This window comes from Deltaproteobacteria bacterium (genome assembly GCA_009929795.1).
GTDB lineage: Bacteria > Desulfobacterota > Desulfovibrionia > Desulfovibrionales > Desulfomicrobiaceae > RZZR01.
In genome coordinates, this window is the sequence record RZZR01000002.1 from 1 (window position 1) to 57,671 (window position 57,671).

47 protein-coding genes (1 of these 47 running past the window's edge) are annotated in these 57,671 nt (G+C 59.9%); 15 read left to right on the forward strand and 32 right to left on the reverse strand.

The window, feature by feature from the left end; genetic code table 11:
- The first annotated feature begins 70 nt into the window (after positions 1-70).
- Both EOM25_00370 and EOM25_00375 read left to right on the forward strand, forming a co-directional pair.
- Complete coding sequence (locus tag EOM25_00370) at positions 71-3,817, forward strand: PAS domain S-box protein (protein ID NCC23640.1); 3,747 nt, start codon at positions 71-73, stop codon at positions 3,815-3,817.
- The gene (locus tag EOM25_00375; GenBank protein NCC23641.1) at positions 3,807-5,465 is read left to right on the forward strand and encodes a PAS domain S-box protein; all 1,659 of its coding nucleotides are present in this window, start codon (positions 3,807-3,809) and stop codon (positions 5,463-5,465) included. The genes EOM25_00370 and EOM25_00375 overlap by 11 nt, the downstream gene beginning before the upstream one ends.
- 62 nt (positions 5,466-5,527) lie before the next feature.
- On the opposite strand, the gene EOM25_00380 is transcribed toward EOM25_00375, so the two are convergent.
- Genes EOM25_00380 through EOM25_00415 form a run of 8 tightly spaced genes read right to left on the reverse strand, consistent with a single transcriptional unit; the run spans position 5,528 to position 12,834 of the window.
- Positions 5,528-5,953 (reverse strand): amphi-Trp domain-containing protein, encoded by a 426-nt coding sequence (locus EOM25_00380; protein NCC23642.1) that lies wholly within the window; start codon positions 5,951-5,953, stop codon positions 5,528-5,530.
- Between the two features lie 26 nt (positions 5,954-5,979).
- Positions 5,980-7,164 (reverse strand): GAK system CofD-like protein, encoded by a 1,185-nt coding sequence (locus EOM25_00385; protein NCC23643.1) that lies wholly within the window; start codon positions 7,162-7,164, stop codon positions 5,980-5,982.
- Complete coding sequence (locus EOM25_00390; protein NCC23644.1) at positions 7,161-8,255, reverse strand: HprK-related kinase B; 1,095 nt, start codon at positions 8,253-8,255, stop codon at positions 7,161-7,163. Before EOM25_00390 ends, EOM25_00385 begins: the two co-directional genes overlap by 4 nt.
- On the reverse strand, positions 8,252-9,142 hold the full coding sequence (locus EOM25_00395; GenBank protein NCC23645.1) for a GAK system ATP-grasp enzyme: 891 nt from the start codon (positions 9,140-9,142) through the stop codon (positions 8,252-8,254). Before EOM25_00395 ends, EOM25_00390 begins: the two co-directional genes overlap by 4 nt.
- A gap of 39 nt (positions 9,143-9,181) precedes the next feature.
- Positions 9,182-10,837, reverse strand: coding sequence for a PhoU family transcriptional regulator (locus tag EOM25_00400; GenBank protein ID NCC23646.1), 1,656 nt, complete (start codon positions 10,835-10,837; stop codon positions 9,182-9,184).
- A gap of 31 nt (positions 10,838-10,868) precedes the next feature.
- Positions 10,869-11,141, reverse strand: a complete 273-nt coding sequence (locus tag EOM25_00405) for an amphi-Trp domain-containing protein (protein NCC23647.1) — start codon at positions 11,139-11,141, stop codon at positions 10,869-10,871.
- A gap of 18 nt (positions 11,142-11,159) precedes the next feature.
- On the reverse strand, positions 11,160-12,278 hold the full coding sequence (locus tag EOM25_00410; GenBank protein NCC23648.1) for a hypothetical protein: 1,119 nt from the start codon (positions 12,276-12,278) through the stop codon (positions 11,160-11,162).
- A gap of 49 nt (positions 12,279-12,327) precedes the next feature.
- Positions 12,328-12,834 (reverse strand): GAK system XXXCH domain-containing protein, encoded by a 507-nt coding sequence (locus tag EOM25_00415; GenBank protein NCC23649.1) that lies wholly within the window; start codon positions 12,832-12,834, stop codon positions 12,328-12,330.
- Between the two features lie 410 nt (positions 12,835-13,244).
- On the opposite strand from EOM25_00415, the gene EOM25_00420 reads away from it, so the two are divergent.
- A complete protein-coding gene (locus EOM25_00420; protein NCC23650.1) occupies positions 13,245-15,143 on the forward strand; it encodes a cell envelope biogenesis protein OmpA in 1,899 nt (632 codons plus the stop codon).
- Positions 15,144-15,264: 121 nt separating this feature from the next.
- Here the strand turns inward: EOM25_00420 and EOM25_00425 are convergent, their stop codons facing one another.
- The 6 genes from EOM25_00425 to EOM25_00450 all read right to left on the reverse strand — a co-directional run bounded on the left by EOM25_00425 (position 15,265) and on the right by EOM25_00450 (position 22,876).
- Entirely contained in the window at positions 15,265-16,119 is an 855-nt protein-coding gene (locus EOM25_00425; GenBank protein NCC23651.1) for a glycine betaine ABC transporter substrate-binding protein, read from the reverse strand.
- 22 nt (positions 16,120-16,141) lie between these two features.
- The gene (locus EOM25_00430) at positions 16,142-16,993 is read right to left on the reverse strand and encodes a proline/glycine betaine ABC transporter permease (protein ID NCC23652.1); all 852 of its coding nucleotides are present in this window, start codon (positions 16,991-16,993) and stop codon (positions 16,142-16,144) included.
- On the reverse strand, positions 16,990-18,183 hold the full coding sequence (locus tag EOM25_00435) for a glycine betaine/L-proline ABC transporter ATP-binding protein (protein ID NCC23653.1): 1,194 nt from the start codon (positions 18,181-18,183) through the stop codon (positions 16,990-16,992). The genes EOM25_00430 and EOM25_00435 overlap by 4 nt, the downstream gene beginning before the upstream one ends.
- Positions 18,184-18,330: 147 nt before the next feature.
- Positions 18,331-19,386 (reverse strand): PAS and helix-turn-helix domain-containing protein, encoded by a 1,056-nt coding sequence (locus tag EOM25_00440; protein ID NCC23654.1) that lies wholly within the window; start codon positions 19,384-19,386, stop codon positions 18,331-18,333.
- A gap of 162 nt (positions 19,387-19,548) precedes the next feature.
- Entirely contained in the window at positions 19,549-21,723 is a 2,175-nt protein-coding gene (locus EOM25_00445) for a PAS domain-containing sensor histidine kinase (GenBank protein NCC23655.1), read from the reverse strand.
- The gene (locus EOM25_00450) at positions 21,716-22,876 is read right to left on the reverse strand and encodes a hypothetical protein (protein ID NCC23656.1); all 1,161 of its coding nucleotides are present in this window, start codon (positions 22,874-22,876) and stop codon (positions 21,716-21,718) included. Before EOM25_00450 ends, EOM25_00445 begins: the two co-directional genes overlap by 8 nt.
- Before the next feature lie 217 nt (positions 22,877-23,093).
- Between EOM25_00450 and EOM25_00455 the strand changes: the two genes are divergently transcribed.
- Positions 23,094-25,052 carry an aldehyde ferredoxin oxidoreductase gene (locus EOM25_00455; GenBank protein NCC23657.1) on the forward strand — a complete coding sequence of 653 codons (1,959 nt, stop codon included), beginning with the start codon at positions 23,094-23,096 and terminating at the stop codon, positions 25,050-25,052.
- Between the two features lie 282 nt (positions 25,053-25,334).
- Positions 25,335-25,988, forward strand: a complete 654-nt coding sequence (locus tag EOM25_00460) for a hemolysin III family protein (GenBank protein ID NCC23658.1) — start codon at positions 25,335-25,337, stop codon at positions 25,986-25,988.
- A gap of 96 nt (positions 25,989-26,084) precedes the next feature.
- Here EOM25_00460 and larC read toward each other — a convergent pair whose 3' ends face one another.
- The 3 genes from larC to EOM25_00475 are packed head-to-tail and all read right to left on the reverse strand — an operon-like array spanning position 26,085 to position 28,806.
- Positions 26,085-27,290 (reverse strand): nickel pincer cofactor biosynthesis protein LarC, encoded by a 1,206-nt coding sequence (larC, locus tag EOM25_00465; protein ID NCC23659.1) that lies wholly within the window; start codon positions 27,288-27,290, stop codon positions 26,085-26,087.
- Positions 27,287-28,021, reverse strand: coding sequence for a nickel pincer cofactor biosynthesis protein LarB (gene larB, locus EOM25_00470; protein ID NCC23660.1), 735 nt, complete (start codon positions 28,019-28,021; stop codon positions 27,287-27,289). Before larB ends, larC begins: the two co-directional genes overlap by 4 nt.
- On the reverse strand, positions 28,006-28,806 hold the full coding sequence (locus tag EOM25_00475) for a TIGR00268 family protein (GenBank protein NCC23661.1): 801 nt from the start codon (positions 28,804-28,806) through the stop codon (positions 28,006-28,008). Before EOM25_00475 ends, larB begins: the two co-directional genes overlap by 16 nt.
- Positions 28,807-28,960: 154 nt before the next feature.
- On the opposite strand from EOM25_00475, the gene EOM25_00480 reads away from it, so the two are divergent.
- Genes EOM25_00480 through EOM25_00495 form a run of 4 tightly spaced genes read left to right on the forward strand, consistent with a single transcriptional unit; the run spans position 28,961 to position 34,382 of the window.
- Positions 28,961-29,410, forward strand: a complete 450-nt coding sequence (locus EOM25_00480; GenBank protein ID NCC23662.1) for a DedA family protein — start codon at positions 28,961-28,963, stop codon at positions 29,408-29,410.
- Positions 29,411-29,458: 48 nt separating this feature from the next.
- Positions 29,459-29,887, forward strand: coding sequence for a PaaI family thioesterase (locus EOM25_00485; GenBank protein NCC23663.1), 429 nt, complete (start codon positions 29,459-29,461; stop codon positions 29,885-29,887).
- Between the two features lie 27 nt (positions 29,888-29,914).
- Complete coding sequence (locus EOM25_00490; GenBank protein NCC23664.1) at positions 29,915-30,343, forward strand: hypothetical protein; 429 nt, start codon at positions 29,915-29,917, stop codon at positions 30,341-30,343.
- A gap of 13 nt (positions 30,344-30,356) precedes the next feature.
- Positions 30,357-34,382 (forward strand): DUF748 domain-containing protein, encoded by a 4,026-nt coding sequence (locus EOM25_00495; protein ID NCC23665.1) that lies wholly within the window; start codon positions 30,357-30,359, stop codon positions 34,380-34,382.
- Between the two features lie 15 nt (positions 34,383-34,397).
- Here the strand turns inward: EOM25_00495 and thiD are convergent, their stop codons facing one another.
- From thiD to EOM25_00520, 5 genes are all read right to left on the reverse strand, one after another.
- Complete coding sequence (gene thiD, locus EOM25_00500) at positions 34,398-35,201, reverse strand: bifunctional hydroxymethylpyrimidine kinase/phosphomethylpyrimidine kinase (protein ID NCC23666.1); 804 nt, start codon at positions 35,199-35,201, stop codon at positions 34,398-34,400.
- Between the two features lie 8 nt (positions 35,202-35,209).
- On the reverse strand, positions 35,210-36,091 hold the full coding sequence (gene argB, locus EOM25_00505; GenBank protein ID NCC23667.1) for an acetylglutamate kinase: 882 nt from the start codon (positions 36,089-36,091) through the stop codon (positions 35,210-35,212).
- Between the two features lie 64 nt (positions 36,092-36,155).
- A complete protein-coding gene (hslU, locus tag EOM25_00510; GenBank protein ID NCC23668.1) occupies positions 36,156-37,505 on the reverse strand; it encodes an ATP-dependent protease ATPase subunit HslU in 1,350 nt (449 codons plus the stop codon).
- Complete coding sequence (hslV, locus tag EOM25_00515; protein NCC23669.1) at positions 37,502-38,068, reverse strand: ATP-dependent protease subunit HslV; 567 nt, start codon at positions 38,066-38,068, stop codon at positions 37,502-37,504. Before hslV ends, hslU begins: the two co-directional genes overlap by 4 nt.
- A 38-nt stretch (positions 38,069-38,106) precedes the next feature.
- Entirely contained in the window at positions 38,107-39,603 is a 1,497-nt protein-coding gene (locus EOM25_00520) for a hypothetical protein (protein ID NCC23670.1), read from the reverse strand.
- A gap of 275 nt (positions 39,604-39,878) precedes the next feature.
- Here EOM25_00520 and EOM25_00525 point away from each other — a divergent pair, with 275 nt between their 5' ends.
- The 4 genes from EOM25_00525 (at position 39,879) to EOM25_00540 (ending at position 43,839) form a co-directional block, all read left to right on the forward strand.
- Positions 39,879-41,186: a phenylacetate--CoA ligase gene (locus EOM25_00525; protein NCC23671.1), complete on the forward strand. Its 1,308-nt coding sequence runs from the start codon at positions 39,879-39,881 to the stop codon at positions 41,184-41,186.
- Positions 41,187-41,266: 80 nt separating this feature from the next.
- The gene (locus tag EOM25_00530) at positions 41,267-41,698 is read left to right on the forward strand and encodes an ACT domain-containing protein (GenBank protein ID NCC23672.1); all 432 of its coding nucleotides are present in this window, start codon (positions 41,267-41,269) and stop codon (positions 41,696-41,698) included.
- A gap of 35 nt (positions 41,699-41,733) precedes the next feature.
- Positions 41,734-42,921 (forward strand): ABC transporter substrate-binding protein, encoded by a 1,188-nt coding sequence (locus tag EOM25_00535; GenBank protein ID NCC23673.1) that lies wholly within the window; start codon positions 41,734-41,736, stop codon positions 42,919-42,921.
- Between the two features lie 51 nt (positions 42,922-42,972).
- Positions 42,973-43,839 carry a branched-chain amino acid ABC transporter permease gene (locus EOM25_00540; protein ID NCC23674.1) on the forward strand — a complete coding sequence of 289 codons (867 nt, stop codon included), beginning with the start codon at positions 42,973-42,975 and terminating at the stop codon, positions 43,837-43,839.
- Between the two features lie 129 nt (positions 43,840-43,968).
- Here EOM25_00540 and phoU read toward each other — a convergent pair whose 3' ends face one another.
- The 10 genes from phoU to EOM25_00590 all read right to left on the reverse strand — a co-directional run bounded on the left by phoU (position 43,969) and on the right by EOM25_00590 (position 55,507).
- Complete coding sequence (gene phoU, locus EOM25_00545; GenBank protein ID NCC23675.1) at positions 43,969-44,643, reverse strand: phosphate signaling complex protein PhoU; 675 nt, start codon at positions 44,641-44,643, stop codon at positions 43,969-43,971.
- A gap of 76 nt (positions 44,644-44,719) precedes the next feature.
- Positions 44,720-45,484 (reverse strand): phosphate ABC transporter ATP-binding protein, encoded by a 765-nt coding sequence (locus tag EOM25_00550; protein NCC23676.1) that lies wholly within the window; start codon positions 45,482-45,484, stop codon positions 44,720-44,722.
- Positions 45,484-47,307, reverse strand: coding sequence for a HAMP domain-containing histidine kinase (locus EOM25_00555; GenBank protein NCC23677.1), 1,824 nt, complete (start codon positions 47,305-47,307; stop codon positions 45,484-45,486). Before EOM25_00555 ends, EOM25_00550 begins: the two co-directional genes overlap by 1 nt.
- 56 nt (positions 47,308-47,363) lie before the next feature.
- Positions 47,364-48,044, reverse strand: coding sequence for a response regulator (locus EOM25_00560; GenBank protein ID NCC23678.1), 681 nt, complete (start codon positions 48,042-48,044; stop codon positions 47,364-47,366).
- 33 nt (positions 48,045-48,077) lie between these two features.
- On the reverse strand, positions 48,078-48,944 hold the full coding sequence (gene pstA / locus EOM25_00565) for a phosphate ABC transporter permease PstA (protein NCC23679.1): 867 nt from the start codon (positions 48,942-48,944) through the stop codon (positions 48,078-48,080).
- A gap of 6 nt (positions 48,945-48,950) precedes the next feature.
- On the reverse strand, positions 48,951-49,844 hold the full coding sequence (pstC, locus tag EOM25_00570) for a phosphate ABC transporter permease subunit PstC (GenBank protein ID NCC23680.1): 894 nt from the start codon (positions 49,842-49,844) through the stop codon (positions 48,951-48,953).
- An 84-nt stretch (positions 49,845-49,928) separates the two neighbouring features.
- Positions 49,929-50,741: a phosphate ABC transporter substrate-binding protein gene (locus EOM25_00575; GenBank protein NCC23681.1), complete on the reverse strand. Its 813-nt coding sequence runs from the start codon at positions 50,739-50,741 to the stop codon at positions 49,929-49,931.
- A 144-nt stretch (positions 50,742-50,885) separates the two neighbouring features.
- Positions 50,886-53,099, reverse strand: coding sequence for a hypothetical protein (locus EOM25_00580; protein ID NCC23682.1), 2,214 nt, complete (start codon positions 53,097-53,099; stop codon positions 50,886-50,888).
- A gap of 58 nt (positions 53,100-53,157) precedes the next feature.
- On the reverse strand, positions 53,158-54,345 hold the full coding sequence (locus EOM25_00585) for a hypothetical protein (GenBank protein NCC23683.1): 1,188 nt from the start codon (positions 54,343-54,345) through the stop codon (positions 53,158-53,160).
- Positions 54,346-54,385: 40 nt separating this feature from the next.
- Positions 54,386-55,507 (reverse strand): SPFH domain-containing protein, encoded by a 1,122-nt coding sequence (locus EOM25_00590; GenBank protein NCC23684.1) that lies wholly within the window; start codon positions 55,505-55,507, stop codon positions 54,386-54,388.
- On the opposite strand from EOM25_00590, the gene EOM25_00595 reads away from it, so the two are divergent.
- Positions 55,473-56,507 carry a biotin--[acetyl-CoA-carboxylase] ligase gene (locus tag EOM25_00595; protein NCC23685.1) on the forward strand — a complete coding sequence of 345 codons (1,035 nt, stop codon included), beginning with the start codon at positions 55,473-55,475 and terminating at the stop codon, positions 56,505-56,507. The genes EOM25_00590 and EOM25_00595 overlap by 35 nt on opposite strands.
- A 33-nt stretch (positions 56,508-56,540) precedes the next feature.
- A protein-coding gene (locus EOM25_00600; GenBank protein NCC23686.1) for a pyruvate carboxylase crosses the window boundary here: on the forward strand, positions 56,541-57,671 show its 5' portion. The gene runs 2,553 nt beyond the window's last position; 1,131 of the gene's 3,684 nt are visible here — the first part of the coding sequence; the start codon lies at positions 56,541-56,543; its stop codon lies beyond the right edge, outside the window.

The following is a 57,671-nucleotide window of genomic DNA, read 5'->3' on the forward strand; positions in this document are numbered from 1 at the left end:
ACTGAAGGACCTGGAAAAGATTCTGAGATCCTTCGCCTCAAACATGTAACTACTTTCTCACAAATACCCCATGCCCAGAAAAAACCCACGCTCTTCAAAGATCCCTACCCCCGCAGGCAAATCGACCGGCCCAACCCCACAAGCCCCGGCCCTGTATGTGGCCGTGGGGGCCTCGGCCGGAGGCCTGGAGGCCATCGAGGCCTTTTTCTCGGGCATGGCCTCGGAAAGCGGCCTGGCCTTCATCGTCATCCAGCACCTCTCGCCGGACTACAAGAGCCTGATGGTCGAGATCCTGTCCAAGAAAACCCGGATGAAGGTCCAGCGGGCCGAAGACGGCATGGTCGTCCTGCCGGACAACATCTACCTGATTCCACCCAAGAAGAACCTGACCATCTTCCACGGCAAGCTGATCTTGAACGACCAGGAACACGTCAAGGGGGCCATCAATCTGCCCATCGACATCTTCCTCCGCTCTCTGGCCGAGGACCAGGGCGAAAAAGCCGTGGCCGTCATTCTGTCCGGATCGGGCAGCGACGGCATGCGCGGCGTCCGGGCCGTCAAGGAGTTCGGCGGCATGGCCATGGTCCAGAGCGAAGAGTCGGCCAAGTTCGACAGCATGCCCCGGGCGGCCATCTCCACCGGCCTAGTCGACTTTGTCCTCCCTCCCGACGAAATGCCGGACCGTCTCCTGTCCTTTGCCAAGCACCCCTTTGTGGCCAAGGCCGAGCGGTCCGAAACCGCCATCAGCGACGAGGACGCCCTGAGCCGGATCTTTTCCATGCTCCGGGAAAAGTTCAAGGTCGACTTCACCTTTTATAAGCCGAGCACCATCACCCGACGCATCGAACGCCGCATGTCCATCAACCGGATCGACGAGATCAGGGACTACGTGGCCTATCTCCAGAAGTATCCGGCCGAAGCGGCCACCCTGTTCCGGGAATTCCTCATTGGCGTGACCCGGTTCTTTCGGGACCGCGAGGTCTTTGATCTCTTGAAGCAGAAATGGCTGGCCGAAATCCTGGACAGAGCCGAAAATAGGGAAACCCGATTCTGGGTGGCCGGGTGTTCCACCGGCGAGGAAGCCTACACCCTGGCCATCCTGGCCAAGGAGTGCATGCAGGCCTCGGGGAATTTCCGCGACCTCAAGATCTTCGCCACGGACATCGACCGGGACGCCGTCCAGTTCGCCGCCAACGGGGTCTATCCCGACAGCATCGCCGCCGACATTCCCGAGGGCCTGCTGACCAAATACTTCTACAAGCGTCAGGACAGCTACCAGATCGCCCGCAACATCCGGGAGATGGTCGTGTTTGCCCAGCACAACCTGATCAAGGATCCGCCCTTCACCAACATCGACCTCATCTCCTGCCGCAACCTGCTCATCTACCTCCAGCCGCTCCTGCAGCGCAAGGTTTTCGAATTCTTCAATTTCTCCCTGAACCTGCGGGGCCTTTTGATTCTGGGCACCAGCGAAACCACCGGTGAGATGAGCGACTATTTCGAGAGCCTGGATCACAAATGCAAGATCTTCCGGACCAAGGGGCTGGTCAAGCATGTCAAGGACGGGATCATGCTTCCCCACGCCCCGGAAGTCCGGTACCGCGACCTTGGCGGCCGTTTCACCGGGCTGCGCAGGGAGCAACAGGGCGCAGGCGATCGGGTTCTGGAGCGTTTTGTCGACGTCCTGACCGAGGACTACGTCGATCTGGCCGTGATCGTGAACGAGCAGATGGAGATCGTCCACATCATCGGCGACACCGAGGGCTTCTTCAAGGTCCCCTCGGGCAAGCTCTCCATGGACATTTCCAAGATGGCGGCCAAGGACCTGGCCATACCCCTGTCCACGGGTATCCAAAAGGTCTTCCGCAAGCAGGAGCCACTGCATTTCACCAACGTCCGCATCCGTCATCAGGACGGCCACAGAATGATCGACCTGCGGATCAAGCCCCTGCCCCAAAAAAAAGGCCAGGAGGCCTTGGCGGCCGTCTTCCTCGAGGAAGTCAGGAAGATGAAACCGTCGGATCCCGCCCAGGCCGTGCAGACCTACGACCTGTCCCGCGAGGCCGAGCAGCGGATCAAGGACCTGGAGCAGGAGCTGCAATTCACCCGGGAAAACCTCCAGGCCACGGTGGAGGAATTGGAAACGGCCAACGAGGAGCTCCAGGCCACCAACGAGGAACTCCTGGCCAGCAACGAGGAATTGCAGTCCACCAACGAGGAACTCCAGTCCACCAACGAGGAACTCTATTCGGTCAACTCCGAGTACCAGTCCAAGATCATGGAGTTGAGCGAACTCCACAACGACGTGGACAACCTGCTCCGGGCCAGCCTCATCGGCCAGTTGCTCCTGGACGAGAACCTGGAGATACGTCGCTTTTCGCCCCAGCTCGTGGAGATCTTCAAGCTCCTGGACAGCGACGTCGGCCGGCCCCTGACCCACATTTCCCATCACCTGGCCAATGTCGACCCGATCAAGATCATCGAGGAGGTCCAGAAAACCGGACGCATGTCCGAACACGAGGTCCGGACCATGGACGGCCGATGGCACCTCATGCGCGTCGTCCCCTATGCCGTGGGCCCCAAGATATTTTCCGGGGCCATGGTTTCCTTTGTGGACATCACCAGGATCAAGCAGGCCGAGGAAGACCTGCGGGCCAGCGAGGAAAAGCACCGCGGCCTGTTCGAGACCCTGCCCCTTGGCGTGGTCTACCATCTGGCCGACGGCACGATCTTTTCGGCCAACCCGGCGGCCGAACGGATTCTGGGCCTGACCCAGGACCAGTTGAAGGGCAAGACCTCCATGGACCCGCGCTGGAAAATGATCGACGAAAAGGGGGCCAACGTTCCCGGAACCGAACACCCGTCGTCCATTGCCCTGCGGACCGGACGGATCGTCGGCCCGGTCATCCGGGCCGTGTTCCATCCCGACAGAAACGACTACATCTGGCTGTCCATCACGGCCACGCCCCTTTTCAGGCCCGGGGAGAAAATCCCCTATCAGGCCTACGCCATATTCGATGACATCACCGAAAAACGGCGCGTCGCCCAGGACTACCAGACCCTGTTCAAGGAAATGCTGAACGGGTTCGCCGTCCACGCCGTCATCTGCGACAACATTGGAAAACCCGTCGATTACCGTTTTCTGGCCGTGAACCCGGCCTTTGAACGAATGACCGGTTTGCGGGCCGAAGACATCGTCGGCCGGACGGTTCTCCAGGTTTTGCCCAATACCGAGCCCTATTGGATCGAGGCCTTTGGCCAAGTGGCCCTGACCGGCGAGGCCAAGACCTTTGACAACTACGCCCGGGAACAGAACAAGCATTTCCGGGTCACGGCCTTCAGGCCGGCTCCGGACCAGTTCGCCTGCATCTTCGCCGACATCACCGAACAGAAGATGGCCGAGGAGGAAGTCAAGGCCGCCCATGACCGGCTCCTGACCGTTTTGGACAGCATCAACGCCCTCATCTACGTGGCCGACATGGAGACCCATGAAATCCTGTTCATGAACAAATACGGCCAGAACGACTATGGAGACGGTACCGGGCAGAAATGCTGGAAGGTGCTCCAGAACGGTTCCGGCCCATGCGATTTCTGCACCAACGACAAGCTGGTGGATGCCGAAGGCAAACCCACCGGCGAGTACAGCTGGGAATTCCACAATCCCGTAACGGATCGGTGGTACGCATGTTTCGATCGGGCCATACAATGGGTCGACGGACGGCTGGTGCGGCTGGAAAGCGCCTTTGATATCACCGACCGCAAGCGTTCCAAACGCGACGGCCGGGGTTCCGACCAGGAGGGTGACCATGAGCGATGATTCCAGGGAAGAAAAAAACTCCCTGCGGGAGCGGGCCGAGGCCCGTCTGTTTCAGTCTCCGCCGATGACCGAGAACCTTTCCGGAGCCGAACTCAAGGCCCTGATCCACGACTATCAGGTTCATCAGATCGAGCTGGAAATCCAAAACGAGGAGCTTCGGGAAACCCAGAAGCAGCTTGAGGAAGCCCGGGACCGCTTCGCCAGGCTCTTCAACGACGCCCCGGTGGGCTATCTGACGGTCGACGAGCACGGCATCATCGTCCAGACCAACGAAACCTTCGCCACCATGGTCGGCAAGGAGGCCCATCTCCTCCCCACCAAGGCCCTGGCCGATTTCATCCTCGCCGCCGACCGATCCGTCTTTCACGGCCGGTTCAGGGCCTTTTTCAAAACCCCCAGGGGAAAGGAACTCGACTTTCGGCTGAAGTGCGCCAAAGGAACCCGGAACGTCCGGTGCGTCGGCCGGATCGAGGATGAATCCTTCAAGCCGTCCTCCCGTTCCGAATCCAGGATCCTGCTCGTGGTCTCGGACATCACCGCCCAGATCCGGGCCGAAACGGCCCTCCGGGAGCGGGAACGTTTCCTGAGCGCCATCCTTGAAACGACCCAGGATGGTTTCTGGATCATCGACGGACAGGGGCGGATCACCGAGGCCAATGCCGCCTATTGCCGCATGTCGGGATACAGCAAAGAGGAGCTGACCCGTCTGGGGGTCTCCGACCTGGAGGCCGTGGAGCGGTTCGAAGAGACCAAGGCCCGCATCGGGCGTATTGTCCAAAACAGATCTGAACGCTTCGAGACCAGACATCGCCGCAAGGACGGAAGTCTGTTCGACGTCGAGGTTTCGGTCTCCCACCTGGACATCGACGGCGGTCGCTTCGTCTGCTTCTGCCGGGACATCAGCGCGCGAAAACGAGACGAAGATAGAATGGCCAAGATCGTCAAGGAACTCGAACAAGCCATTGTCGAAAAGGACGCCTTCTTCTCCATCATCGCCCACGACCTGAAGTCCCCCATGTCAGGATTCCTGTCCCTGACCCGGTCCTTTGCCGACGACGTCATGGGCTGGTCCGCAGCCGAATTGAAAACGATCTCCCAGGCCCTGCTCAAGGGGGCCGAAGGAGTGACGGAACTCCTGGACAATCTTCTCCAATGGGCCATGTTGCGACGAGGAATGATCGAGTATGAGCCGCGATCCTGCGATTTTCGGTCCATGGTCGCCAGGGCCATGGACGCAGTTCGTCCCATGGCCGCCCTGAAATCCATTTCCTTGGAGAATCGGGTTCCCGACCATGTCCAGGCCCTGATCGACCAACCCATGATGGACACGATCCTCAGAAACCTCCTGGGCAATGCCCTGAAATTCACCCACCGAGAAGGAACGGTCTCGGTCATGGCCGAACGCCGGGGGTCCATGATTCACGCGGCTGTCCAGGACAACGGGGTCGGCCTGGACACGAAGGAGCTCTCACGACTCTTTTCCCTCAACCAAAAGACCTCCCGGCCCGGAACCGAAGGGGAAAAAAGCAGCGGCCTGGGTCTCATCCTCTGCCGGGACTTCATCGCCAGGCACGGCGGCCGGATCTGGGCCGAAAGCGACCCCGGCCGGGGGGCGACCTTCCATTTTACGGTGCCGGCCGGGGAATGAAATGAAAACGGCCCGTCCGCATTATCTGCGGACGGGCCGTTTTCATTCGTCCGTTCCCGATGCTATTTGCCGGTCTTGGGGCCGGATCCGATTTTGGCCTCCTCGGGCTTGGCCTTAGGCACGACGCTCTTGGGGGCCTTGGACACGTCCTCGGGCTTGGGCCCGGCCGCCTTTTCACCGCCGATGGGGCACGGGGCCGCAGGCTTTTCCTCGACCGGTTCGGAGGGCTTGTCCGAAATGCTCAGCCCCTCGCCCTCATCCGCCGCGGAAGTCATCCAGCCCAACTCCATCTCGAACTTGGCCTTGCCTTCCTTGACCTTGGCCTCCACTTCCACGTCCACGACCTGGCCGGGAAGAAGCTCCACCGAGGTCTCGCCCTGCTCGACCACGATCCGGCCGGCCTTGAAGGCCTTGACCAGACTTTCCAGGTATTCGACGGCCGCAGCCGTTTCCATGGTCTGCTTGAACACGACTTTCTTCTTTTCCATTGATCCACTCCTTGTTGATTTCGGTTTCAGGTCAGCGAAAGCAGGGCCTCGGTCAAGAGACCCGGATCGATGAACGGCGAGGACTCTGGACTGACCAGGGACGCGTCGATGGCCATCACCCCGTGCTGATGAAGCCGCAGGCGCTCGACCTTGCCCTGATACCGTCCGGCCCTGGTATCCAGCAGGACATACTTGAGGACCGCGTCGTTGGACAGGCCCTCGTCATCCTGCTTGAGATAGCGCAACAATTCCCGGACCTGGTCTTCAACGCTCATGCCCGGACATTCAGGATCAGGGACCGTGCCGGGAACAAAGACCTTGGGGCAGGGATTGGCCCCCACGGCCCGGCCAACGCCTCGGGGCAGGATCGGGGCCACCAGGCTGGAATAGAAGCTGCCCATAGGATAGCAGATCAGATCGGCGCCGTCGATCAAAGCCCGGATCTTGTCCCGGATCTCGACCTCGGCTCGGTTCCCGGCCTTGTCGGCCAGATAGATATCCCGGACCGGGCTGGAAATGGGCCCGGCCTCCTTGCCGGTCAAAAGATGCTGGCCCACGATTCTCTCCCCGTTCTCCAGTTCAGCCACCAGGTCGAGGTCAGAGTTGACCACGGCCCGGACCGTGCCCCGAACCTGGACCAGCATGGAGAAAAGGTAGATGACCGGGTCCAAATGCCCGCCGTTCTCCAGGTATCCAGCGGCCAGAATCAGGTTGCCGATGCTGGCCCCCTGGAGCCGGAAGCCCCGGGGCATGCGCTGGAGAAAGGTCTCCAGACTGCGGCGGATGATCTTGCGCATGGGGTCCACGATCTCGGCCACCAAGGAATGTTCCCCGGCGGCCATGGCCCGGAGTTCGTCCACAAGAATTTCATAGTGCCCATCCTTGGGAAAACGGTGGGCAAAAAGCCGAAAGATGGCCGGGTTGCCCAGGAGACTTTGGTCGGCCAGGGCCATGAGCCGGTTGCGGATGTCGCCGATGGCCGGCATGGCAAAGGCCCGCCGCAACTCGGCCGAACTGCCCCCCGAGTCGAACGGCGTGATCAGGTGGATGGAATTGTGAGTGTAGGCCACCAGCCGCCGGCTGGTCTCCCGCAAGGCCGTGCCTCCGCTGAAGAAGAGGATGGCCGGTCCCAGATCCGGGCTGCGCCGGTATCGCTCCAGGCGGACCCGGTCCGGAATGCGGACCCGGCGATCGATGGACAGGCTGGTCATGCAGCCACTCCGGGTCGGCCATGGCGAAGGAAGTTCAGACAGGTGTCCGCGGCCAGGATGAAATCCACTCCACCGGAGAATTCCAGGACCAAGGACCCGGCCAAGGCCCGGACATAGACCTCGGGACCCGGTTCCCGGTTTATTCCCGGACGGGGCAGAAAAAAGAGGCCAGGTGATTTCATGAAGGCCGGCAAAAGATCTCGTCTGGCATCGAGGTCAACGACCTCGACCCGGCATTTCCCCTGACCCCGCTTCCAGTTGAGGATGGCCAGCCCGTCCATGGGCGCCTCCAGACAGAACCGGCCCGGGCCGAAGCACTGGTCGAGAAAGGCGTCGTGTTTGGCCTCCAGGCTCCACAACTCGTCCGGAACCATGGCCTCGTAAATGCCCCGCTCGGTCTCGGTCAGCATTCCGGCCAGGTCGGGGTTGCCCATGATCGTTCCCGGGTTGATCCGGGGAAGCTTGGCCACCCCGTGCATGGTCATCGGCTCTCCGGCCTGGACCACGAGCCGATCGTTGCTGACAAAGGAAGTTCCCCGGCTCATGAGGTGGAGGGCCAGGGTCGACTTGCCGGCCCCGGAGAAACCCGCCAGAGCCAGGCCACGGCCATGGGCGGCCACTCCGGCCGCATGGCCCAGGATTCCGCCCTGGTTGAGCATCCAGTCGATGTGCCGGTTGTTGATGAAGTTGACCACTTGGTTGGGGTTGTCCAGACATGGCCCCACTGCGGCGTGCAGATCGCCGCCAAAAGCGAAGACCATGCCGGTCAGGCGCTTGCGGACGATACGGCCGTCGGGCAGATCGACGAACTCTTCCTTGATCTTGGTCTTGCCCGGGTCCGGCGGTCTGGTCTCGAAGGCCAGATCCGTCAAAGGCGGCTCGCCCTGGTGGGCCGTGACGACCATGACCGGTTCGAAATCGGGCTTCAAGGACACGAAGGGCCCGAAATACTCCTTCAATTCCCGAATCAGGCCGTCGTGGTTGGACAGAAGTTGAATCCGAAATCGGCCAAAGGCCAAGTTCAGAGCGAATCCAGCCGGATAGGCTCGATGCAACTCGTTGACCAGGGATGATACGGTCGGTCCGGTCATGCCCCCAGCCTCCCCAATACATGTTTGGCATAAAGCTCGGCCGCGTCCAGGCCGCGAGCCTCGAGTATGCCCCGGAAGCCCCCAAAGGCCGAGACCTCGAAAACCATGGGGCCCCGTGATGTCTCGACCACGTCGACGCAGGTGAATTCAAGACCGAACAGGGCCTGGGCCCGCTCGGCCACCTCGATACTCTCGGGCAGGGGGTCGCAGGCCTCGTACTTGCCGCCAGAAACCGTGGTCGTGTTCCAGGCCGACCCGTCCGTGGAGCACCGGGCGTAGGTGGTCACATATTTTCCGCCCAGAAAGACAATGCCCAGATCCCGGCCGTTCAGGTCGATCATCTGCTGGATGTACATGATGGCGTTGTCCCGATGGTAGTCCCGGATCTTCTCGGCGCATTGGCCATTGTCGGCGATAACGCACATACCTCGGCCCTTGGAGGTGTACAGGGGTTTGAACACGGCCTGATTGTACATTCCGACGGCCTCGATGGCCTCGTCCACGCTCTCGGTTATGGTCGTCGGAGGCATGGGGATTCCGGCCATACGCATGGTCACCGTGCAGGTCAGGCGGTTCAGGACCCGGATAATGGCCTCGGGCGAGGAAAAGACCCTGGTCCCCCTGGATTCGAGATAACGGAGGATTTCCAGACGATCCAGAAGCAGGGGCGAGTACCTGGCCCCGATCTTCTTGATCATCAGACCGTCCATGGTTGCCAGGTCCACACCCCGGTACCAGACCTGGCCCGAGTCGAGATCGGCCCGGACCTCTTCCATGTCCACCAGCAGCCTCTGCCCGGTCAACCGGCCCACGGTGTCGGCCAGCAGTTCCGAAGACCATCCGCCGATGGTCCCCACCACGGCCATGCGTGGCCCGGTCGTATTCATATCGGTCATGCTCCTTTGTCCTTGTGTTGTCGGGCCCGTTCAAGCCCGAAGGACCCGGTCAGGAAAGACATACTCGTGGACGCCTGATCCATCAAGGGCGGCCAGATTCTCGAACAGGTAATGGGCCCGGTTGAACATGTCCCGGGCAAAGGATCCGTCCAGCTCGAACCGGGTCGAGGTGCACAGGGACCGGGCAACGGCCAGGGCCAGGCGGACCTCGAAGGTCGAATCCTTCTGCTCGGCGGCAAAGGCCCGGGCGAAGTGCAGAAACGAGTCCATGACCGTTTCCAGGCGTTCGCGCAGACCGGCCTCGAAGACAGGCATTCTGAAATTGGAAACCAGAAAAACCGAAACGTCCTGGACATAGTCGAACATCCGGGACCGATACACATCGATGTACCGGACCCGCTGCTCGCCATGGTCGTAAACGATGTTGTTGCAGTTCATGTCCCCGTGGATGAAGATCGAGAATGGCGCCGTCAACTCCGATTCCAATTTTCGACATGACGAAATCAGGAAAACCGTGGAAGGAATGGTCGTGCCGTTCAGCACGCTCTCCTCCCGCATGATCCGGGGGTGGACCTGAAGCACGGCCTCCAGTCGATCCCGAAGCTGGGAGATGAAATTCACCCGCACCGGCCCTGGGACCAGGGTCGACTGCCAGATGGAGGCCAGGGTCTCCTGCAAAATGAAACAGGCGTTCTCCAGGATCTCGGACTCTGAGGACAGAATGACCTCGTCCATGGTGCACCCGGGCAAAAATTCGACCAACATGGAGGCGCTGCCCTCGACGCTGTCCTCGGAATAGCTGAAAACCTTGGGTACCAGGCCCGGGAACAGGGCATCCCATCGCTCCAGGTTTTCCTTCTCGCCATGTATCTTGGCCTGTGTCCCTTCCTTGAAGATGCTGCCCGTGGCTGTTTCCAGGCCGTGGTCGTCCTTTTTCTCCACCCGCCCGATCCGGCACCCGGACCGCGTCCCCCAGATGGCCTGAAAGTCCACCTCGTCCAGATGGCCGGCAAATCCGCTCTTGCTCAGATTCCGCTGCAGGGCCTGGAATTGGTGGATCTTGATCTTCTCTCCGATGACCGCGAAGAGAATGGCTTCCCCGATGTTCAGCAGGGAATCCCCGATCCGCTCTAGATACCGGAAGATGAACAGCACCGTGACCAGATCCTGCACGTCCCGGGTCGTGCTTTGAAGGCGGTCCATGATGTGGCCGAAGGTCAGCTTGTACATTTTGTCAAGGCTGTTCTCGGCCCGGCAGATCTCCAGGGCCAGGGTCACGTCGTGCTCCTCCATGGCCGGGAGGACATGGTTCAGGCCTTCTTCGATGACCAGGAGATGGCTCTCGTAGTCGAATTCGTGGAGAAAGGTGAAATGCCGGAAATACTGGACCTGGCGGACGATGTTCACGCAGAAGTCGGCGATCCGTTCCAGGTTGACGGCCACGATGTGCATGGACCGGACCTTGTTGATCTCGCCCTTCTGAAGCTTCCGCCCGCCCAGGAGTTCCGAGAAGCACTTGTTCTCGATGATGTTCTTCAAATTGTCGATGTAGTCGTCCCGGGCCACGATCTTGTCGTACAGGGCCGAGTTGGGCTCGTTCAGGAAGTCGAACGTGGCCAGGACCTGTCCCCGGACGTCCAGGATCAGAAACCTGAAGTTCTCCATCAAGCCTTCAAAGGTGATCATCGCCGGTCTCCGGAATTCCTTGTGGACTCTGTCAACTGCTGATGACCATGTCTTCGGAAGGCGCGACCGAAGTTATGGCCATTTCCTTCCATTCGACCTTCAGATTGATCTTGCACGACTCGTTTTTCTTCTTGGCCTTGACCGAGAACCGGAGCATGCCTCCGGGCCGCATGACCATTTCCTCGCCGTCGGTGCTGAGCACGATCTTGCCCTTGGCGAACCCTTCCTCCAATGACTGGAGATATCGTTGGATCGACGTGTTGTCCTGCATGGACTCGAAGGAAAACTTGCCCTCGTCGCTCATGGTCTTTCTCCTGTTAGCCTAGCCGTCCAGGCGGTTTCGATACTGTTCGATGACCAAAGATCGGTCCAATCCACAGAGGACCAGCCGTTTTCTGATGCCCGGGTCGTCCCAGGCCGGCTGATACCCGACTTCACGGGAGGCCTTTTCCCCATCCTGCATCTCCGGGTCCTTGATCTTTTCGCCCAAATGGGTGTCATCGCCCATGAACACGAGCAGACGGCGATCATGTGGGGCGCAGGCGTTCTTGCGCTCAACGGCGGTGATCAGGAACTCGGTGTAGCGCTGCGACTGGGGGTTCCAGACCTCGTAGCCGTCAACGTCGTAATCGGCCAGAAGGATGGGCCAGAATTGTTCCGGGTGGGGAACCACGATCCCGGCCCCCAGGGCCCGGGCCTCCTCGATGATCTCCGAGGTCCGGTAGAAGTAGTGGAGGGGAAACTCGGCCTTGACCAGGACCTTGACGGTCTTGAGATAGACTTGGACCCGGTCGATGAAAGTGTCGCCGTAGTCTTCGCGCAAGGCGTTGAACCAGTTCCGCAGCAGCTTGTTCTTGATGGCGTTGGCCGGAACCTTGTCCAGACTGGCTTCCAGCAGGTCGCGAACCTTTGTCACGCCGGTGCGGACGAAGTCCACCAGAACGCGGTCGGCCCCGGTTTCCCGGGCCGCGGCCCGTATCCTGTCCTCGTTGGGCCCGACAATGGTCTCCATGAAATCGAACAATTGGGAGGATCGGTACTTGTGGGTGTGGGCCAGCATGGACCGAAGAACATGGGCACCCTCGAGGCGGTCGGCCCGAAAATGGAGAAGCAACTGGACCTTCTGGTTGAACCCTCGGGAATAGCAGTCCACCTCCACCCCGGCATACGGCCCAAGGGTCATGAGCTCATTGTGCTGGGTGGGAATGACCAGTTCGGACTCCCGGTTGGGAAACATGTCGTGGACCCTGTCCATGGCTACGTCCAGGGGGATGAACTCCGGATGCCAATGCACGGCCAGAACCGATTTCTGCCGGGCGTGGACCCGATCCGGCCGGCGAAGGACATCCAGTTGCTCTGGGGTCAACTCCTCGGACACGACCCGCACGAACCTGGCCCGATCCTCGTCCGTCACCTCCGAAGTTTCCCGGGCCGGGTCCATGAAAGCCCCGTTTCTGGGCACGGCCGCAATGTCCGGCCTCCGCCCGACCCTACTTGTGCTGGTCATGGCACTGTTCCTTGCAGGCCTCCAGCGCCTCCGCGGCCTGGCGCGACCGTTCCAGATCGCCGGTCTCGAGTGAGACCCGCAACTCGTCGCAAAGAGCCGTGAACTGCTCGTAGTGTTCGTCGCCATAGCCCTCGTAGGCCACCATCAGTTCACAGTCGTGCAGAAATACCGAAACGATTTCCGAGGAGGGCAAGGTACCGGAATCCAGGGAGGCGATGATCTCCCGAAAATAGACCTTCATCCGTTTTTTGAGTTTTTTGTACGAAGGGGGTTGATTCTCTTCATCGTGCTCTCGGGCCTTGATCTTGACCCGGACCGTGAGACTTGGCCCATCCTGACGAAGGCTGACCTTGATCTTGCTGAAGGCCTGGATTTCGATCCCGTGTTCTTGCAGAATCCCCCCGCCCCTTTCCACGGAATCGGCCAAAGACCGGAAGAAGAGTCCGGCTTCGTCCCGCTGGATGATGGTTTCAAATTTCTGTGATGACATGCCTTCTCCCGATGATCGAATGTTGTGTCCCAGGACAACGCGGGTCCGGCCCGCAAAATATCGAACGTTCAATTGGAAGTATTAGTCCAAGGCATGTTACAATTTCATGACATCGCCCCCCCTTCTTGGTGACAGACGTGATTTTGTCGACAACCAGGCCGAAAACTCAATATACTCAGCACCAAAAGAATTCCTCACTCATGCCGTGAAATTCTTCGCTGGTCGTCGGACGATCTTGACCGAATTAAATCCGTTTCCAAAATTTGACGTCATCGTCATCCAAGAGAAACCAAAACCATCCAGTATTCGAGTATGGTGATTCAAAGGAATCAATTCACGGCCAAGCAAAGGCATTCTCGCATCCAGCGTGAAAACTTGATGGTCAAAAAACTCGAACTGGAGGAAAATAGATGCAGAAGGAAATGAGCACCCTGGCGACCATACCGGGGGTCCATGGTGTCATGGCCAGGAGCAGGGACGGAAAAATCGTGGATTTCGGCCTGAAGGACTATCTCGGACACGATGGCCTCAGATCGCTGCGGAGACTCATAGCCAAATTGCCAGATCGTCCGAAATCAAGACATCGCCTGCGGTTCGCCCCGATCCCGTGGTCCGGGGTCAACGGCTTGATCGCCCTGTTCAACGACGGGGAACTTTTGGTGCTCACCTCCCCGGAAGCGGATCAAAAGGCCATCGCCAAGTCCATTGAAGCCCATGAAGCCATCTTGTCGATGTTCTTCGTTCCAAAGGACGATGATACGCTTGAGATACAGTCATCCAAATTTGATCCGACCCCAAAAAACCGCCGGCTACCACGGGCATTGCTGGCCATGTTCTTGGGAATGATCGTCGTCGGAGGCGCTTGGATGATGAACCTTCCCACGATGCTCTTGTCGAACACCGTCGGGAGCGGAACGGCCCAGGCCTTGCCCGAATCCGAGGGACAGGGTCCCACGCCCTCGGGACCGCCGCGAACCATATTGCGAATTCAAGGCTCAAACACCATCGGAGCCAAACTTGCTCCAGAACTTTCCAATGCCTATCTGGACGCCATTGGTGCCAGGGACATTCGGGTAGAACCCGGCAAGAAACCCGAAGAATGTGCCGTTCTCGCCAGCCATGCCAACGGTGAACAGATCCGGATCGATATCGAAGCCCACGGATCATCGACGGCCTTCAAAGGCCTCGGCCAAGCAAGCTGCGATATCGGCATGGCCTCGCGACCGATAAAAAATAAGGAAATGGAAATACTGAACAGGGATGGCCTGATGAACGACTCGGGCTTCGAGCATGTTTTGGGTCTGGACGGTATTGCCGTCATCGTCCATCCGGCAAATGAAATAGAGGCGTTGACCATTGATCAAATCGCCGCCATTTTTTCCGATGAAGTGCATGACTGGAGCCAAATTCCCGAAAGCGGCATCCAGGGCCAGGTTGTCATCGCCGCCAGGGACGAAAAATCCGGCACATGGGAACTGTTCAAGGAAAAGGTGCTCCAAGACAAGACGCTCTCCCCTCTGGCCGAACGAATAGAGGATAGCCGGGCCCTATCCGGAATGGTTTCCAGAAACATGCGGGCCATCGGTTTCATCGGCCTGCCCTATATCCTCTCCTCCAAGGCGGTGGCCGTGGCCGAAGGGTCGAACAAGCCCGTGTTCCCGACACCATTCACCGTGGCCACCGAAGACTACCCCCTAGCCCGAAGACTTTTTCTCTACACCCTTGACGATCCTTCGAGTGAGCATGCCCGACCCTTCCTCGAGTTTGCCCTGAGCAAAAATGGACAGCACCATGTCGAGCAGACCGGATTCGTTCCCCTGACCATAAGCGAACACGTCATTTCTCCTCCGGACGAGTCGCCCGAAGCGTTCTTCAAGCTGGCACGGTCCTCCTCGCGTCTCTCGATGGCCTTTCGCTTCAAGCCGGGATCTGATCGTTTGGACAGCAGGGGCCAAAAAGATGTCGAACGCCTCGTGGAATTTCTGAACACTCATCAAAACCGTGGCCGATCATTGACTCTTGTCGGTTTTGCCGACTCCATCGGCGCCGACGAAGTCAACGACAGCCTCTCGTTGAGCCGAGCGCAGTCCGTAGCCCAAACCTTGATTTCTCGCGGGCTTCCCATTCACTCCGTTCTTGGGTTGGGCAGCAGGCTCCCGGTTGCCGACAACGCCACCCAAAACGGCAGGGAAAAGAACAGACGGGTCGAGGTCTGGGTCGATCATCGGCCTCAGGCCCTGCTCGATCCCAAACTGGAATCGGCGCATGAAAAGGTGCTCCATGACAAAAACAAAAATGTGTCGGCATGATCCGAAACCGTGATCCGCAGCCCTTGTTCTATTGCCGGGTCATGAGCCATCTCCCATATGTCGGCCAAACAAAAAGGCCGCCCCAAAGGGCGGCCTTTTGCATTCATCAGATCAGCTCACTCTACTTGTCCAGCCATTTTTTGACCAGGTCAGGATTCTCCTTCATGAACCGCTTGGCATTGGCGGCAGGATCGGCGTCCTTTTCCTGATTCCAGGCCATGAGCATCTGCAACTGGTTGGGGTTGTCGTAGGAAAAACGATCGAGGATGGCGTAGACTTCGGGCATGTCTTTCTTCAGCCCCTTGCGGACAATGGTGTCGATATGCTCCTCCTCGCCCAGGACACCCTTGGGGTCTTCCAGATACTTGAGTTCCCAACGGCCGAACATCCAGTGAGGGGACCAAGCCGTGACCACGACCCACTTCTTGTTCTTGATGGCGTCGGACAGGGCCGCGGTCATGGTCGCCCCGCTGCCTTCCATGAGTTCCAGCTTGTCAAGTTTGTATTCCTTGATGGCTTTTTCCGACAGGCCCATGAGTCCGGCCCCGGGGTCGATGCCAATGATCTTGCCGTCGAACTTGTCGGCGTTGGCGTTGAGTTCCTCGATGGAGGAAATGGTCACATAGGTGGGAACTGCCCAGCCCAGACGGGCCCCGCCGGTAATGGGTCCCAGGTTCTCTACCTTGTCCTGGACCTTGTCGAAATAGGTGGCATGTGTCACCGGCAGCCAAGCCGTGACCATGGCGTCAACGTCCCCGGTGCCGACGGCCTGCCACATGGCCGCTCCGGCCACGGGAAAAAGTTCCACCTCATATCCCTGCTCTTCGAGCACGGCCTTAGCCAGATTGGTGCTGGCCGTGGCGCAGTCCCACTCCACGTAGGCCAGTCGGACCTTGCCCTTGCCGGCCAGGACCGGAGTGGCGATCATTGCCGTCAAGGCAAGACAACCAACTAAAAGTATAGCGATTCTTTTCATGTCAACTCTCCTTGTTCAGGTTTCAAATAGAACGACGGGTGCCGAATTTCTGCAACACCCTGTCCAGAACGATGGCCACGATGACGATGCCGATGCCGGCCTCGAACCCATTGCCCATCTGCAGCCGCTGGATTGCCTTCCAGACTTCGCCGCCAAGACCCTTGGCCCCGATCATGGCCGCGATGACCACCATGGACAGGGCGAGCATGACCGTCTGGTTCACTCCGGCCATGATCGTCGGCGTAGCCATGGGCAATTGAAGCTTGAAGAGCTTCTGCCATCGGTTGGACCCGAAGGCATCGGCGCATTCGACCAATTCGCGTGGAACCTGGCGGATGCCGAGGCAGGTTAGACGAATGGACGGAGGCATGGCAAAAATCACCGTGGAAAAAATGGCCGCCACCTTTCCCAGACCGAAGAAAGGAATAGCCGGAATGAGGTAAACAAAGGCCGGCATGGTCTGCATGACGTCCAGTATGGGCATGATGATCCGGTAGGCCACGGTGCTCAGAGCCGCCAGGATGCCCAGGGGAATGGCCATGCTGATGGCCACCAGGGTGGCGATGATGACCAGGGAAATGGTGCTGACCGTGGCCGGCCAAAGATTCATGTTCCAGATGAGCAGAAAACCGACCAGGGTGAACAGGGCCACGCCCCGCTTGCGGGTCAGGGCCAGGGCCAGTCCGGCCAGGATGAGAATGAGCACCCAGGGAGGCAAGAACATGAGGCCGGATTCGAGCCAGTTCAGGGCCCGTTCCACGACGGCCGAAAAACCCTTGGTGATGAAGGCGAAATGATCGACGAAAAAGTTGATCAGCCATTCGATGCCGTCTCCCAAGGGGATGCGCGGTATGGTGATTCCGAAAATGATCATGATGTTTTCCCCCTCTCGGCTATGGCTCCGATCAGGGAACCGCGGACGATGACCCCTTTGAGTTTTCCGTTTTCGCTCACCACCGGCAAGGGGTGGGGCAGATTGTGCATGATGGTGAACAGTTCCTGGGCCTGGGTCTCGGGCGGGACCGATGTAAAATCGGTGAGCATGTACCGGGACAGGTCCCGTTCCCCGTCCTCGATCATCCTGGCGGCATCGTCGGCCGAAAGGATGCCGGCCAGCTTGTGCTCCTCGTCGAGGACAAAGAGGCTCGAAATGCGGTGCTTGCGCATTTTGCGAAGGGCGGCCCGGGGCCCGTCGGTTTTCAGATGGGCCACGGTCTCGGATTTCTTCATGACCGATTCGGCCGTCAGAACCTTTGAAATGTCGACGTCCTCGACGAATCGCCGCACATACTCGTTGGCCGGATTGGTCAGTATCTCTTCGGCCGTGCCGATCTGGACGATGGCTCCGTCCTTCATGAGCACGATCCGGTCGCCCAGTTTCAAGGCCTCGTCCAAATCATGGCTGATGAACAGGATAGTCTTGCGCATCTCCTCCTGAAGGTTCAGGAGTTCGTCCTGCATGTCGCTGCGGATGAGAGGGTCCAGGGCGCTGAAGGCCTCGTCCATGAGCAGGATATCGGCGTCCAGGGCCAAGGCCCGGGCCAGACCGACCCGCTGCTGCATGCCGCCTGAGAGCTGGCTTGGATAGCTGTCCTCCCAGCCGGACAGACCGACCTTTTCCAGGGCCTCATGGGCTTTTTTCATCCGGGCGGCAGGATCGACCCCCTTGATCTCCAAGCCATAGGCCGCATTCTGGGCCACGGTCCGATGAGGGAACAGGGCGAAATTCTGAAAGACCATGGCCAGCTTTTCCAGGCGAATGGCCTTCATCTCCTTCATGGGCAGACGGGTGACATCGGTGCCGTCGATATGGATGCTTCCGGCCGTGGGTTCTATGAGCCGATTGATGCAACGGACAAGGGTCGACTTGCCGCTCCCGGAGAGTCCCATGACAACCACGATCTCGCCCTCGGCAACCTCGAAACTGGCGTCGTCCACCCCCACTCCGTGCCGGGTCTTCTCCATGATCTCGTCCTTGCTCACGCCCTGCTTGAGCATGGGAACGATCTTCTTTGGGTCCGGCCCAAAGATTTTATAGATATGCTCTACCGATATTTTGGCCATTCAACCCCCATGTTTCGGTTTTGCCAAAGGCCTTGACGTCCATGACCGACAAGAAAGCCCATTAATCTTACAGAGCTCGACAAAAATCGAAAGGGGAGTTTTCGGGGGGAAATCGGGTATAAAATCTACCCGACAGGGGGAAAAATCTCAGATCGAAGCATTCTGTCGAAGAAAGGATTGCAGAGAGGATTTTCGGCCGCGAAGGCCGAGCTTGCGCCGGATATTCTTGCGGTGGGTCTGAATGGTTTCAAAGGCGGAGTGGGTGACCTCGGCCACTTCTCTAGTCGTGGCCCCCTGAAGAATCAGCCGACAGATATCCTGCTCCGTCGGAGTCAGTCTCAACAACGGATTTTCCTGGACCCCCGGGGAAGATTGATGCGAAGACGTATTCTTGGTCGCCATCCTCATCAAGACACGAACATATCTGTCTCCTTGCAGATCGAGGAGGCTCAGGGTCAGTATCACCGACGAGATTCTCTGGCCGGAACGGACCAGGGCCTTGATCTTTCTGGACCTCCCCGGCCGCAGGCGCTCGACCGCCCTGCGCATCGCGTCCGGGACTTCGGTCTCAAACAAATGCTCCATTGGCAGACGCAGAATTTCCGATTCGGCCTTGGCGAACAATCCTTGGGCCACGGCGTTCACGGCCACCACCCGGCCTTTCATGTCCGCCACGACAACTCCCCTGGGCCCGCAGCGGAATAGAAGTCGATAGAAGTCCTCAGAACTCCCGTCGGTCTTCACCTCGGATCCAGCCAGACTCGACCCGTACCGGGTATCCTCGCCTTTGGCCCGGAGCCGGACCATGGTTTCCTCGTATCCGTCGAGCCTGTCCCGAAGATCGCGCCAAAATCTTTCCCGTTCCAGGGCATCGGCCGGACCCGACTCCGACAATTCGACCTCCATGGCTCGGCCCAGCATCTTGATAACCGTAAGGGCCCTCCATGGAGACACTTCACCGCGGCAAAGGTTCATTAATGCCGATCTGACTGGAAAATGATCCCGATCCGAGGGCTGGCATGACTGGTACCCGGTCAGGGCATCGAGCGATGCCGAGACAAAGGGTCGAACTTCCATCGGCTCCAAGCCCATGGTCGCTGCCTGGCCGGAAACCCGCCAGATCAGATTTTCGGTGCGTCGAAACCAAAACTCCGAAAACTCCGAACCCTGGCCCCCCGGTTCTTTGTCGTCATCTTTTCGCATAGTTGAAACCTATTGGATTCTCGGTCATGTGGCAAGACGGAGTCATACCTGATTTCATTCTGCCATTTTTTTACAGAAATCACCAGGAAAGGATGACTCCAAAATGGGGACACAATGCTCCGGATGGAAGGGAGGAAGGTGGACGGCCTGAAAAGAGCTCCCTCAGACCGGTTTGCCGTCGATGATGCTCCGGATCTTGGCCGAGAGCAGGGCCAGATGGTACGGCTTTCCGATGAAACCTGCCGCCCCTGCCTGGACGGCCTCGGAGTCACGGCCCGACAGGGTGTATCCGCTAGCGATGAGTACCTTGGCTTCCGGAGCCATGCGTTTGACCTCGCGAAGGCATTGCATGCCGCCCATGCCGGGCATGCCCAAATCGAGGACGACCAGATCCACGGCCGCGGCCCGCTCGGCCATGACTGCCAAGGCCTCTTCTCCGCTGGCTGCCGTCAGGATCGAATATCCGAGGGATTCCAGGGCCTCGGAGGTTAATTCCCGGATGGCCTCGTCATCGTCCACCAAAAGGATGGTCTCGGCGCCCTGAGCGCTGACGATTTCGCTCCCGCCCGAGAAAACAGCCGTCTCCCTGGCCTCGTCTTTTTCCAAAGTCGGCCAGTAAATTCTAAAGGTCGTGCCCTTGCCCTCTTCGCTGTAGCAGAAGATGTGTCCGTCATGGGTCTTGACAATGCCGTAGACCGAGGCCAGACCCAGGCCGGTCCCCTTTCCCACCTCCTTGGTAGTGAAAAAAGGGTCGAAGATATGACCAATGGTCTCCCGGCACATACCGCACCCGGTGTCCGAAACCGACAGGAGCACATATCGTCCAGCCCGGGACTCCAGATGTCTGTCGGCGAACTCCCGGTCGGCCGTCACATTTTCGGTGTCGATGACCAGCTTCCCTCCGTCGGGCATGGCGTCGGCCGCATTGCCCGCCAGATTGAGAAGAACCTGTTCCACCTGAACAGGGTCGGCCAGGATGGGCCATACCGAAGGCTCCAGACGGCATTCCACGGTGATCATCCTGGGAATGGTCCGTTCGATCATCCGCATGACCCCCTTGACCTCCCGGTTCACATCCACTCGGGTCTTCTCGATGTCGGCCTTGCGGCTGAAAAGCATGAGCTGACGGACCAGCTGGGCCGCCCTGTCCACCGACTTCTCCACGGCCCGCAGACGGGGAGTGTCGGGATCGTCATCGGTGCGGCCCTGGAGCAGAAACTGAACATTTCCACTCATGGCCTGGAGAATGTTGTTGAAGTCATGGGCCACGCCCCCGGCAAGGATGCCTACAGACTCCATCTTCTGGGCTTGGAACAGCTGGCCCTGAAGCCGTTCCCGATCTTCCTCGGCCCGTTTTCTTTCGGTCACGTCCCGGCAGATGCCCTCGTGAAAGGCCACCCTGCCCGAGGCATCCCGGACGTATCTGGCGTTGTCCTCAATGTCGATGATCCGACCGTCCTTGGTCTTCAGCCGGTAGGTCTCGAAATGACTGGACTCCAGAAACTCGGCATTGGGTCCGTTCAGATACCGGTTCCGCTCCTCCGGCTCGACATAGAGATCCCTAGCGATGTCCACCCGTAGAAGCTCATCCCGGCTGCTGTACCCGAGCATCCGGACAAAGGCCGGGTTGACGTCCACGAACCGGCCATCCACCGTAGACCGATAATAGCCATTAGGCATGTTCTCGAAAAGATCCTTTAGTCGGGCCTCGCTCTCGCGCAAGGCCTCCTCAGCCGCCTTGCGCTCGGTGATATCCGTGTCGCTGCCCCGGTATCCGACCACCTCGCCGTCGATGTCTCTCCGAGGAATGGCATTGGTCGAGACCCAGACCCTCCGGCCTTCCGAGGACTGGACGATTCTAACCAATCCCGTGAACGGCTCGCCGGCCCGAATCCTCTCACGCAGGGCCAGGGCGGAAGGCTCATCTTCGGAAGCTGGCTCGAAATCGACGATATTCCTCAAGCCGACAAGATCCTCGGGTCGATACCCCAGAACTTGTCCCACCACAGGGCTGACATAGACGAAGGTTCCCCAGGAATCGATTTCCCAGACAACGGTCCTGCTCTGTTCAGCCAACTGATCGAGCCGCATCTTGTTCTCGGCCAACTCTGCGCTGATCCGCCGCTGCTTTTCCAAAAGCCGTGCCATGCGGTGCCGGGCTTTTTCCAGGTCGGAGGTCCGCTCCTCCACATGCTTCTCTAGAAGAATGTTCCGCTCAAACAAGTCGAAGGCATCCCCACTACCGTCCACGGACTGCTCGACCCGTTCCATAAGCACCCGGTTAATCTTGCGCAGAGCCTTGATTTCCCGTTCCAGTTCGGCAATCCGCTCAATCATCTGTTCCTCCCAGCATGACGCCGGTCAGAGTCTGGTTGACGTGAACGGCCCTGAACTGCTCCCCATAGGTGCTGAAACCGACAAACGGGTACTCGGCCAGGACCATCCGGGCCTGTTCGAACCGACCAGTCTGCTCCAGTTCGAGTCGTCGCAGGACACAGTCGCAGCCGAGGACAAGCTGCGGATCGGGCACCTCCCGGGCCGTTTCGGCCAGGCTCCGGCTCAAATTGTCCACCAAATTCAATCCCTTGGCCAGGGTCAGGACCAGACCGTTGTCGATGGCGCAATAGAATGTCAGACTGCCGTTGTCGTTGGCCTTCAGGATGGACCGGACATAGTATTGCCCCCCGATTTGCAACACGACAGGATTGGCCGCGAAAATGGAGGGGCACAGCCCCTCGACCGGCACGCCAACGATGCGGGCGTACTCCTGGGCCGCCGGCAGGCCGTTAATCTCGAAGACCGTCCTACTGGACGGGTCGGACTCGGTGATGACAAATTTGACGTCCGTGGGCACGAGGTGTTGGATACGGAAGGTCCTGAAGGGCAGGCTGGTCCTGAAGAGGACGATGCTCGCAGCCTTGTCGTGAAAACGCCCCTGATGGTAGAGCAGAGTCCGCTGAAAATAGAGACCGTCCCCGGCCGAGCCTCCGATCAGGGGTATGCCCCGGAGATGGCGATGTACGGTGGAGGCCAGCCGCTCCTCAAGCAGAGACAGTCCGTCCACGAGCATCAAGGCAAACATCCGATCGCTGTCGGCCAGGGTCGACGACGACAGGATGGCAGGATCGGTTTCCCTGACGAAATCGGCCAGACTGGGAATGAACACCGGGGTCATGGAAATATGGGGCGAAAGGAACCCGACCCCGACCAGGCTGTCCTTCAGATATCCGAGAGGGGAAAAAATCTCTCCGGCCGAGGTGCAGCCCATGACCGGACAGGCAAAGGCGTCTTCCATGGCCTGAGCCAGACGGTCGAGATCGTAGGAGGGACTGCAGAAGAAAACCACACCGGCCAAATCCGGCCCGTTCAGGCCCTGAGCCAGTTCGGCCACGGCCTGTTCAGCGTCGGTCCTGGTGCTGCAGGCCCGACGGACCACGGCCGGGCAAGCATGCCTCTCCTCATTCATGGTTTCTCTCCCATTGACTCCCATCCCTCATTCTCATCGACATCATCTCTGAATCTCGGCCAGGACACGAGGACGGCCGTTGCGTCGCTGGGCCAGGAATTTCAATTTGACGTTCTCCTGCCGGACTGTCAATGTACATGAACAACCGAAATGGACCGGCAATGATCACTTTTTGCTGATTTCCCGAGTCTGTCCGGGCCATCGGCCTGTCGTCGAATTTCAATTCATGGAGGACCTCGCCATGTCCGACTCCACTTCCGCCTTTGGCTGGTGCGGGCGCCGCCTAAACGTCGATCTCGACACGGGCAGACTGACCGTCGAACCCCTCCCTGTCGACCTCTTGCGGGCCTTTCTGGGCGGCCGGGGCCTCAACTCCCTGGTCCTATTCGAACGCGTTCGGCCCGGAATCGATCCCCTAAGTCCCGACAACGTGGTCTGTTTCGGGGCCGGTCCCCTGTCGGGTACCAGTTTGCCCATGACCAGCCGAATGGAGGTCAGCACCCTGTCTCCGTATTCGGGAATATTGGGCGACGGCAATGCCGGCGAAAAGATGGCCCATGCCATGAAAACCGCCGGATTCGATCAGTTCGTCATCCAGGGGGCCTCGGCCGAGCCGGTCTATCTTTTGGTCCGCGACGGCCAAGCCTCCATCGAACCGGCAAGTGACATCTGGGGTCTGTCCACCTGGGAGGCCACGGACATCCTCAAGGAACGCCACGGCCGGGCCGTGTCCGTGGCCGCCATCGGCCAGGCTGGTGAGAACCTGGTCCGCATGGCCTCGACCATTGTCGACAAGTACGCCTCGGCCGCCCGGGGCAGCGGGGCCGTTCTGGGTTCCAAAAGACTCAAGGCCGTAGTCGTGGACGGCACCCGCCGGGTGGATTTGGCCGAGCCCGAGGTTTTTGCCGCCCTGGCCGAGGAGGATCGTCGCTTTTTCCGGGAAGACCCGACCCAGCGCGAGGTGGCCGCCAAATACGGATCCCACCACGGGGTGACCCATTGGTATCCCGGCTGGCGAAACCACGAAAAAATCCTGAAAGCCGAGGAGATTCCGGCCGCCCTGCATCCCGAGGGCTGGAAAAAGTACGAGGTCAAGCGCACCGGGTGCTTCAACTGCCCGGTCCGCTGCAAGAATCTCTACGAGATCCCTTCCGGCCGCCGGGCCGGGGAGCGCGGCGCGGCCCTTGAATACGAGTGCATCTATTGCCTTGGCACCAATTGCGGTGTCCTGGATCCCGTCGTCATCCTGGAAATGGAGAACCTGTGCGACGCCTACGGTCTGGACGTCCTGGCCCTGGGCAACACGGTGGCCCTGGCCAAGGACCTCTTTGCCCGCGATCTCATCGGCCTTGAGGACACCGGTGGGCTGGATCTGTCCTGGGATGCGGCCGACGACCAGGTCGAACTCATCCACCAGACCGCCCTCCGTCATGGATTCGGCAACCTGGTGGCCGAGGGCATGTACGGCCTGGCCAAAATCGTCGGCGGCCGGGCCATGGACTATTGCTACCATGTCAAGGGTTTGAGCCGAGGCCCCTTCCCGGCTGGGATCTTCGCCCTGGCCCACGCCACCTCCACCCGAGGGGCCGACCACCTTCGGGGCCGAAGCTGGGCCTTTGGCGAGAACGACCCCCAGGTCTTTCCGGCCCTTGTCCAATCGGGCAAACTCCCGGCCGATATGGAGACCAACCCGGTTTCGGCCGTGGTCGTGGCCGAGCGAGTCTGCACCCTGGCCGATGCCATCGGCCGCTGCAAGGGAGCCGTCAACGCCTGGTCGTGCGCCTTGCCCCTGGTCTGGAAACACCCCCTCTACGATGGCCTTTGTCGCTTGCTGACCGCGGCCACGGGCCAAGATTTCACGCCCGCAGAATTGGAGACAGCCGCTGACCGCATCTACATGCTGGAACGGGCCTTCAATTGTCGTCAGGGGGCCGGCAGGATCGACGACCGCCTGACCATGCGGCCCGAGGACATGACCGATGGCCGGTGGGAGGTGGAGAACGCCAAGCACCAGGCCATGCTGAACGAGTATTACGCCGTTCACGCTATTGACCCCGAAACAGCCCGGCCCACGGCCGAACGTCTCCGGGAACTGGGCCTCGACTTCGCCGTTCCGGACATGGAAACGGTCCGCCCGCCCTGGGACGGTCCGCCCCTGTGGAAGGCCGAGGATTACCCGCGAGGGGGCCAACGCGTTTAAGGCCTGAACTGAACGTGCATCTTTCTGGGTCCACTCCCAAAAAATAAACCAGTCCGACGCAATAGAATTCTTCCTGTCTCATTCCATGGCTGCACGTTCACAATTTCGGCCGCACGGACCGGTTCTCCCGCATGATCGAAACACTATCGTCTGTCGGACTATGATCTCTAGCTGAAAAAATGGTCATGAAGGTTGTTGAAACCGGGATCTGATCATATTTTCTTCGCTGATTTTCCGGACCGGGCTTTGACAACGGCCTATTCCCCCAGTAATCCTCGACCCATGAACGACAACCGGCAACGATACACCACCGGCGAGGAAATCGCCAACAGCGTCACCCACGGGGCCGGGATTCTCCTCTCCGTCACCGGACTCTGCATTTTGACCGCCCTGGCCGCCATGCGTGGAAACGCCTGGCACGTCGTCGCCTGCAGCATCTTCGGGGCCACTCTGGTCCTCATGTACACGGCCTCCACCCTCTACCACGGCATCCCCCTGCCCCGGGCCAAAAATGTATTCAGGGTCCTGGACCACGCGGCCATTTTCCTGCTCATCGCCGGGACCTACACCCCCTTCACCCTCATCAGTCTCCGAGGACCCTGGGGCTGGACCCTTTTCGGCATCATCTGGGGCCTGGCCCTTTTCGGCATCATTTTCCAGACCAGTCTGCTTCGCCGCTGGACCGCCCTGTCCGTGGGCATCTACGTGGCCATGGGCTGGGCTGCCGTGACGGCCATCAAGCCCCTGATTGAGGCCCTCCCCCCTTCAGGACTGGTTTTTCTCGTGGCCGGAGGCCTCTGCTACACACTTGGCGTTGTTTTTTACGTCTGGAGACGCCTCCCCTACGGACACGCCATCTGGCACGGGTTCGTCCTGGCCGGAAGCGTCTTCCACTTCTTCGCCGTTCTCGTCTCGGTCATCCCCGAGACCGTGTAGCCCCCCTCAAATCCAGTCAGATTTTGGCCAGGGCCCTGTCCCCATCAAGAAATGTCTCGGTGTGGATAATCTGATGCCGTCCCCCTGCTTTGTCGCTCAAAATACTCCCCCGGCCGGATCGACCCGACCCAGTTGTCGGTTCACCGCCGCGCGGACCTCGGGCAGGCCGATGCCGATCTGATCGGCGATCACCCGTAAATCCTCGAATTCAGGCTTGGACCGCAGGACTTGGCCCCCTTCCCCGTATCCTATCTTGATTCGGACTCGAAACGCCCGGCCTTCGACGATGACCTCCGCTTCGAATGTTTCCCGCTCGGCAATGATCCGGTCCTCCATCCGAACCCGGACCCCGAGGCTGCCCGTCACCCGCATGACCAGCCGGACCATCTCCCCGGCCATGCCTTCCGGGGCCATGACCGTCAGTTCCATGACCGGACGGGACTTCTTGCCCGATCCGGTCAAAACGTAGGCGTCCAGGGCTCCGGCTTCCAGGAGGGCTTCCACGGCCCCGCCCATGTCCTCGCCCGTCAGGTCGTCAATCATTGTCGTCAGCACGGCCACCCGGTCATTGGCCGGCATGGCCTGGTCCGAGTCCAGCCCGAAGGCCCTGACCATACTCGGCCGCTCGTCCGAGGCCCGGGACCCGGCCCCGCATCCGGCCATGACCATGATGCCCGAAGGCATAGGGCCGAAGGCCGAGGCCGCGTTCCGGATCAGGGCCAATCCCGTGGGCGTGGCCAGCTCCATCTCCCAGGGACCGGACATGGTCGGCAGGCCCTTGGCCAGTTCGACGCAGGCCGGAGCCGGAACCGGCAGCCGGCCATGGACCGTGTCCACGAACCCCGAACCAAGGGCCACGGCCGAAGCCGTCACCCGGCAAGGCCCGAACCGCTCCAAAAGCCAGAAAAAGCCATACACGTCCACGATGGTGTCCACGGCCCCGATTTCATGGAAGTGGACCTCGTCGAGGTCCAGGCCATGGACCTTGGCCTCGGCCCTGGCCAGGTCGGTCAATACCGCTTCGGCCCGTTCCCGGATCCTGGAGGAAAAACTGCTCTGGCGTCCCAAGGCCAGGAGATCGCTCAGATGCCGCAACGGCTGGGCCTTGGGTGCCGAAATCTCCAGCCGTCGGCAGACGATTCCGGCCACCCGCTTGGCGGACGTGTGGATTTCAACCCCGGACAGATCGAGCCGGGCCAGAAACTCCGACCAATCCGGCTGCGGATCCAAAGCGTCGTGCATGGCCGCCAGAAGCATGTCTCCGGCCACGCCCGAAGTGCATTCGAAATGAAGAGTTCTCATGGCCGCACCGACTGGGCGTTGATGACATGGGCCAGGTATCCGGCCCCGAACCCGTTGTCGACGTTGACCACGGCCACGCCCGGGGAACAGGTGTTCAGCATGGTCAAAAGCGGCGCCAGCCCACCCAGATTGGCCCCGTACCCCACGCTGGTGGGCACGGCGATGACCGGCCTGGGCGTCAGTCCGGCCACGATGGTCGGCAGGGCCCCTTCCATGCCGGCCACGGCCACCACCACATTGGACTCCCGCAGGATTCCCTTGAGGGCGAAAAGCCGGTGGATGCCGGCCACTCCGCAATCGTGCTCCACCCGGACCCGGCTGCCCAAAAGCATGGCCGTGCGTGCAGCCTCCATGGTCACCGGCAAGTCGGAGGTCCCCGCGCTGATGACCAGAACCGAGCCCAAATCCTGTCCGCCGCCACCCAGGGAGACGATGGCGCTTTCCGGATCGAATTCGACGCCCTCGAGATGGGCCACGGCCTCGAAATGCTCGGCCCGGGCCCGGGTGCCCATGACCAATCGGCCTCGTCCGGCCAGCTTCTCGAATATGCCCCGGACCTGTTCCGGGGTTTTGGAGGCGCAATAGATCACCTCCGGCGCCCCGGTCCGCACCTCCCGGAAAAGGTCCAGGCTGGCCCCTTCCAATCGGCCGAACATTTCATCGGCCAAACGGGTCTTGACCTCGTTCAGACCGATCAGACCGGCCTTGAAGTCGTTCAGGAGTTTGTCCATGGATGCGTTTCACTCCGCGCAGGCAAGAGGGTTGTTGTCAATTCGTCGACCTTGACCACATTCATCAATTCATTTTTCAGACCGGCCGGAAATTCGGACTGACAGCCATCCGGCCCGGGAGGCAGCCGGATCTCGGCCCGGGAACCGCAAAGAACCAGTCGGCAGCCGGAATACCCGGCCCGGACCAGCAGGGTCTCGCCCCTTTCGACCCGGGCCAGATCCTTGAGGGTGATGTCCGTGCCTGTCGGGATCCTCGTGGCCAGGCAACTATTGGAGGGCCTATCGGCCCAGGGCATGCCGACTGTCCGGGCCAGGGCGCGAACCTCCACCTTGGTCAGACCCGCTTCGGCCAACGGCATACGGATGCCCAATTCGGCCAGGGCCCGGCGTCCGGGTCGGGCCGGATCGTCATCCGCGTTAGTTCCGTCCAAAACCAGCCCTCCGTCCGGCCCGGCATGCTCGAGGATCTCCTCGTACATGGCCCGCTTGCACCAATAGCACCGGTTAGGTCCGTTGTCGGCCACACGAGGGCGATTCAACAGGGACAATTCAAGAATCTCATGCCCGATTCCAATCCAGGCCGCCGCATCTAGGACCCGGACCCGGTCGGATGCGGCCATGAATTCGGTGGCAACGGTCACGGCCCGGGCCCCGTCGCCCAAGGCCCTGTGGGCAGCATAGGCCAGCAGCGAACTGTCCACCCCCCCGGATAGGGCCACCACAACCCGGCCCCGGGGAGCAGCCACCTCTCGCAAACGTTCGACAAAAAACCACTCATCCGACATTCGTCGATCCCTCCGGTCCCGGCACGTTTGGCATGATCGCACCTTCAGGTCAAAGCTCTCATCCGCCCCCAGTCTCGCGTTGCCGTTCACAATCCGATGTCATAGGATCGGGCCCATGAAAAACCAGCTTTCCGGTTTTGAAGGCCTCTGACCCATGGAAGCCTACATCTCCCTTTTTCTGGCCGCCTTTCTGGCCGCGACCCTCGTTCCGGCCTCGTCTGAACTCCTCTTTGCCGCCCTGCTGGCTTCCGGCCACGACCCCCTGGCCCTCTGGTCATGGGCCACGGCCGGAAACACCTTGGGCTCGGCCCTGAACTGGTATTTCGGACGATATCTCCTCCGCTACCAAGATCGCCGCTGGTTTCCGTTCCGTCCCGAGAGCCTGGACAGGGCCCAATCCTGGTTCGGCCGATACGGGGTCTGGTCCCTGCTTCTGGCCTGGGCTCCGATCTTTGGCGACGGCTTGACCTTTGTCGCCGGAGTCATGAAAGTCAGATTTCCGTTCTTTCTGGTTTTGACTGGACTCGGCAAGGGTATCCGTTACGCCGTTGTCCTGGGCGCAGTCCACTGGCTGGCCGAATTCTTCCGACCCGTTTCCGGCTAAGCCGCATCGAGCCGGATAAGACCTGAACACCACCGCAAGGATTCATCCATGACCGACGAGGAAAGAGCCTTTTTTCGCCGTCTCATCGAGGAAGGCATCCCCTTCAACGCCTTTCTGGGCCTCAAGGTACTTCATCTCGAACCCGGGGATTGCCGACTGCTCCTGCCTTTCCGATCCGAATTCGTGGGCGACGCCCGTCGAGGGGCTCTGCACGGCGGAGTCATCTCGACCCTCATCGACGTCTGCGGCGGGTTCACGGTCTGGAGCCGGGGCCATGTGGATGACCGGGTTGCCACCATCGACCTGCGGGTCGACTACCTCATGCCGGCCGTTGACGGCGATATCGTGGCCCACGGCCGCCTGCGCCTTCTCGGAAACCGGGTCGGCAACGCCCAGGTGGAGGTTTTTTCCCGCGAACACCCCGATCGTCTGTTGGCCGAAGGCAAAGGCGTCTACAACATCCGCCGCAGAAGGTGAGACTTTCAAGATAGCTGGAGCGACAGCATGAAATCACAGTCTGAAATCATCGCCCATGACCCTGCCCTGCGGCGCAAGGTCTTCCTGGCGGCCCTGCTGGCCGCCCTGGTCCTGCTTCCACTGCTCATCTGGGGACTGCACGGCGGCAAGGACTGGGTCATGACCCAGCCCCTGGTCAAATCCGTACGAATCCTTGGCTTGGCCATGGCCGGGATCTTCCTGACCCTCGTTCCCGTGGCACTCTTCCTGGGATGGCTTGGGCTTCGCATTGCCAAGGCCCGTGTGTTTCCCCTGCCCGGAGCCAGGGTTCTCAGGCCCACCATCCGGCTGACCGGAGAGGAAGCCGCGGCCCGGGGCCGCCTGATCATGATCCTCTCGGCCATGCTCGGCCTCTGCGGCCTGGCCGGAGCAGCTCTGGCCATGACCTTCATCCATCTGATGCTCTCCGGATCCTGACGAGGAATCCATCATGTCCAATCAATCATCATCCGTATCCGTCCTTTCACACCTGGTTTCGGCCTGGAAAAATCTCGGTCGGACCGGCAAGACCGCTCTGATCCTGGCCGCTATGCTTCTGATCTATACCCTTGTTGGATTTTTCCTTGTTCCGGCCCTGGCCCGTTCAATTTTGACCGAGCGTTTGACCGAGGTCCTGAACAGGCAGGTTTCCATCGGAAAAATCGCCTTCAACCCCTTCACCTTCAGGGTTGAAATCCATCGATTCACGGTCATGGACACCAACGGCGCCGAACGATTCGCCGGATTCGATTTCCTCACGGCCGACGCGGAAATCTCACACGTGGTCAAACCGGCCCTGGGACTGGCCGAAGTCCGGCTCGAATCGCCATTTCTCCGAATCACCGCCCTGGGCCAGGGCCGCTTCGCCCACTCGGACCTCTTTCCGGAGGACAATGCCACCGCCCCGGAAGAGGCCGAATTCGGTACCATCTTTCCCTTCCGGATCAAGGATATTGACATCTCCAACGGCACCATGGTCTTCGAGGACCGGGTCTTCGGCGTGGACCATCGGGTCGAAGACATCCGCTTTGTTCTGCCTTCCATCTCCAGTCTGGAGGACGACCGAGAAGACGAGGTCCGCCCGGAACTCTCCTTTGTCCTCAACGCCAGCCCCTTTGTCCTGACCGGGGAGACCCTGCCTTTTCACGATTCCCTGCGGACCCGCTTCGGGCTTACCCTGCAAGACGTAGATCTGACCCGCTATTGGGCCTATGCCCCGATCCGCGACGACCTGACTATGGATTCGGGACATTTCGCTCTAAACGCCACCCTGGACTTCAGTCAGGACCGGGACCGCGGCTTGTCGCTGATCGTCGGCGGTCTGGTCGAGTTTACCGATTTCTCTCTGAGCAGACCCGGTGACGGCCCGGTCCTGTCTTGGGATTCCCTCCGGATCGACGTGGCCGAGGCCACTCCGCTGGACGGCCGAATCGATCTGAACGCCGTTCACTTGAGCCGTCCAAGAGTTGTAGTCTTTCGCAGTGAATCCGGCGAACTGAACTGGCTTCGCTATCTAGAAAAACTCATGCCCGACCCGTCGGGCCCGACTCAAAACCCTGCCCGGGATTCCGCTTCGGAAACGGCCATGCCCCTGGTCACGATGACGCGACTCGATCTGGCCGACGGGACCCTCGAGTATACCGACCACACCGTGGGGCACCCGCCCCTGAAACGAACGTTGTCCCCTCTCTCGCTCCAAGTCCGGGGCTTTACCACCGCCTCCAATCAGTCCTTCGGCTATGCCCTGTCCCTGGCCACATCGGCTGGGGAATCCATGGCCCTAGACGGCTCGGCCGTGCTCTCTCCCTTGCAGGCCGACGGCCGTCTAGACCTGAAGGATCTCCGTCTTCCCGACTACCTGCCCCTGGCCGGTCCCGACCTCCCCCTCGCCCTGGAGAACGGATCGGCCTCCGTTCGCCTCGCCTTTTCGACCCGACTGGATGGAAACTCGACCGCTCGAATCGACCTGGAGAGCCTCGACCTGTCCGACATACGTGGAAACCTGACCGAACCCGGCATCGCACTGGGCATGGATGCTATCGGTCTACGAAACGGCACGGTCCAATCTGGCTTCAACGGCCCAACCGAAATTGCGTTGGCCGTGGCCGACATCCAAAACATCGACATCTTTCAAGACGGCGAGACACCAGTCAGGTCCACGCTCGGAGGCCTGTCTTTCAATGACTTGAATCTGGCCATGTCCGGCCGGGGTTCCGACCTGAATCTCGCCAACGCCACCCTGACCGAAATGGTTCTGATCATGGAAGACGGGATGCCCCTGGCCGCGTCGATAAACGGTCTTGCCGCCTCGGGCCTTCGAGCCGATCTCGAGGCCAACGGCACCTCGGTCGGCCTGGAGGGACTGAGGCTGGCCGGACTGGCCATAAAAGACCCGTCTTCGGACAAAGCCCCCATCCGCCTGGATCGGGCCGATTTGCACAAGGCCCTGGTCGATCTTTCGACCCGCCGGATCGAAATCGAGGCCATCAATCTCCATGAGCTGGGAATCGATGCCGTGAGGGAGAAGAACGGCCGAATCGATCTCGTCTCCCTCTTTGTTCCGACCGGCCATCAGACCGAACAGCCCGCGCCAAATCCGGACTCCAACGGGACCGCTGCCTGGCTCGTGTCCCTGAAGTCCTTTCTGCTAAACGAATGCCGAGTGGCTCTGCAGGACCGAGCGGCCTCAGATCCGGTCACTACCGTCGCCCAAGGTCTGACCGTAAAGGTGAACGACATCGTCTCGGATTTCAGTCGCCCGGCGACCTTCGAGGCTTCCGTCGAACTGTCCTCAGGAGGCCGCCTCTCTTCGCAAGGAAGCCTGACCCTGAACCCTCTGCACACCCAGGGCCAAGCTCGACTCGAACACTTGGAAATGAATCCGTTTCAGGGCTACATTCCCAAGGACATTCTCCTGACCATCGCCTCCGGACGACTTGGGGCCGCAATCCAATGGGATCTCGAAGAAAACAGGCGGAATGCCGAGACTCTCTCCGGGCGGGTTTCAGGAGGCCTGGCCCTAGAGGACCTTTCCGTGCGCTCCCGCCGAAACTCGGCCGAGTTGGCCAGACTCCTGAAACTGGACGTCGTGGATGTCTCCTTGGGACTCGCTCCCAACACCCTGGACATCGGCACGGTCTCTCTTCTGGAGCCCTGGGCCGGACTGATCATGAACCCGGACGGTACCCTGAATATCGTTCGCGCCCTGAATCCCGGCCCGGTCCAAGAGGTCGAGAACAAGGCCAAAGACCCTGAAGGACGCCCCGAGGAAAAACCGTTCTTCGAACGGACGACAGTCGGCAGGCTCGTCGTGAACAAGGGCGGTTTGGACTATCAAGACCAGACCGTCGAACCGGCCTTTGCCATGGCCGTGAAGGACCTCGAGGTTGCCGTTGACAACGTTGGCCTGGCCGAAGACCGTCCGGCCTCCCTCGAAGCCATGGCCCGTCTCGACAGCGGAGCCGCCGTGACAATCAACGGCCGGATCGATCCCCTGTCCACCCCGCTCTTCGCCGATTTAACCATCGGCCTGAACGATCTGGACATGTCATCCCTCTCCCCCTACACGGCAAAGTTCATCGCCTATCCCATCGACCAGGGACAACTCAACTGGTCCGGAAATATCGTCACCAAGGACAACGCCCTGGACAGCAAGAACGATCTGCTCATCCGCAGAATGCTCCTCGGCAAAAAGGTCGATGCCCCTGACGCTCCCAATATCCCCATCAAGCTCGGCCTGGCCCTGCTTCAGGATCTGAATGGCGACATGGCCCTTAACCTGCCCATCAGCGGCCAGCTTGACGATCCGAGCTTCAGTGTCGGATCCATTGTCTTTAAGGCCATCGTCAACCTCTTCACCAAAATCGTGGCCGCACCCTTTTCCATCCTGGGAAGTCTGATCGGAGGCGGTCCGGATCTGAATGTCCTGGTCTTCGAGCCCGGACAATCCGCATTAACCGAAGAGGACCGGACCAAGCTGGACGAAATCGCCAAGGCCCTAACCCAAAGGCCAGCCCTGAACCTGACCGTAACCGGAGTTGCTGACGAGCAGGCCGACCTCCAGGCTCTGGAGGAACTTGCCTTTCAAAGGACCGTCAAGGCCCCGGTCTTTGAACGGCTGCAGAAAAGGGGAGAAGCCCCGGCCACGGTTTTCGACGTCGAATTCACGGACGAGGATGCCTACGTTGCAGCCCTGTGGGACGCCTACAAGGAGGCCCCGGGAGACAAGCCCAAAAATTTTCTGGGGTTTCACGAAGAAGTCTCTGTCGAGGACATGGAACGAGTGGTCCGACAAAGTCTGCCCGTGTCCGGCAACGATCTCGTCCGCCTGGCCGAGGAACGGGCCAGGATGGCCAGGGAGTATTTTCTGTCCCACCAGGAGATCGCACCGAACCGGGTGTTCACCTCTCGCCCGCAGGTCAAGGCCGGAAAGGAAGGGGAGAACACGGCCCGGGTCGAGCTGGGTCTGGGAAACTGACGGCCCATTTCAGCCTCAAAAGGCCGACTTCAATCCCACAAGATGATTGACCGGACCCTGGCCCCGGCCCAGGTCGAATCCCTGGAGCAAGGCCTCGTGAAGGTATGTAATGCCGGCCCGGACAGCCTCTTCCAGGGTCATGCCTCGGGCCAAAAAGGCCGCAATGGCCGCCGAAAGAGTGCAGCCCGTACCGTGAGTGTTTACGGTGTCCACCCGGTCATGCTGGATGGCCGTGGGCCGGTCCCCTCTCATCTGAAACCAGTCGGTCATGAATGGGCCGTCGAAATGTCCGCCCTTGAGCAGCACCGCCTGGGGCCCCATGTCTAAAATTCTGGCCATGGCCCTGAAGACTCCGGCCTCGTCGGCCACGGCCTCCCCGGTCAGGGCCTCGGCCTCGGGTCTGTTGGGCGTGACCAAAGTAGCCAGGGGAACGATCCTGTCCCGCATGGATTCCAGGGCCTCGTCCTCCAAGAGGCGGTGACCACTCTGGCTGACGCAGACCGGATCAACTACCAGAGGAAACCCGGATCTGGCAAGAAGCGGGGACAGGGCGTCAATAATTGGGGCCGAAAAAAGCATGCCCGTCTTGCCCGCCCGGATGGGAAAATCCTCGGCCACGGCCAAAAACTGGGCGGCCACGAACTCCGGATCCACCGGGAAGATCCCAGACACGCCAAGCGTGTTCTGAGCCGTCAGGGCCGTGATCGCCGACAGGCCGAATCCGCCCAGGGCCGTGAATGTCTTCAGATCGGCCTGGATTCCGGCCCCTCCTCCCGAGTCCGAACCGGCCACCGTCAAGACGCACGGAGGAGCTGGAATTGCGGCCATCATCGCCTCGTGATCTGGGTGCCGATGCCTGAACGGGTGAACATCTCCAGAATGACGCAATTCTCGGTCCGCCCGTCCAAGATGTGGGCCTTCTCCACCCCCCCCTCCACAGCCTCCAGACAGCATTTGATTTTGGGAATCATGCCCCCAGTGAAGACCCCGCGCTCCATCGCCTCCATGGCCTGGACCTCGTTCAGACTGGAGACCAGCTCGCCCTTCTCGTCCAAAACACCGGGGACGTCCGTCAGCAGGATAAGCTTCTTGGCCCCCAGAGCCTCGGCCACGGCCCCGGCCACCGAGTCGGCGTTGATGTTGTAGGTTTCACCCTCATCGTCCACGCCCACCGGGGCCAGGATGGGAATGAATCCCTCCCGCTCCAGGGTCCGGATGAGACTGACGTCGATGCCCACCACCTCTCCAACCTTTCCCAAATCGATGATCTCGGGCGGGGCGTCTTTTTTGGCCACGGCCATCTCCAGCCGCCGGGCCCGAATGATGCGCCCATCCTTTCCCGACAGACCCACAGCCTTGCCCCCGTTCAGATTCATGAGGTTGACGATTTCCTTGTTCACCTTGCCAACCAGAACCATCTCCACCACGTCCATGGTGGCCTGATCCGTGACCCGTAGACCCTCCCGGAACTCCGAGCAGATGCCCAACTGGTCGAGCATCCGCCCGATCTGGGGCCCGCCGCCATGGACGATGACCGGGTTGATCCCGATATACTTGAGCAGGATGACGTTCATGGCGAAGCTCTTCTTGAGCCGGTCATCCTTCATGGCGTGTCCGCCGTACTTGATGACCACGGTCTGGCCGCAAAATTCCCGAATATAGGGCAAGGCCTCCATGAGAAGCCGGGCCTTTGTAAATTCTCGATCCATGTATTGGTCTCCCGGTGCGATGCACCGCGTTGGTTGCCTGTTTGGTCGTCTTGCCGAAATACGATCAGAGAATGTAGCGGGAAAGATCCCGGTCTTCGCGGACGTCCTGTAAACGCTCCTCGACAAAGGCCCGGTCCACTACCTGGGACCCTCCTCCCCGCTCCGGAGCCTCGAAGGACACTTCGGAGAGGATCTTTTCTAGGATGGTGTACAATCGCCTGGCCCCGATGTTCTCGGTCTCGTCGTTGATCTGCTGGGCAAAGTCAGCGATGGCCAGAAGTCCGTCCTCCGTAAAACTCAGATCCAGGCCCTCGGTCTTCATCAAAGCCTGGTACTGGACGGTCAGGGCGTTCTGGGGCTCGGTCAGAATGCGGTAGAACTCTTCCCGGTTCAGGGCCTCCAGTTCAACCCGGAGCGGAAACCGGCCCTGGAGTTCAGGGATGAGATCCGAAGGCTTGGCGTAGTGAAAGGCCCCGGCGGCGATGAACAGAATGTGATTCGTGGAGACCATCCCGTACTTGGTGTTCACCACACAGCCCTCCACCACCGGCAGCAGATCTCGCTGAACCCCTTCCCGGGACACATCGTGGTTATTGCCCGATGAATGGGTGGTCGTGCAGACCTTGTCGATCTCGTCCAAAAAAATGATCCCATGTTCCTCGACCCTGTGTTTGGCCTCCTCCACGACCCGGTCCATGTCCACCAGACGTTCACTCTCCTGCTGGATTAAGATGTCCATGGCCTCCTTGACCGTGACCTTTCGGGTCTTTTTCCTTTTGGGAAAGACCTTGGACATCATGTCCTGAATCTGCCCCTCCATGCCCTCCATGCCCGGAATGGCCATGACGTCGATCTTGGACCGGGACTCCTCGACATGGACCTCGACCTTGCGCCCGTCCAATTGCCCCTTTCTAAGCATGTCCCTGAGTTTTTCCCGAGTGTCCTGGGCGTGGGAAACTGGCTCGAAGGGCGAAACGGTCTCCTTGCCCGACAGAGGCTTCCGGGGCAGAAGCAGATCAAGAAGCCGCTCCTCGGCGGCGGCCTCGGCCTTGACCTGCACGGCCTCGACCTGCTCTTGGCGGACCATGTTCACCCCGATCTCCATGAGATCCCGGATCATGGACTCCACATCACGGCCGACATAGCCTACCTCGGTGAACTTGGTAGCCTCGACCTTGTAAAACGGAGCCCCGGCTAGCCGGGACAAGCGACGGGCGATCTCGGTCTTGCCCACCCCAGTGGGCCCCATCATGATGATGTTCTTGGGGATGATCTCCTCCCGGAGGCTTTCGTCCAGTTGCTGTCGCCGCCAGCGGGTGCGAAGGGCCAGGGCCACCATTTTCTTGGCATTTTTCTGTCCGATGATGAACTTGTCCAGCTCAGACACTATTTCTCTGGGCGTCAGAGTGCTCATGTCGCCCCCTGCTCTTTGGAGAGGACCTCCACGGTCAGATTCTCATTGGTGAAGACGCAGATTTCCGCAGCGATGGCCATGGAAGAACGGACGATCTCCTCGTTGCTGAGGCCAGTATGTCGGAGAAGGGCCCTGGCCGAGGCCAGGGCGTAGGCCCCCCCGGAGCCGATGGCCCCGACCCCGTCGTCTGGCTCAATGACATCCCCGGTTCCAGACAGAATCAGGATGGTGTCCGCGTCAGCCACCAGAAGCAGCGCCTCGAGCCTGCGCAGGTATTTGTCCATACGCCAAGTCTTGGCCATTTCCACGCTGGCCCGGACCAGGTTGCCCCGAAATTCTTCCAGCTTGGCCTCGAATCGCTCGAACAGGGTGAAGGCGTCGGCCGTGGCACCGGCGAATCCGGCCAGAATACGATCCTTGTGCAATCGCCGAACCTTCTTGGCCCTGTGTTTCATGACCACGCTCTGGCCCAGGGTCACCTGGCCGTCACCGGCCATGGCCACACCGGCCTCGGTCTTCACGGCCAGAATGGTGGTTCCTCGTAATGAATCAAGCACTATCATCTCCTCGTTGTCTCGTGGTAACTCTTTGCCTCATATGGCTAGAGAATCGATTCCATCGCCCGGCCGAGGTTCACGCCATGATCGAGACCCTGATGGCGAATCTGGCCTTCATCCGTTTTCCAGGTGACCAGCACTTCCGGAGCGACGTAGTCAAGGGACATGACGCCTGCTTTGGCCCCGGCTTCGCAGAGGACATTAATCTGGGAAAGAAGAAACCCCTGAAGGAGTAGCCTGTCCACGATGTTCCCTAAACATCTGGTGTGGGGTGCGACGACCACCAGAACCACTGCATGCTTCTCGCAGGGATAGAGATCGAAACTCTGCATCCTCTTGGTGATTTGCGACAATAAATCCGTCGCTTCGCCCCCGCAAGTCCTGTCCAGGGGCGTAATGTGGCCCAGATAGCCGAATCGGCCCGGCACAAAGGCTCCGAACCCAGTACAGGTCGAGATGCCGGTGGTCTGCAGCAATTCACCGCTGGTGGCCTTCAAGAATTCGTCCATTTCCACTCGCAGCACGGCCCGGTCATTGCCGCATGCCCCCTGAGCCACGGCTTCCTTGGATCTCCTACTCGTCACAATTTTTTGCAACTCGTCGATGTAATAATGGCCGTGGGCCTGATATTCCCTGGTGACAATCTCGTCCCTGTCCACCTTGGCCACCACCAGCCACCGGGTGCCCATAAACTCGAAGACCTCGAAGGAGGTCAGGGCCCTGACGCCCCGATAGTCCGTCACTTCAATGCCTCCGCTTCCCTGCTTGAACTTGGCCTTGATGTTTTTGTCATCCAGGTGCTTTTCAAGAACGGTCGATTCGCTACAGAAATACGAATCGGTCAACATGAGCCCCTGCCGATTCACCAGGAAGGTCTCTCCGGTAGACCAGGCGCCCTCGGTCCCGGAGAACAGGGAATTGATCTTGGCTCCAGCGCAGCGCAGAGCCAACCAACCCAGAAGCCGTCCGTTTCTGGAAATCGGCTCGACGAAAAAGGCGGCCACTTCGGCCGTGGGCTCTCTCCTGTGGAAGTCGACGAAAACTCCGGTGGTCGGCTTTCTGGCTAGGCAATTGCCCAGGGGAGAATCGGGGTCCACCACCTGGGCCGGAGCCTCCCCGGTACTCGTCCGCTTGCGGATGGAATGGGCAAGTCTGCCCTCGAGGGTCAGAAACATGATGTCCTGAAAGGCATAATACCTTTCCAGGGCGTAGGCGTCGACTTGGGACCGGAGCGTGGAGACGTTCGCAGCCAGGGATTCCGGAAACTCGTTCCTGGCCTCTAGATACTGCCGACTGATATCGAAGAAGGCGACCAAATATTCATCGACGGCGGCCTCCCTGGCTAAGCCACGAAGGCGTCCCATGAGACGAGCCAGGCCGTCGGACTTTTCCTGCCGGATGTAGTCGAGACCGATGAAGGCCCAGTCAAGGGGATTCCGGGCGGCCGAGGCCGCAGGAGCGAGTCCCAGCCCCAGGCCGTAAAGGCTCAACGCTCCGAGAAAAAACCACCGAAAACGAGCCTGGCCAATCATCACGATCACAGATCCTCCTGTAAGGGAACGAGTCAGGGCGACACCATATCACAAGGGCCGCTGCGGGAAACGGCTTGACTTTTCTGAGGATGAGAGTCAAGTGTCGGCACATGATTTTAATCCTTCAGGCCACGCCCTGCGCGACTTTTTGCCTTTATGGCCGGTTCGCCGGGAGGCTCCTGGCCGGACACTAGACGCAAAATACGCCGAGGGAACAGGCTATGGACTCGTAGGTTCGTGGCCTGTTTTTCATTATTTCACATAACGGAACCGGGAGGGATACGATGATCCATGACGTTCGGACCGAGACCCTGCCCAGGGACGACCTGGCATCCCTGCAACTCAGAAGGCTGCGCAACCTGGCCGAACGGGTGTACTACAACGTACCGTTCTACCGCCAGAAATTCGACGAGAAGGGATTGCGCCCCGAGCACGTCGCCTCCCTGGAAGACATTCGCCATCTGCCCTTCACCGAAAAGCAGGACCTGCGAAACAACTACCCCTACGGCATGTTTGCCGTACCCAGGGACAACGTGGTCCGCATCCACGCCTCGTCGGGAACCACCGGCAAGGCCACCGTGGTCGGCTATACCCAACGCGACGTGGACAACTGGGCCGAACTCATGGCCCGGAGCTTCATGTCCTGCGGAGTCACACGCCAGGACATGGTTCACAACGCCTACGGCTACGGCCTGTTCACCGGCGGTCTTGGGGCCCATTACGGAGCCGAACGGCTGGGCGCGACCATCATCCCCATCTCCGGGGGCGGGACCCGGCGTCAGGCCATGCTCATGAAGGATTTCGGGTCAACGGTCCTCTGCTGCACCCCGTCCTACAGCATCCACCTCCACGAGGTCATCGAGACCTCGGGCATGCGGCCGGAAGATCTGAAGCTCAGGATCGGCATCTTCGGGGCCGAGCCCTGGAGCGAGGAGATGCGCATCGACATCCAGAAACTCTTCAGCATCAAGGCTTACGACATCTACGGGCTGTCGGAGATCATGGGTCCCGGAGTGGCCATTGAGTGTCAGGAGGCCCAGGAAGGCCTGCACATCTGGGAGGATCACTTCTATCCGGAGATCATTGATCCCAAGACCGGCGAGGTCCTTCGTCCCGGTGAAATCGGTGAACTGGTCATCACCACCTTGACCAAGGAGGCCATTCCCCTGATTCGCTACCGGACCCGGGACATCACCACCCTGGTAACCGCGCCGTGCAAATGCGGCCGGACTCATCACCGCATCCGCAGAATCATGGGCCGCAGCGACGACATGCTCATCATTCGCGGGGTGAACGTCTTCCCCTCCCAGATCGAGGCTATCCTTCTTGAGACCGAGGGACTGACCCCGCACTACCAGCTCATCATCAGCCGCTCCGGGGCCATGGACAATTTGGAGGTCCGGGTCGAGGTCGATGAACGGCTCTTTTCTGACGAGATCAAGCATCTGCAGCGGATCGAAAAAAAGATCCAGGGCAACATCAAGGAATTTTTGGGCGTGACGGCCAAAATCAGCCTGGTGGAACCTAGGTCCATCGCCCGGTCCGAGGGCAAGGCCCAACGCATCGTCGACAACCGGCACCAACCATCGTAGTCAGGGAAATCGGCTGCGGGCCAGCCGCTCTTGGCGGCCCGCCACGAGAGCATCACCATAAATCGACGGGAGAGGTCGACATGAAAGTTGAACAAATATCCGTTTTTCTCGAAAACCGGGCCGGCCGTCTGGAAGAGGTGACCCGAATCCTGTCCGAGACCGGGGTCAGCATCCGGGCCCTGTCCCTGGCCGACACCTCGGATTTTGGCATTTTGCGGCTCATCGTCAGCGACCATGAAAAGGCCAAGGAGGTCCTCAAGTCCAATGGGTTCACTGTCGGACGGACCAATGTCGTGGCCGTGGAGGTCGAGGACCGGCCGGGCGGACTGCATCGCATCCTGTCCGTTCTGAACCAGAACGGCATTAACGTCGAGTACATGTACGCCTTTGTCCAGCAAAGCGGCAAGAACGCCGTGCTCATCTTCCGCTTCGACCGTACCGACCAGGCCCTTGAAATCCTGCAAAAGAACGGCATCCGCATCCTGCCCGGATCGGAAGTCTACACATTGTAAACCTTCCACCGGAGGACACCATGCGCTTGAAAACCATGTTCGGTATTTTTCTCGTTTTGGCTCTCTTTGGCTGCGGATCAGGTGACAAGGCCGAGGACCAGGCCCAACAGCCCGCGACCCAGCAGGAAAAACAGGCCGAAGCCCAGAAGGCGGAACCTGCCAAGGCCCCCCTGCGCATCGGAGCCGTGCTTCGGCTCTCCAAGGGAGCTTCCGACGGCATCCCGGCCAAGCACGGCATCGAGATCGCCGTGGACATGATCAACGCCAAGGGCGGAATCAACGGCCGCAACCTCGAAATCCTCTACTACGACAGCAAAGACGACGCCACAACGGCCGTCAACGCCGTGCAGAAGCTCATCTCGGTGGACAAGGTTCCGGCCATCATCGGGCCCATGATGAGCGGCAACGTCCTGGCCGCCGCGCCCCTGTGCAACCGCGACCAGGTGGTTTTGATCACACCCACCGGAACCTCTCCCAAGATCAGCGAGGCCGGAGAATTCGTCTTCCGGATCTGCAGCCGGATCGACATGCAGGCCATGGCCCTTGTGAACAAGGCTCTGGCCATGGCCGACAAGCCGCAGCCCACCGTGGCCATCGTTTACAGCAACGAGCCCTACGGCAAGGGCTGTCTGATGCTCTTTGAAAAATATCTTGCCGAGGCCAACATCACCCCGGCCGCGGTGGAGTCCTTCCAGGTCGGCGACAAGGACTTCCAGTCCCAATTGACCAAGCTCGTGCCCATCAATCCGGACCTCCTCTTCTTCCCCGGCTACCTCCAGGAAACCGCCCCACTTCTCAGCCAGGCCCGGAACATGGGGCTGACCGGTCTGAGCGTGGGTGTGTTCGGAGACATGGCTCCGCTCTACATCGAGCTGGCCGGACCGGCCGCCGAGAACCACATCATCGCCGGCGAATACGACCAGGACGTCCAGTCGCCTCAGAATCTGGAATTCGTGGCCCGCTACGAGACCAAGCTCAAGGCCGAGCCCAACGCCCCGAACAACATCATGTTCGCGGCGCTGACCTTCGACTCCGTGAACATCCTGGCCAAGGCCTTGGAATCCGGTGCGACAACCGGACCGGAAATCCAGAAATTCATGGCCGGCATCATCGACTTTGAAGGCGTGACCGGAAGTCTCGGCTTCGACGAGAACGGTGACGTCCAAAAGGGAGGCATCGCCCTCTTCCAGGTCAAGGACGGAGCCTACCACAAGGTCCACTAGCAAAGACACGCGGCGGGCGGTTCCCATCGGACCCGCCCGCCGACAAATACCATGCTCCTTCAACAAATCGTCAACGGCCTCGTGGCCGGATCGGCCTACGCCCTCATCGCTCTGGGCTACGCCCTGATCTATGGAGTCCTCGGCCTCATCAACCTGGCCCAGGGTGAGCTCTATATGGCCGGGGCCTTCGGTCTGTGGATGGGCGTGGCCTGGCTGGGCCTTCCCCTGTCCTGGTCAGTGGCCCTGGGGCTGGCCCTGGCCGGCATCGTCGGCCTGGGCATGGAACGGGCCGTTTTCCGGCCCCTGCGCCAGCGCCATCCCCTCATCCCCATGCTGGCCGCCATCGGCCTGTCCATCATCCTCCAATCGGCCGCCCTCCTGGTCTTTGGACCCGACACCAAGCCCTTTCCCCTGACCCTGTCCCCCACGGTCTGGGATTTCGGGCTATTCAGGATCTCGTCCCTGCAGGCCCTGCTCTTCGGATCGGCCATTCTGCTCATGTCCGGGCTGATCTGGTTCGTCAAATACTCCAAGATGGGCAAAGCCCTCCAGGCCGTAGCCCTGGACATGGAAGCTGCACGGATCGTCGGCGTCCGGCCGGAAACCATCGTGGCCCTGGCCTTTGTTATCGGGGCCATGCTCTCGGGCGCGGCCGGAATGATGATGGCCGCCTACTACAACGCCACCTATCCCTACATGGGTGTCTTGACCGGCCTCAAGGGATTCTGCGCCGCCGTCCTCGGCGGGGCCGGATCCATCCCCGGGGCCATTGTCGGCGGTCTCCTCCTCGGCCTGGCCGAAAACCTTGGCGCAGCCTACATTTCATCGGGGTTCAAAGACGCCTTTGCCTTCGCCCTGCTGGTCTTAATCCTGCTCGTCCGGCCCTCGGGATTGCTGGGCAAACCACGACATTCGTAGCGGGCAGATTGTCTTCCGCTTCCAGGCGGGGCAAGGAAACTGGCCGCCACGTCCTATCCCAGACATGAAAAAAGGGCGCCCCGGCCAGACCCGGGATCGCCCTGATTCAATTTGATCTTCAGATCGCCTTCAACGCTGATCAAAATTGACCTTATGTTTGATGTTGATCCCCCGGGTCATGAAGTAGACATTCTCGGCAATGTTGGTCGAAAGATCGGCGATTCGCTCGAAACGCCGGACAATGATCACGTTGTGGACCGAGCGCTCAATGGCAGGCGTCTCCTGAATCATGAATTCGATGATCTTCTTGACAATGCGGTGGTTCAGGACGTCGACCTCGCTGTCCATCTTGGGGATGCTCACGGCCAGATCCTGATCCTGCTCGTTGAAACATTGCTCGGCCTTGCGGAGCATAATCTGGGCTTTCTGGGCCATGAAGGTCAGATCCTGGTAGTACGAGAGACGGGGGCGGTTGCCGATGATCATGACCCGCTCGGCCACATTCGCGGCCTCGTCCGCGATCCGCTCTAGGTCGCTCGAAATCCGCATGCACCCGACAATGAATCGAAGGTCCTTGGCCACCGGACATTCCAGGGCCAGGATCCTCAGGCAATACTCGTCGATCTCGCTTTCCAGATCATTGATCAGTTCGTCCCCTTCCACGACCTCCTCGGCCAAAAACTCGTCCATTTCCGTATAGGCTTTGATGCTCCGGTCCACGGATCGGTCGACCATGGCGAACATGTTCAGCATCTTGAGCTTGAGGCCCCTGAGACCTTCCTGAAGGTGGGTCGCCTTTTCCATATCACGTCCTTGTCTGTTCAAGAGTTGATGATCCGGCCCAATCGAGCGTCGAGAAAACCCCTTGTCTGACGAAACTCTAACCGAAACGGCCGGTGATGTATTCCTCGGTCTGCTTCTGATCAGGCTTGGTGAATATCTTTTCCGTCGGATTCGTCTCGATCAGTCGTCCCATGTAGAAGAAGGCTGTGAAGTCCGAGACCCGGGCCGCCTGCTGCATGTTGTGGGTCACAATGATGATCGTGAACCTGGTCTTCAATTCGTGGATGAGTTCCTCGATCTTTTGAGTAGCGATGGGATCGAGAGCGGAAGCCGGCTCATCCATGAGCAGGACCTCGGGCTCCACGGCCACGGCCCGGGCGATGCACAGACGCTGCTGCTGCCCGCCCGAAAGTCCCAAGGCACTCTCGTGCAGTCGGTCCTTGACCTCGTCCCACAGGGCTGAAATCTTGAGACTCGTCTCGACCCGCTCGGCTATGACGGCCTTGTTGCGATCCCCGTTAACCCGGAGCCCATAGGCTACGTTCTCGAAAATGGTCTTGGGGAATGGATTTGGCTTCTGAAAGACCATGCCGACTTTTCTCCGCAAATCGACCACGTCCAGGGATGGCGCGTAGATGTCCTGGCCGTCCAGGGCCAGAAGCCCCTGAATTCGGGTCCCGGGAATGAGATCGTTCATCCGGTTGATGCAGCGCAAGAACGTGCTCTTGCCGCATCCCGACGGTCCGATCAGGGCCGTGACCCGATTGGCCAGGAAATCCATGCTGATATCCAGCAGAGCATGGAAATCGGAATAATAGAAATCCAGATTCTTGGATTGGAGCTTGATGACTGAATTGTCCACTAGAGGCTTCCTTTTTCGCCGCTGGATGCGGCTGATGGCAGTTCAAAATGGAACACACTCCCATGGCTCATGCCGGGGGCGGGGCTCTCGACCCAGATTCGTCCGCCGTGATTGAGAACGATGTGCCGGCAGATGGCCAGTCCCAGGCCTGTTCCGGGAACATCCCGGCTTCGATGCTTTTCCACCCGGTAGAATCGTTCAAAGACCCGGTGCAGGTCGGACGTTGGAATCCCCGGGCCGTTGTCCGTAACGGCAACCTCGACCATGTCCCCGTCAGCGACGATTTCAATCCGGATACGCCCGGACTGCTCAGGGACATACTTGACGGCATTGCCGATGAGATTGACCAGAACCTGGACCAGCTGGTCAAAATCGGCCCAGACAGATTTCTGGCCCTGGACGATTCGCAGATCAACGGACACGGCCTTGGCCTCCACCTGGGGCTGACAGATCTTGAGGGCGCTGTAAGCGGCCGAATACAAATCCACCTCTCTCCGGTCCGGCTCAATCTCGCCCGATTCATACTTGGCCAGGGCCAGGAGGTCGCCGAGCATCTGATTCATGATGTCGGCGTTCTTGAGGATGATGCCCAGAAACGACTGGAGGTCCTCGCCTTCGCATTCCGGCAGGCTTTGCAGGGTCTCGGCGTAGCCTTTGATGGACGTCAATGGAGTCCGGAGTTCGTGGGAGACATTGCCGACGAAATCCTTGCGCATGTTCTCGGCCCGTTTGATCTCGCTGACGTCGTGAAAGACGACCACGGCCCCAAGATCCTTGTACCCGTGCAAGGGAACGATGTTCACGTCGAAGTAGGCCCCCGCGTTGGTTTTAACGACCAGGGACACGGTCCTGTTCGATCCCTCGTCAAAGCCCGTCTCCTGGATCAAGGCGCAGGCGTCCTGAAGTTCTGGAATCAGGGTCGCCTCCAAGGGGGACAATCCGGGCTGGGCCTCCAGCCTAGGAAATATCCGCTGCAAGGACTGGTTGCTGCCCACGACCCGCATCTGGTCGTCGAGTATCATGACTCCTTCCCGCATACCGTTGAACACGGCCTCCAGTTCCACTTTCTGTCTGGTGATGGTCGAAATATTTTCCCCGATGTTCTGGGCCAGATAGTTGACCGCTTTGACCAGGGGGACGAATTCCGGCGATGGGACGTCCCGGATCCGCTTGTCGTAGTCTCCGGCCCCGATGGCAAGAACATTGTCCACGACCTGACGCAGGGAAGACAGGACCCTGTTCATCAGCACCCCCGTCAGGACAAAAAAGATCAGAAGGCTCGCGGCCATGAAGCCGAGCATGCTTCTGTTCATTCGCTCGAGGATGTCGTTCGTCTCGGCATAAGGCACAGCCACCCGAAGAATGCCAGCCGGAATACCGTCCAAGGAATCCAGAGGCCTGGCGGCGTAGATCAGGTTTTTGTCCAGGGTCCCGCTGTAACGGATGGCGATTCCGGTGCCCGTTTGCCTGGCCTGAACCACTTCCGGCCTGGTGGCATGGTTGTCCAGAACGGCGATCTGATCCATGTTCAAGCCGGAATCGGCCACGACCTCGCCTCCGGCGGCGATGTAGGTCACCCGGATGCCGGTGGCCTCGCCTAGTTTAGCGAGCTTCCGGTTCAAGTCCTCAGGCCCGGCAAACGGACTCCGCGTCTCCAGGGTGGCTACGGCGAGATCAAGATGCGTCGTGGCCGAATTCAGCGCCTCCCGTTCCAGGGCGGACCTGAAGGTTTGGGCGTAGAACAGGTATGGCCCCAAAAGCGAGGTGACCAGGATCAGGCTGAACCCGACCATCAGCTTGGTCTGCATAGAAAAACGTTTCATTCGTGATTTCGTCCTTGATGGGCAAGGCTTCTTGCCGCCCTGCCCGGTGACGGTTCTCAGGCCAGGCGGTAGCCGATCCCCCGGACCGTTTCAATGATTGTCTGATAGGGCTCCAGCTTCTTGCGCAGACGACGGATATGGGTATCCACGGTCCTGTTGTAACCATCGAAGGTGTGTCCCCAGACGGAATTCAAAAGATGCTCCCGGGTCAGGACCTTTCCTTCGTTGGTCGCGAACTCGGCGAAAAGCTTGAACTCCGTGGCCGTCAATTCCCGCTTCTCCCCGTCCACGGTGAACTCGTAGTTCTCCAGATCGGCCCGGATTCCGTCTTTCTTCCAGACCACCGGAGGGACCGGGGCCCTTCGGGAACGCTTCATGACGGCCTTGATCCGAAGCATGAGCTCCCGGGGGCTGAAGGGCTTGACCACGTAATCCTCGACCCCGAGCTCGAATCCGACGATCCGGTCGACCTCCTCACCCTTGGCCGTGAGCATGATGACCGGAATGTTCTTTGTTCTTGGCTCGGACTTGATTCTTCGGCAGACCTGAAGGCCGTCAAGACCGGGTAGCATCAGGTCGAGGATGACCAGATCCGGCGATTCCGTCCGGACCAGCTCCAATGCCCTGTGCCCGTCCATGGCCCGAATGGGGTCGAAACCCTCCCGCTTGAGGTGAAAACTCACCAAATTCTGGATGTCGGGTTCGTCTTCGACGACAAGGACTCGTTCTCCGGACATGCTCGGCTCCCGTGTTATTTTCTCGATCCCGGTTTATTTCATCTTCTTCTGAATCCTGGCCCGATAGACGATGGCCGCCAGATTCATGCTGAAGACCAAGGCGATGAGGACCAGGGCCGTACCGTACTGCAGGGGTCTGGTCTTTTCAATCTCGGTTCCGGCCGTGGCCAGGACATAGATATGGTACGGCAGGGCCATGACATCGTGAAATATGGACTTCGGCAAATTGGGCGAAAAAAAGACCGAGGCCGTGAACATGATGGCCGCGGTTTCCCCGGCCGCCCGACTGAGCCCCAGGATGGACCCGGTCAGCATACCCGGCAGGGCCGCCGGCAAAACAACCTTGGAGACCGTCTGCCACTTGGTTGCCCCGAGGCCCAGGGATGCCTCGCGGTAGGTCTGGGGGACCGACCGCAGGGCCTCCTCAGATGTCCCGATGATGACCGGCAGGGTCAAAAAACCCAACGTCAGGATGCCCGAGAGTATGCTGACCCCAAATCCCATCCAGATGACAAAAAAGGCCAGGCCGAACAGGCCGAAAACCACCGAGGGCACTCCGGCCAGATTGGCGATGGCCAGCCTGATGAGCCGCACCGTCCGGCCGGGACGGGCATATTCGTGCAGATAGATGGCCGTGCCCACGCCCAGGGGAAATGAAACCATCATGGATCCGAAGGCCAGAATGAAGGTCCCCAGAATGCAGGGAAAAATCCCGCCCTCAGTCATGGAGTTCCTGGGAAAATCCGAGATGAAGGTCCAGTTCAAGGCCGGAAAGCCGTTGACGACGAGGTAAAAGACGATGACGAAAAGGGCCAGACCGTTGACGACCGCCGATCCCCGAATGACGGTGAAGACCGCCCCCTGACTAAACTTGCGTTTGTCCGTGTATCGCATGGTCATTGTCCTCTAGAGCGTTGCCGCCCCGACCTGGGAGTGCTTATGGGCGATGTGCTGGGCCAGCATGTTGAAAAGCAGGGTAAAGACGAACAAAACCATGCCCGTAGCAAACAGGGCGTAATAGTGATCTCCTCGAAACGGAGCCTCGGCCATTTCCGCGGCGATGCTTGCCGGCATGGGCCGAACCGGGTCGAAAATCGAACCCGGAACCATGGCCGCCCCGCCCGCCACCATGAGCACGACCATGGTCTCGCCGATGGCCCTGGACATGCCCAGAATGACGGCCGTGGAGATTCCCGACAGCGAGGCCGGAATGATCACCCGGCAAATGGTCTGCAGATGCGTTGCTCCAAGGCCCAGGGAAGCCTCCTTCAAATCCAGGGGGACGCTGTAGATGGCGTCCTCGGAAATCGAGCATATGGTCGGAATGGACATGAAGGCCAGCATGATGGAGGCGTTCATGAGATTCAAGCCGGTGGGCAGGTCGAACTGACTCTGCAGGAATGGGGCGACCACGACCATGCCGAAAAATCCGATGACCACCGAGGGCAGGGCCGCCAGGAGTTCCACCAGGGGTTTGACCATGGCCCTGGTTCTGGACGAAGCGATTTCGGCCAGGTAGATGGCGGTCATGACTCCGAGAGGGATGGCCATGACCGACGACAGGGCCGTCACGGCCAGGGAGCCGATGATAAGGGGGAAAATCTGGAAATCGGGCGGATCGGACGTCGGATACCACTCGGTGCCGAAGATGAAGTCCTTGACCGAGACGTGCTCGAAGATGGGCAGGCCCTCCATGAACAGGAAGGCCATGATCAGGGCCAGGACGATGCAGGATACGCTGGCCACCCCGAAAAAGGAGGCCTGGATGATCCTCTCCCTGGTTCTTCTGGCGATTCGCATGGGACCCCTTCTGAAATGTGATTCCAAATTGTTCTTCCGGTCCGGGTCTTCCCGGACCGGAAGGGATAAAGGTCGAGAACGGTATTAGAACAGGGGCACGAAGCCTTGTTCCTTGACCAGCTTCTGGCCCTTGTTCGGGTTCAGGACGAAGTTGATGAACTTGGCGGCGTCCCCTTCGGGCCAGCCGTTGGTGAACATGAACAGGGCCCGCGAGATGGGGAAGGTGCCGTCCAGGGTGGTGTCGGGGCTGCCGACGACCGAGTTCACGGTCAGGGCCTTCAGGTCTTTGTTCAAATAGCCGTATCCGACGTAGCCGATGGCGAATGGATTCTTGGCAACGGCCTGGGCCACGGCCCCGTTGGAAGCCTGGAGCAGGGCTCCGGCAAAGACACGCTCCTTCTTCATGACCTTCTCTTCCCAAACCTCGTAGGTTCCTGACGATGTGTCGCGGGAGATGACCACAACCTGTTTGTCCGGGCCGCCGACTTCCTTCCAGTTCTTGACGGTGCCCATGTACAGGCCTTTGAGCTGATCAAGGGTCAGATTGGAAACCGGGTTGGAGGGATGAACAACCGGAACGATGCAGTCGTACGCCACGGCGAACGGAACCGGGTAACGATTCTTTTCGACGGCCATGGCGATCTCCTTGTCCTTGATGAACCGTGACGACATGGCGATGTCCGTGCTGCCGTCAACAATGGCCTTGATGCCGTTACCGGAACCGCCGCCCGAGATGGAGACGCTGATGTTCGGATTTTCCTTCATGAAGGCCTCTGCCGCTGCCTGGCCGATGGGCAAAACCGTGGTCGAGCCGTTGACCTTGATGGCTCCGGCCCATGACGTTCCGGCGATGATCATGGCTCCGACCATGGTCAGCAAGATGGTTCTGATGCGCATTGTCTCCTCCTGTTGGTTTATGGTGTGGTTGAAATACTTGGCGTTGCCGAGTGTGTATGTAAATTTGAATTGTGACAGTTTGATGACGATGGTGTGGGGGCACGGTGACAGGATTTCAAACATATAATGATCATTTTTGACGATTCAGGCTCCCAAGGGTCCGGCCAAGGTCTGAATCGGTTCGCCGACACATGGCGTTTCAGAACCGACATATGAATCCATGATCCGGCCCAACCGGTCGATGGTGGTCGCCAGATCGGCCATGACCCGGTCCGTCTTCTGCATCCTCTGCCCGGTGTCCCTGGCGATACCGCGAATTGTCGAGAGTCCCTCGTTCACTTGGATGGCCATTTGCTGTTCTTGGACCAGGGCCGAGGCAATGGAGGCAACCTCACTCTCGGCCCGAGTAGTCAGTTCAACGATCTCTTCCAGCCGTTGATTGGAGGCTGCCGCCAGAGTCGTCATCTTGGTCACGGTTGACGAAGCCTCGTCCATCTTCTGCTTGTGCTCGCCGACCCGGGATTGAATGGAACGGACGCTCTCCTCCACCTTGCTGGTGGCGGCCACGGTCCGTTCTGCCAATTTACGCACCTCGTCGGCCACCACGGCGAATCCCCGGCCGGATTCTCCTGCCCTGGCGGCCTCGATGGCCGCGTTCAAGGCCAGGAGATTGGTTTGGTCGGCGATGTCGTTGATCAGATTGATCACCCCGCCGATGTTCCGTGCTTCGTTGTTCAGTTCGTCCAAATCGGATCGCAGCTGGTCGCTGATCTCCTGAACCCTGGTCATGAACCGTACGCTGTGTCCGACGGTATCCCGGCCTTCATCGGCCTTGAGATGAACATCGCTCGAATTTTCAGCCGCCATGGTCGCGGCCTCGGACACCGCGTCCACGGCCATGACCAGCTCGTCCATCCATCTCGTCAGATCACGGATGCAGGCTCTCTGTTGGTCGGCTCCCGTGCGAGCTGAATCCAAGGAGGCAAAAACCTGCTTGGCGTGTTCCTGACTTTCCTCGGCCAGTTCCTCGGCTTTTGCCGACATGTCCATCAATCCTTGAACGATGTTTTCGAGTTTCTGCTGATTGGCCGTGGCCAACAAGGCCGCCGCTTCGGCCTGCTGGGCGTGGCTGTCGGCCTCCTTGGCTTTCTGGTCGGCCTGGATGATTTTCGATTCGAGGGAGTCGACCATTCTGGAAATGGCGTCGAACACGGCAAAAAATTCAGTTCTGAACCGGCCCTGAATCTGCTTTTTCAAGTCTCCTCCGGCCACGGCGACCGAGTACCTCTGAAGCAAGGCCATGGGTCCGAACAATTCTCGCCGAAGAAAGAGAAACATGGCGACAACTGCCATGGCCACAAGCAAAGCCGTTGAAAGAGCTAGGACAGTATTCAAATCTTCGGCCGGGGCCATCACCTCGTTTTCGTCCACCATGGCCACAAGATTCCAAGTCTCAGTTCCGAATGGGATGTCGACATCGGAGGCCAGCCGTCGGCCATCCGGTCCATCAAGGGTATACAGAAACCCCGGAGCATGCCCTTGAGCCAAGGCTTGAACGATGTCGTCGACAACGTCCATAGAAACGTCCTGCCCCGATCCAAGCACCCCGGCCGAACCGAGCAGAATGGTTCTCCCTGTCTGCCCCAGGCCTTCGTTCATGCCCATCATCTTGTTCAAGTCGGTATTGGAAACCGACAGAAAGGCCACCCCGGACGTCTCCCCGGTGTGGCTGAAAATCGGAGCCCCGACAAAGGCCACAGGCTCGTCGCCATATACGGCATAACGATTAAAATCGGCCACGGCCTCCTGTCCGGTCATGCAGGCCTTCCAGGCCTCGCCCAAAGGCGTGCCGGCCATGGCCCCAATGTCGAGATCATGTCCGAGATCATCCAATCCCTTGGCCGTCAGAAGGATTCGACCGCCGTCATCGACGATCAAAACGTCCCGGTAGCCGAGACGTTCGACATAGGCATTGAGTACCGGGTCGAGATAGGCGCGGAGATCCTGAAAAACCGGGTTGGCCACATCGGCCCGCAGGCCCTTGGCCGAACCCATAAAATGGTCTCTGAGCATGACCACGATGTTGTAGACCTCCTTGGAAGCCGCCAAGTGGGAGGCCTCCCGGACCCAGACGGAAGCCATGTTCATCAGGGCCATCCGTTTGACGTCCCGGACAGCCAACAATTTTTCCCCGGCCTGCCGAACCATACTTTCCCGGGCCGATTCGGCACTGAACCAGCCCAGAACGGCCACCGGGACCACAACGATCCCGACACAGAATAACAGAATCATGGTTCGCAGTGAAAGAAACCGTTTGGTCATGGCATCACCTCTCCTTATGCTTTTGCTGACGAGCATAGGATTCTCGAGGTGACGAACGGATGACGGGAAAGAGACGATTTCGGGAAAGGAAGGGCTACAGCCCTCGGCCCCAGATAAGGGCCTGCTTTTGAATGGACACGTTCATATCCCACTGCAGGTATTCAGCGATATTGTCGGAAAATGGCACGTGGACCAAGCGAGCGGATCGAAGTTTGAACCTGTTCTCCTTCACCAGGGGAGCCACCTGTCTCTTGTTGGGCGCCAGGTGGGCCAAAACCATGGGCGAGGCCTGAAAGGCCTCCCGGGCCGGCAGGGTGACCGGAAAAAACGAAGCATCGATCGGGACCCTTCCAGGCCGAGAATCCCCCCGAAACAGGGTCAACTGTGCGGCCAGACGGAGAAAAAGCGGCGGGTTGACCTTGAAGGCCGGAATTCTGAAGACCAAAGGCCGGGCTTCGTGCTCCGGCCTGACGACCATGGGCAGATTGGTCAGACGGATCAGGTCTGCGAAGGTTTCAAGGGCCAAGTCCGAGGCCGTCAGGGTTACCTCCCAGACCGGCAGACAGAGGTCACCTGAACCGGGCTCGGCCAGAAAGCTGAGGCCTCCGGCCTGCAAGCCTCCTCGATGGGGGATGTTCACGGTTTGGCATTGTCGGCAAACCAGGGCTAAGCTATCGGCGGGCCCTTCCAAATCCCATCCGCAGACCGGGCACATGGCCGGCAAGAAACCGGGAACCGGCAGAGAATCTCGGCTGCCTGCCCTGGAAAGGACCAAGGCCAGATCGGGATCGGCCTCCCGTCCGGAAAGGGCGTCGAGAACAGTGTCGCCTCGAACGTCCATGGGGGCGTGGACCAGGCTGACGATGTCTCCGATCAGGGATTGGGGAAGAGACACCCGGTCGGAAACATCAGGACCGGCCCCGGGATGGCCGACGGTCAGGATGGTCCTCACGGCCTCAAGTCTCAGCTCCGGTCGCAGGAACCGACCCGGAATGCCCGGCTCGGCGAATCGCAGCCGCATGGCCTGGGCCCTCAGGCCCAGCGAGACCGGAAGCCCCGGAAACGGGACCGCGGCCAGGCTGGTGTCCACCAGACGGTGCTCGACCCGATGGACGTCGTTGATGACCAGGGCCATGCCTCGCACTCGCCAATACGGGACATAGACGAGTTCGCCCCGAACCTGATGCCTTGGCTCGATTAAAAGGCTGGGATGGGCACCGGCATCAATGAAATGACGGACTTGACAGAACCGGCAGTGAAAAACCCGGGTCGTTTCCGGCATGGTCACCGGCGCCCCGCATTGGGGGCATTGGTATCTGAGTTCAGCCCTCAATGCGTCCGCCGCAAGCGTTGCAGAAGCTGGCCCCGGGTAAATTGTCTGTTCCGCAGGCCGGGCATCTCACCTGGCGCGGCCCCTCGGTCACGGCCTGGCCACAGCGGGAGCAAAACCGGGCATTGGGCGGCAAGTTCTTGCCGCAACCTTGGCATTGGTGGAAAACCATGACCTGATGGCCGCAAAAGGGGCAGAATTGGGCGTCTTCAGGAACCTGTCGGGAACAATCCGGGCAGGTCGTGAATTCGACCGCGGCCTTGCCTTGGGCCTGGAAAATCTGGCCCATCATGCCCGGAAGCATGAGGCCCATGCCCATGCCCATGCCTCCCCCGGCCTCGCCCGGATTCTCGGCCGCTTTTTCCAGGGCCATGGCCGCCTTGAGGCGCATGAGATCGTTTAGATTGTCGAACACGGCCAGCTTTGAGCGGTCGTCGATGGCCTGCTGGACTTCGGGGGGCGGAGTGATGGAGTTGATGTAGAGATGGGTCAGGGCGATGCCGAAATGGGAGAAATCCTCCCGAAGGCGCTGTCTCAGCCCGTCGGACCATTGGTCATAGCGGCCCGGAAGATCGAGAACCGTGTCGAGATGTTCACCCATGTAATCGTTTAGCCGGGAGACGATGACCTTGCCCAGATAGTCCTCGACCTCGTCCGTGGTCACCCGACCCATGGTTCCGGCCATGGTGTTGATAAAGAGCAGGGGCTGGACGATCCTGATATTGTAGACGCCGAAAGCTCGCAGACGAATGAGACCGAGTTCCTTGTCCCGAAAGGCCACCGGTTCCCGGGTTCCCCATTTGAGGTTGGGGAAAACCTTCATGTTCAAGAAATAGACCTCGGCCCGGAGCGGGCTGGTCATTCCCCAGGGGACCGAAAGGATCTTGGTCAGGATGGGAATGTTGGCTGTCTTCAAGGTATGCCGCCCCGGGGGGAAGGCGTGGACCGCTTTGCCGTTGTAGAAAAAGACCCCCACTTGGCTGGTTCTGGCGATGAGTTGGGCCCCGAACTTGATCTCCCCGGACCCCTCGGCTGGAATCCGCTTCAGAATCTCCCGCCCGGTTTCGTCGAACCATTCGATGACTTCCAGAAAAATGACGTTGTTCGTGCCCATGTTCGCTCCTGTTCGTCGTGAGAAAAAACGCTCTCTTCGGCCTGTTCACAATTTCATCCTGTCCGTGACGCCGTTCGTCGAATCCTTTTGGTCCTCCCGGCCCGAATCAGGCCATGAAGTCGTGGACATGGACATGACGATCTTCCATCTTGACCGGGACCGGCCCGGCCTGGCCCAACCCTTACCGCCCAGTACTCTAACGGTCGAGACCGAAGAAGGTCAAACCATTTCCCTGCCCAGCGTCCCCTTTTCGAACCGAAGCGACCAAGCCCCCTACGTACTTCTGGCCGGAGCCTGCTCGTCGGCCCTGGACTTGGCCTGGAAGCTGATGGAAGCCGAGGATTTCCCCGAGTGGTCGTCGGTTCTGTGCGTCTCCCAATGGGCCGGAAGGGGCCAGTTCCGTCGGCCGTGGGCATCGCCCGAGGGCAATCTCCATGCGGCCTGGCGCTGGCCGTATCCACCGGAGAACTGGCAAAGGATCGTTCCGCTCCTTGCCGGGGCATGCATCCGCAGTGCCTTGGATACCCTGGGGTTTGCCGTGACCATCAAATGGCCCAACGATCTACTTCAACACGGCAGCAAGGTTGGGGGCATCCTGGTCGAGGAACGGCAAAATTGTCTTCTGGTCGGTGTCGGGCTCAACCTGACGGCCCGGCCACATGCCCAGGAACGCAGGGACAATGCTTTTCCGCCCGAAACTCTGGAGGGTCCGGCCTTACCGGAACCGGCAGCCCCCGGCCTCTGGGCCGCCCTTGTGCCCCGATGCCGAGACTGTTATTCATCCCTTCTTGGATGTACCCCTAGATCCTTCCTTAACGACCTTCAAGCCGACATGGCCTTTATTGGTCAAGAGGCTCTGGTAGATTCCTCCGGACGCCGCCTGCGCGGCGTTGTCTCCGGTCTGAACGACGATGGCTCCCTGCTCCTGCGTCGAGGAGAGGCCCTCGTCGTCCTGAACTCGGGCAGCATTTTGCCCCTGGATCCAGCGACCGATTCCTGAACCCGCATCGACGCCCGACGGAGCTATCCCTCCATGAAGAATTACGATTTCGACACCGTTCTCGAAAACATCAGGGGCCGAAAAATCCTGGTAGCCAACCGGGGCATCCCGGCCCGGCGGATCGTCCGCTCCATCCACGAACTCCGGGCCGTACCGGTCCTGACAGTGACGGACGTAGACAAGACAGCTCCCTTCACCTCCGGGGCCAGGGAACTCCTCCTCCTCGGGGACAATCCCCGGGCCTATCTTAACATGGAGCGAATCATATCCATGGCCAAGGCCCGCAATGTCGCGGCCATCCATCCCGGCTGGGGATTCTGCTCCGAGGATGACGCCTTCCCCGCCAAATGCCACAAGGCCGGTATCATCTTCATCGGCCCCACCTCCGAGGCCATGCGTCTTCTGGGCAACAAGGTCGAAGTCCGCAATCTGGCAAAAAAACTGGACATCCCGGTGGTCCCTGGCTCCGATGGCGCCGTGAGCATCGAGGAGGCCAGAGAGGTGGCCCATATAATTGGATTTCCAATCATGCTCAAGGCCGAAGGCGGTGGCGGCGGCCGTGGCATCTACGAAGTCTTCAACCAGGATCAACTGGCCGACGCCTTTTCCAAGGCCTCTGCCCTGGCCCAGGCCTCCTTCGGCAATCCCCGTCTCTACGTCGAGCGCCTGCTGACATCGGTCAGACACATCGAAATCCAGGTCATTGCCGACACCCACGGCCATGTCTTCGCCTTTGACGAACGCGACTGCACGGTCCAGCGCAACCATCAGAAGCTGGTCGAAATCACCCCTTCGCCCTGGCCCGGCATGACCGAGGCCCTGCGGGAACGACTCAAGGAGTACAGTCGCCGGCTCATCAAACACGTGGGGTATCATTCCCTGGCCACGGTCGAATTCCTGGTCGAGGCCGACGGGACTCCCTTCCTCATCGAGGTCAACACCCGGCTCCAGGTCGAACACGGCATCACTGAATGCCGATACGGCGTGGATCTGGTCGAGGAGCAGATCGCCCTGGCCTTCGGCTCAACTCTCCGCTTCAACGAGCGGGACACAAGGCCGAGTAGCCACGCCATGCAGGTCCGCATCAACTGCGAGGATCCTCAAAACCACTTCTCGCCCAACGCGGGGATCATCACCAGGTACCTTTCCCCCGGCGGCCAGGGG

Bases quoted from the DNA above. Each gene is read 5' to 3' on its own strand.
- EOM25_00460 (NCC23658.1), top strand. From the start codon at position 25,335: ATGAACGACAACCGGCAACGATACACCACCGGCGAGGAAATCGCCAAC.
- pstA (NCC23679.1), bottom strand. From the start codon at position 48,944: ATGACCATGCGATACACGGACAAACGCAAGTTTAGTCAGGGGGCGGTC.
- EOM25_00540 (NCC23674.1), top strand. From the start codon at position 42,973: ATGCTCCTTCAACAAATCGTCAACGGCCTCGTGGCCGGATCGGCCTAC.
- larC (NCC23659.1), bottom strand. From the start codon at position 27,290: ATGAGAACTCTTCATTTCGAATGCACTTCGGGCGTGGCCGGAGACATG.
- EOM25_00525 (NCC23671.1), top strand. From the start codon at position 39,879: ATGATCCATGACGTTCGGACCGAGACCCTGCCCAGGGACGACCTGGCA.
- pstC (NCC23680.1), bottom strand. From the start codon at position 49,844: ATGCGAATCGCCAGAAGAACCAGGGAGAGGATCATCCAGGCCTCCTTT.
- EOM25_00495 (NCC23665.1), top strand. From the start codon at position 30,357: ATGTCCAATCAATCATCATCCGTATCCGTCCTTTCACACCTGGTTTCG.
- EOM25_00435 (NCC23653.1), bottom strand. From the start codon at position 18,183: ATGGCCAAAATATCGGTAGAGCATATCTATAAAATCTTTGGGCCGGAC.
- EOM25_00560 (NCC23678.1), bottom strand. From the start codon at position 48,044: ATGTCCGGAGAACGAGTCCTTGTCGTCGAAGACGAACCCGACATCCAG.
- EOM25_00395 (NCC23645.1), bottom strand. From the start codon at position 9,142: ATGAATACGACCGGGCCACGCATGGCCGTGGTGGGGACCATCGGCGGA.
- phoU (NCC23675.1), bottom strand. From the start codon at position 44,643: ATGGAAAAGGCGACCCACCTTCAGGAAGGTCTCAGGGGCCTCAAGCTC.
- EOM25_00440 (NCC23654.1), bottom strand. From the start codon at position 19,386: ATGCGAAAAGATGACGACAAAGAACCGGGGGGCCAGGGTTCGGAGTTT.
- hslU (NCC23668.1), bottom strand. From the start codon at position 37,505: ATGAGCACTCTGACGCCCAGAGAAATAGTGTCTGAGCTGGACAAGTTC.
- EOM25_00420 (NCC23650.1), top strand. From the start codon at position 13,245: ATGCAGAAGGAAATGAGCACCCTGGCGACCATACCGGGGGTCCATGGT.
- EOM25_00575 (NCC23681.1), bottom strand. From the start codon at position 50,741: ATGCGCATCAGAACCATCTTGCTGACCATGGTCGGAGCCATGATCATC.
- EOM25_00450 (NCC23656.1), bottom strand. From the start codon at position 22,876: ATGGGAGTCAATGGGAGAGAAACCATGAATGAGGAGAGGCATGCTTGC.
- EOM25_00415 (NCC23649.1), bottom strand. From the start codon at position 12,834: ATGTCATCACAGAAATTTGAAACCATCATCCAGCGGGACGAAGCCGGA.
- EOM25_00455 (NCC23657.1), top strand. From the start codon at position 23,094: ATGTCCGACTCCACTTCCGCCTTTGGCTGGTGCGGGCGCCGCCTAAAC.
- EOM25_00400 (NCC23646.1), bottom strand. From the start codon at position 10,837: ATGATCACCTTTGAAGGCTTGATGGAGAACTTCAGGTTTCTGATCCTG.
- EOM25_00405 (NCC23647.1), bottom strand. From the start codon at position 11,141: ATGAGCGACGAGGGCAAGTTTTCCTTCGAGTCCATGCAGGACAACACG.
- EOM25_00580 (NCC23682.1), bottom strand. From the start codon at position 53,099: ATGCTCGTCAGCAAAAGCATAAGGAGAGGTGATGCCATGACCAAACGG.
- EOM25_00370 (NCC23640.1), top strand. From the start codon at position 71: ATGCCCAGAAAAAACCCACGCTCTTCAAAGATCCCTACCCCCGCAGGC.
- EOM25_00585 (NCC23683.1), bottom strand. From the start codon at position 54,345: ATGCCGGAAACGACCCGGGTTTTTCACTGCCGGTTCTGTCAAGTCCGT.
- EOM25_00530 (NCC23672.1), top strand. From the start codon at position 41,267: ATGAAAGTTGAACAAATATCCGTTTTTCTCGAAAACCGGGCCGGCCGT.
- EOM25_00475 (NCC23661.1), bottom strand. From the start codon at position 28,806: ATGTCGGATGAGTGGTTTTTTGTCGAACGTTTGCGAGAGGTGGCTGCT.
- EOM25_00485 (NCC23663.1), top strand. From the start codon at position 29,459: ATGACCGACGAGGAAAGAGCCTTTTTTCGCCGTCTCATCGAGGAAGGC.
- EOM25_00380 (NCC23642.1), bottom strand. From the start codon at position 5,953: ATGGAAAAGAAGAAAGTCGTGTTCAAGCAGACCATGGAAACGGCTGCG.
- EOM25_00535 (NCC23673.1), top strand. From the start codon at position 41,734: ATGTTCGGTATTTTTCTCGTTTTGGCTCTCTTTGGCTGCGGATCAGGT.
- EOM25_00490 (NCC23664.1), top strand. From the start codon at position 29,915: ATGAAATCACAGTCTGAAATCATCGCCCATGACCCTGCCCTGCGGCGC.
- EOM25_00410 (NCC23648.1), bottom strand. From the start codon at position 12,278: ATGGACCCGGCCCGGGAAACTTCGGAGGTGACGGACGAGGATCGGGCC.
- EOM25_00555 (NCC23677.1), bottom strand. From the start codon at position 47,307: ATGAAACGTTTTTCTATGCAGACCAAGCTGATGGTCGGGTTCAGCCTG.
- EOM25_00445 (NCC23655.1), bottom strand. From the start codon at position 21,723: ATGATTGAGCGGATTGCCGAACTGGAACGGGAAATCAAGGCTCTGCGC.
- larB (NCC23660.1), bottom strand. From the start codon at position 28,021: ATGGACAAACTCCTGAACGACTTCAAGGCCGGTCTGATCGGTCTGAAC.
- EOM25_00480 (NCC23662.1), top strand. From the start codon at position 28,961: ATGGAAGCCTACATCTCCCTTTTTCTGGCCGCCTTTCTGGCCGCGACC.
- EOM25_00390 (NCC23644.1), bottom strand. From the start codon at position 8,255: ATGACCGGACCGACCGTATCATCCCTGGTCAACGAGTTGCATCGAGCC.
- EOM25_00595 (NCC23685.1), top strand. From the start codon at position 55,473: ATGACTTCCAGAAAAATGACGTTGTTCGTGCCCATGTTCGCTCCTGTT.
- EOM25_00385 (NCC23643.1), bottom strand. From the start codon at position 7,164: ATGACCAGCCTGTCCATCGATCGCCGGGTCCGCATTCCGGACCGGGTC.
- hslV (NCC23669.1), bottom strand. From the start codon at position 38,068: ATGATAGTGCTTGATTCATTACGAGGAACCACCATTCTGGCCGTGAAG.
- argB (NCC23667.1), bottom strand. From the start codon at position 36,091: ATGGATCGAGAATTTACAAAGGCCCGGCTTCTCATGGAGGCCTTGCCC.
- EOM25_00425 (NCC23651.1), bottom strand. From the start codon at position 16,119: ATGAAAAGAATCGCTATACTTTTAGTTGGTTGTCTTGCCTTGACGGCA.
- EOM25_00430 (NCC23652.1), bottom strand. From the start codon at position 16,993: ATGATCATTTTCGGAATCACCATACCGCGCATCCCCTTGGGAGACGGC.
- EOM25_00590 (NCC23684.1), bottom strand. From the start codon at position 55,507: ATGGGCACGAACAACGTCATTTTTCTGGAAGTCATCGAATGGTTCGAC.
- EOM25_00375 (NCC23641.1), top strand. From the start codon at position 3,807: ATGAGCGATGATTCCAGGGAAGAAAAAAACTCCCTGCGGGAGCGGGCC.